The sequence below is a fragment of the Pseudomonas laurentiana genome (assembly GCF_014648275.1).
Classification (GTDB): domain Bacteria; phylum Pseudomonadota; class Gammaproteobacteria; order Pseudomonadales; family Pseudomonadaceae; genus Aquipseudomonas; species Aquipseudomonas laurentiana.
The window spans coordinates 1-43,077 of record NZ_BMQU01000028.1 but is presented as its reverse complement, the minus strand read 5'-3'; the positions used below and the strand labels follow the sequence as shown (position 1 = coordinate 43,077).

Annotated in this window: 43 protein-coding genes, 1 tRNA gene and 2 pseudogenes; 33 read left to right on the top strand and 13 right to left on the bottom strand. The window is 59.1% G+C overall.

Going from position 1 to position 43,077, the window contains the following annotated elements; genetic code table 11:
- Positions 1-238 precede the first annotated feature (238 nt).
- Together cobF and IE038_RS21630 are read right to left on the bottom strand one after the other, a co-directional pair.
- Positions 239-979: a precorrin-6A synthase (deacetylating) gene (cobF, locus tag IE038_RS21635; RefSeq protein WP_189396262.1), complete on the bottom strand. Its 741-nt coding sequence runs from the start codon at positions 977-979 to the stop codon at positions 239-241.
- Between the two features lie 62 nt (positions 980-1,041).
- Positions 1,042-2,331 (bottom strand): OprD family porin, encoded by a 1,290-nt coding sequence (locus IE038_RS21630; RefSeq protein ID WP_163938960.1) that lies wholly within the window; start codon positions 2,329-2,331, stop codon positions 1,042-1,044.
- A 353-nt stretch (positions 2,332-2,684) separates the two neighbouring features.
- Between IE038_RS21630 and IE038_RS21625 the strand changes: the two genes are divergently transcribed.
- The 3 genes from IE038_RS21625 (at position 2,685) to IE038_RS21615 (ending at position 4,148) form a co-directional block, all read left to right on the top strand.
- On the top strand, positions 2,685-3,044 hold the full coding sequence (locus IE038_RS21625; RefSeq protein WP_163938962.1) for a histone-like nucleoid-structuring protein, MvaT/MvaU family: 360 nt from the start codon (positions 2,685-2,687) through the stop codon (positions 3,042-3,044).
- 226 nt (positions 3,045-3,270) lie between these two features.
- Positions 3,271-3,792 carry a lactoylglutathione lyase gene (gene gloA, locus IE038_RS21620; RefSeq protein WP_163938964.1) on the top strand — a complete coding sequence of 174 codons (522 nt, stop codon included), beginning with the start codon at positions 3,271-3,273 and terminating at the stop codon, positions 3,790-3,792.
- Between the two features lie 104 nt (positions 3,793-3,896).
- Positions 3,897-4,148, top strand: a complete 252-nt coding sequence (locus IE038_RS21615) for a hypothetical protein (RefSeq protein ID WP_163938966.1) — start codon at positions 3,897-3,899, stop codon at positions 4,146-4,148.
- A 100-nt stretch (positions 4,149-4,248) separates the two neighbouring features.
- Here IE038_RS21615 and ahpF read toward each other — a convergent pair whose 3' ends face one another.
- The 7 genes from ahpF to IE038_RS21580 all read right to left on the bottom strand — a co-directional run bounded on the left by ahpF (position 4,249) and on the right by IE038_RS21580 (position 11,282).
- Entirely contained in the window at positions 4,249-5,811 is a 1,563-nt protein-coding gene (ahpF, locus tag IE038_RS21610; protein ID WP_189396261.1) for an alkyl hydroperoxide reductase subunit F, read from the bottom strand.
- A gap of 117 nt (positions 5,812-5,928) precedes the next feature.
- Positions 5,929-6,492, bottom strand: coding sequence for an alkyl hydroperoxide reductase subunit C (gene ahpC / locus IE038_RS21605; RefSeq protein ID WP_163938968.1), 564 nt, complete (start codon positions 6,490-6,492; stop codon positions 5,929-5,931).
- A gap of 229 nt (positions 6,493-6,721) precedes the next feature.
- Positions 6,722-8,077 carry a glutathione-disulfide reductase gene (gorA, locus tag IE038_RS21600; protein ID WP_189396260.1) on the bottom strand — a complete coding sequence of 452 codons (1,356 nt, stop codon included), beginning with the start codon at positions 8,075-8,077 and terminating at the stop codon, positions 6,722-6,724.
- A gap of 103 nt (positions 8,078-8,180) precedes the next feature.
- Positions 8,181-9,020 (bottom strand): UTP--glucose-1-phosphate uridylyltransferase GalU, encoded by an 840-nt coding sequence (gene galU / locus IE038_RS21595; protein ID WP_163938970.1) that lies wholly within the window; start codon positions 9,018-9,020, stop codon positions 8,181-8,183.
- A gap of 189 nt (positions 9,021-9,209) precedes the next feature.
- Positions 9,210-10,124, bottom strand: coding sequence for a c-type cytochrome (locus tag IE038_RS21590; protein WP_163938972.1), 915 nt, complete (start codon positions 10,122-10,124; stop codon positions 9,210-9,212).
- Positions 10,121-10,771: a c-type cytochrome gene (locus tag IE038_RS21585; protein ID WP_163938974.1), complete on the bottom strand. Its 651-nt coding sequence runs from the start codon at positions 10,769-10,771 to the stop codon at positions 10,121-10,123. The genes IE038_RS21590 and IE038_RS21585 overlap by 4 nt, the downstream gene beginning before the upstream one ends.
- Positions 10,772-10,931: 160 nt before the next feature.
- Positions 10,932-11,282, bottom strand: coding sequence for a hypothetical protein (locus IE038_RS21580; protein ID WP_163938976.1), 351 nt, complete (start codon positions 11,280-11,282; stop codon positions 10,932-10,934).
- A gap of 154 nt (positions 11,283-11,436) precedes the next feature.
- Between IE038_RS21580 and IE038_RS21575 the strand changes: the two genes are divergently transcribed.
- The 7 genes from IE038_RS21575 to csrA all read left to right on the top strand — a co-directional run bounded on the left by IE038_RS21575 (position 11,437) and on the right by csrA (position 16,148).
- Entirely contained in the window at positions 11,437-11,742 is a 306-nt protein-coding gene (locus IE038_RS21575) for a DUF1883 domain-containing protein (RefSeq protein WP_163938978.1), read from the top strand.
- 2 nt (positions 11,743-11,744) lie between these two features.
- A complete protein-coding gene (locus IE038_RS21570; RefSeq protein WP_167524127.1) occupies positions 11,745-11,915 on the top strand; it encodes a hypothetical protein in 171 nt (56 codons plus the stop codon).
- 43 nt (positions 11,916-11,958) lie between these two features.
- Positions 11,959-13,032 (top strand): NAD(P)H-dependent flavin oxidoreductase, encoded by a 1,074-nt coding sequence (locus IE038_RS21565; RefSeq protein ID WP_189396259.1) that lies wholly within the window; start codon positions 11,959-11,961, stop codon positions 13,030-13,032.
- Positions 13,033-13,113: 81 nt separating this feature from the next.
- A complete protein-coding gene (modA, locus tag IE038_RS21560; RefSeq protein WP_189396258.1) occupies positions 13,114-13,872 on the top strand; it encodes a molybdate ABC transporter substrate-binding protein in 759 nt (252 codons plus the stop codon).
- Entirely contained in the window at positions 13,872-14,552 is a 681-nt protein-coding gene (modB, locus tag IE038_RS21555; RefSeq protein ID WP_163938980.1) for a molybdate ABC transporter permease subunit, read from the top strand. Before modA ends, modB begins: the two co-directional genes overlap by 1 nt.
- A 2-nt stretch (positions 14,553-14,554) precedes the next feature.
- The gene (gene modC / locus IE038_RS21550) at positions 14,555-15,643 is read left to right on the top strand and encodes a molybdenum ABC transporter ATP-binding protein (RefSeq protein ID WP_189396257.1); all 1,089 of its coding nucleotides are present in this window, start codon (positions 14,555-14,557) and stop codon (positions 15,641-15,643) included.
- A 307-nt stretch (positions 15,644-15,950) separates the two neighbouring features.
- Positions 15,951-16,148 carry a carbon storage regulator CsrA gene (gene csrA / locus IE038_RS21545; protein WP_065761791.1) on the top strand — a complete coding sequence of 66 codons (198 nt, stop codon included), beginning with the start codon at positions 15,951-15,953 and terminating at the stop codon, positions 16,146-16,148.
- Positions 16,149-16,298: 150 nt separating this feature from the next.
- Here csrA and IE038_RS21540 read toward each other — a convergent pair whose 3' ends face one another.
- Positions 16,299-16,532: a hypothetical protein gene (locus tag IE038_RS21540; protein WP_163937075.1), complete on the bottom strand. Its 234-nt coding sequence runs from the start codon at positions 16,530-16,532 to the stop codon at positions 16,299-16,301.
- A gap of 225 nt (positions 16,533-16,757) precedes the next feature.
- On the opposite strand from IE038_RS21540, the gene IE038_RS21535 reads away from it, so the two are divergent.
- The 3 genes from IE038_RS21535 to IE038_RS21525 all read left to right on the top strand — a co-directional run bounded on the left by IE038_RS21535 (position 16,758) and on the right by IE038_RS21525 (position 17,720).
- The gene (locus tag IE038_RS21535) at positions 16,758-17,183 is read left to right on the top strand and encodes a hypothetical protein (RefSeq protein ID WP_163937078.1); all 426 of its coding nucleotides are present in this window, start codon (positions 16,758-16,760) and stop codon (positions 17,181-17,183) included.
- A 136-nt stretch (positions 17,184-17,319) separates the two neighbouring features.
- On the top strand, positions 17,320-17,559 hold the full coding sequence (locus IE038_RS21530; protein ID WP_163937081.1) for a hypothetical protein: 240 nt from the start codon (positions 17,320-17,322) through the stop codon (positions 17,557-17,559).
- Between the two features lie 76 nt (positions 17,560-17,635).
- Positions 17,636-17,720, top strand: a tRNA-Leu gene (locus tag IE038_RS21525).
- Between the two features lie 198 nt (positions 17,721-17,918).
- Here the strand turns inward: IE038_RS21525 and IE038_RS21520 are convergent.
- Positions 17,919-18,059 carry a hypothetical protein gene (locus tag IE038_RS21520; protein ID WP_163937084.1) on the bottom strand — a complete coding sequence of 47 codons (141 nt, stop codon included), beginning with the start codon at positions 18,057-18,059 and terminating at the stop codon, positions 17,919-17,921.
- Between the two features lie 101 nt (positions 18,060-18,160).
- Between IE038_RS21520 and IE038_RS21515 the strand changes: the two genes are divergently transcribed.
- The 3 genes from IE038_RS21515 (at position 18,161) to IE038_RS21505 (ending at position 20,197) form a co-directional block, all read left to right on the top strand.
- The gene (locus IE038_RS21515) at positions 18,161-18,577 is read left to right on the top strand and encodes a YMGG-like glycine zipper-containing protein (protein WP_163937086.1); all 417 of its coding nucleotides are present in this window, start codon (positions 18,161-18,163) and stop codon (positions 18,575-18,577) included.
- A 266-nt stretch (positions 18,578-18,843) separates the two neighbouring features.
- Positions 18,844-19,491, top strand: a complete 648-nt coding sequence (locus IE038_RS21510) for a hypothetical protein (protein ID WP_163937089.1) — start codon at positions 18,844-18,846, stop codon at positions 19,489-19,491.
- Between the two features lie 61 nt (positions 19,492-19,552).
- Positions 19,553-20,197: a helix-turn-helix transcriptional regulator gene (locus tag IE038_RS21505; protein WP_163937092.1), complete on the top strand. Its 645-nt coding sequence runs from the start codon at positions 19,553-19,555 to the stop codon at positions 20,195-20,197.
- Positions 20,198-20,357: 160 nt separating this feature from the next.
- On the opposite strand, the gene IE038_RS21500 is transcribed toward IE038_RS21505, so the two are convergent.
- Positions 20,358-20,903 (bottom strand): hypothetical protein, encoded by a 546-nt coding sequence (locus IE038_RS21500; protein ID WP_189396256.1) that lies wholly within the window; start codon positions 20,901-20,903, stop codon positions 20,358-20,360.
- A gap of 249 nt (positions 20,904-21,152) precedes the next feature.
- Here IE038_RS21500 and IE038_RS21495 point away from each other — a divergent pair, with 249 nt between their 5' ends.
- From IE038_RS21495 to IE038_RS25425, 4 genes and pseudogenes are all read left to right on the top strand, one after another.
- On the top strand, positions 21,153-21,380 hold the full coding sequence (locus tag IE038_RS21495; protein WP_163933058.1) for a hypothetical protein: 228 nt from the start codon (positions 21,153-21,155) through the stop codon (positions 21,378-21,380).
- A gap of 68 nt (positions 21,381-21,448) precedes the next feature.
- Positions 21,449-22,063, top strand: a complete 615-nt coding sequence (locus IE038_RS21490; protein ID WP_163933059.1) for a LysE family transporter — start codon at positions 21,449-21,451, stop codon at positions 22,061-22,063.
- Between the two features lie 358 nt (positions 22,064-22,421).
- A pseudogene (locus IE038_RS25430) lies at positions 22,422-23,585 on the top strand (HAMP domain-containing protein); the annotation flags it as partial.
- 93 nt (positions 23,586-23,678) lie between these two features.
- The gene (locus tag IE038_RS25425; RefSeq protein WP_438810790.1) at positions 23,679-24,443 is read left to right on the top strand and encodes a methyl-accepting chemotaxis protein; all 765 of its coding nucleotides are present in this window, start codon (positions 23,679-23,681) and stop codon (positions 24,441-24,443) included.
- A gap of 44 nt (positions 24,444-24,487) precedes the next feature.
- On the opposite strand, the gene csiR is transcribed toward IE038_RS25425, so the two are convergent.
- On the bottom strand, positions 24,488-25,204 hold the full coding sequence (gene csiR / locus IE038_RS21480) for a DNA-binding transcriptional regulator CsiR (protein WP_229775714.1): 717 nt from the start codon (positions 25,202-25,204) through the stop codon (positions 24,488-24,490).
- Positions 25,205-25,394: 190 nt separating this feature from the next.
- On the opposite strand from csiR, the gene glaH reads away from it, so the two are divergent.
- The 13 genes and pseudogenes from glaH to IE038_RS21415 form a co-directional block, all read left to right on the top strand.
- The gene (gene glaH, locus IE038_RS21475) at positions 25,395-26,372 is read left to right on the top strand and encodes a glutarate dioxygenase GlaH (protein ID WP_163933061.1); all 978 of its coding nucleotides are present in this window, start codon (positions 25,395-25,397) and stop codon (positions 26,370-26,372) included.
- 93 nt (positions 26,373-26,465) lie between these two features.
- Complete coding sequence (lhgD, locus tag IE038_RS21470; RefSeq protein WP_189396253.1) at positions 26,466-27,734, top strand: L-2-hydroxyglutarate dehydrogenase; 1,269 nt, start codon at positions 26,466-26,468, stop codon at positions 27,732-27,734.
- 13 nt (positions 27,735-27,747) lie between these two features.
- On the top strand, positions 27,748-29,196 hold the full coding sequence (gene gabD, locus IE038_RS21465; protein ID WP_099775119.1) for an NADP-dependent succinate-semialdehyde dehydrogenase: 1,449 nt from the start codon (positions 27,748-27,750) through the stop codon (positions 29,194-29,196).
- Between the two features lie 56 nt (positions 29,197-29,252).
- Positions 29,253-30,533: a 4-aminobutyrate--2-oxoglutarate transaminase gene (gene gabT / locus IE038_RS21460; RefSeq protein WP_189396252.1), complete on the top strand. Its 1,281-nt coding sequence runs from the start codon at positions 29,253-29,255 to the stop codon at positions 30,531-30,533.
- A gap of 115 nt (positions 30,534-30,648) precedes the next feature.
- Positions 30,649-32,061: a GABA permease gene (gabP, locus tag IE038_RS21455; RefSeq protein ID WP_189396251.1), complete on the top strand. Its 1,413-nt coding sequence runs from the start codon at positions 30,649-30,651 to the stop codon at positions 32,059-32,061.
- Positions 32,062-32,095: 34 nt separating this feature from the next.
- Entirely contained in the window at positions 32,096-33,472 is a 1,377-nt protein-coding gene (locus IE038_RS21450) for an aspartate aminotransferase family protein (protein ID WP_189396250.1), read from the top strand.
- 400 nt (positions 33,473-33,872) lie between these two features.
- Complete coding sequence (locus IE038_RS21445; protein WP_189396249.1) at positions 33,873-35,234, top strand: purine-cytosine permease family protein; 1,362 nt, start codon at positions 33,873-33,875, stop codon at positions 35,232-35,234.
- A 121-nt stretch (positions 35,235-35,355) separates the two neighbouring features.
- Positions 35,356-36,534 carry a hypothetical protein gene (locus tag IE038_RS21440; RefSeq protein ID WP_229775713.1) on the top strand — a complete coding sequence of 393 codons (1,179 nt, stop codon included), beginning with the start codon at positions 35,356-35,358 and terminating at the stop codon, positions 36,532-36,534.
- 141 nt (positions 36,535-36,675) lie between these two features.
- On the top strand, positions 36,676-38,421 hold the full coding sequence (gene capB, locus IE038_RS21435; protein ID WP_189396248.1) for a caprolactamase subunit beta: 1,746 nt from the start codon (positions 36,676-36,678) through the stop codon (positions 38,419-38,421).
- A 39-nt stretch (positions 38,422-38,460) separates the two neighbouring features.
- Positions 38,461-40,551 (top strand): caprolactamase subunit alpha, encoded by a 2,091-nt coding sequence (gene capA / locus IE038_RS21430; RefSeq protein WP_189396247.1) that lies wholly within the window; start codon positions 38,461-38,463, stop codon positions 40,549-40,551.
- Positions 40,552-40,646: 95 nt separating this feature from the next.
- Positions 40,647-41,612, top strand: a complete 966-nt coding sequence (locus tag IE038_RS21425; RefSeq protein ID WP_189396246.1) for an AraC-like ligand-binding domain-containing protein — start codon at positions 40,647-40,649, stop codon at positions 41,610-41,612.
- Positions 41,613-41,893: 281 nt separating this feature from the next.
- Positions 41,894-42,643 (top strand): electron transfer flavoprotein subunit beta/FixA family protein, encoded by a 750-nt coding sequence (locus tag IE038_RS21420; RefSeq protein WP_189396245.1) that lies wholly within the window; start codon positions 41,894-41,896, stop codon positions 42,641-42,643.
- Positions 42,643-43,077 (top strand): annotated as a pseudogene (locus IE038_RS21415) (electron transfer flavoprotein subunit alpha/FixB family protein); the annotation flags it as partial. The gene IE038_RS21420 and the pseudogene IE038_RS21415, both read left to right, overlap by 1 nt.

Sequence of the window (43,077 nt, the reverse complement as noted above, 5' to 3'; positions counted from 1 at the left end):
AATGACAGTACCTGAAGGTCGTGCTGAAGGTCATCGATCGTCAGGCTGAAGTGCGCGTGATTGCCAACTGAGAACATCCCTTGTCCCTATCGCGACGGTTATGGGCGAGGCGCTCGTTCAAGCATGAGCACCCCACAGACGAAGGGGTTTGACGCTAGCAGGGATGTATTCGGAAGGAAGTAGGATACGTCTGAACTCTGTGACAGACGCGTCGCTAAACAGAATCACGCGACCTGTTTCAGTACAGCCGTCGCAGCAAATAGGTGTCCATGATCCAGCCTTTGCTGGCCCTGGCCTGCTCGCGCCGGGAAAGGATCTGTGCCTTGACCTCCAGCAGCGGCCCCTCGATCAGGATCTCGTCGTCAGTTCCCAGGTAAGCGCCCCAATAAATGTGCAGTCGAGGATCGTCCAACGTGGCAAAAGCCGACTGGGCGTCGAGCATCACCACCACGTTTTCAATCGGCGACACATCGGCCAAACGTCGGCCGGGTACTATTTGTAAAGGCTCGCCAATACGGTTCAACGGGATGCAATGGCGCGCGGCCAACGCCTGGACACTGCTGATACCAGGAATGACTTCAATGGAAAAGTGCTGTTCTTCGATCAGATCGAGGATGCGCAATGTGCTGTCATACAGCCCAGGCTCACCCCACAGCAAGAAGGCGCCGCACTGCCCTTCAGGCAATTCGTCCGCCAACAGGCGCGCATAGAGACAGGCGCGCAGGCGGTGCCAGCCTTGCACGGCCTCGACATAATCGCTGGCCACAGCGTCACGCAGCGGATCATCGACCGCGACCACCCGGTAAGGCCTGTGCACATGCCGCTCGAGCAGTTCCGTGCGCACGCGCAACAGGTCATCCTTGCCCACGCCCTTGTCCAGCAGGAAAAAGACATCGGCGCGATTCAGCGCGTCGAGGGCTTCCAGCGTGACCTGTCGGGGATTGCCTGGGCCGATACCGATCAGCAGCAGGTGTTTCATCGCCATCGCTCCGGTGAATACACGGCCATTGTCGAACGGCCGCGTATTCAGGGCAAAGCCGTTTACAGCAACGAGAAGTTGTAGCTGACAATTACACGGGTTTCGTCCATGTCGCGGGCAAACTTTTCATAGTTGCTGCGGTAGGTCGCATTACGCAGGCGAACACTGACATCCTTGAACGTACCGCTTTGTACCTGGTACTTGAACTCGGTATCGCGTTCCCATTCCTTGCCTTCGGCCTGGCTGCCCGGCACCTTGATGGTGTCGCCGTTGATGTAACGGGTCAAGAAGGTCAGCCCTGGAACACCCAGTGCCTTGAAGTCATAGTCATAGCGTAGTTGCCAGGAACGTTCCTGAGCGGCAGCAAAGTCGTTGACCTGGGAATAGTTGACCAGGTAGGGATTGCTGCCATCGAGGTATGGCATGGCGTTTTCGCCGTACATGCGCTGCCAGCCCGCGCTGAACTTGTGCCCGCCCAGGCCGTAGCCCAGCATACCGCTGAACGCGCGGTGGTCGATGCTGCCAGCCTTGGCTGCACCGATGTCGTCACTCTTGATAAGCCGCAGGTCTGCCGACAGGCTGCCAACACTCAACGGTTGGTTGGCGAGCACACCCAGGAAGTGCTGACGGTAGATGTCGTCCAGCGTGGCAACCTGGTACTGGCCCGATAACCGCTCATTGAAACGGTAATCGACCCCGGCCATGTCAAAATGATCGGCCTTGGTATCGCAGGCATAGCGCTTGTTCTTGCAATGCACGCGAATCTCTTGTGCATCGGTCGAATCCCGCGCGGTGTAACGATCCAACCGTGCGGCCATGAACTTGAGGTCCTTGAACTCCTCAGAGGTCAACTGGGTGCCGTGGAACATGGTTGGCAACAAACGGCCATCGTTGTACTTGAGCAACGGCACATCGGGCATCATCGCACCGTACTTGAGCACGGTGTTCGAGTAACGCACTTTGCCCGCGACGCCCAACTTTGCGTACTGGTCTGCAGAATGTCGGGGGTTGTGGCCACTGGAAGGCAACAGCCCGCTGTTACTGTCGGCCGGGCTGGAGTCCAGCTTGAAACCGAACATGCCCAGTGCATCAACGCCAAATCCGACCGGCCCTTCGGTATAACCGGATTGCACATTCAGAATAAAGCCCTGCGCCCACTCTTCACGTTTTGAGCCCCCTTGTTGCGAGCTGGTATGGCCGTCACGAAAGTCGCGGTTGAAATAGACATTACGTGCTTCGACCTTGGCACTGGTGTCTTCAAGAAAACCGGCGGCCTGGGCCGAAAAACCAGCAAACAGGGCCACTAGACCTGCCAGATGGCGCCCATGGACAAAGGGATAAGGGGGAAACATGAGTTACGACAATCCGAATAAAGGCAAAGAACCAACCCGCGCCCTTCCTGGCACCGGCCACATGCACCGAACTACAACCCGCGGCGACCTTAAATTATCACCAAACCGCTCTAGAACAGGCCATTGGACCTTGGTCTAGTCCACCTTCCACTCACCCGGTTAATCCTCAAATAGCGAAAAGCGCTGTAGTTCAATAGTTAGGCACACTGCCATTATCTACGCCTGACCGCACCGTGTTATTTATTGACTACACTGATTATTACTATGGTGCGTGCACCTATGGCCACTGTGCTTTTCAATACGCTAATGACCACCGTGCGTAAAAGCCACTGCAGACAAGAGGAGTAATGATTGTGTCCCGACTTGCTGAGTTTCGTGCTGCCGAAAGAGCGCTCCAGGAACAGCTTGCTCAACTGGAAGCCTTGAAAAAGGATGCCGGCCTAAAACGTGAAATAGAGTTCGAGCAGAAACTTGTCGGCCTGATGAACAGCTATGGCAAGAGCCTGCGTGATGTGATTGAAATTCTCGATCCAAAAGCCGCCGAAAAGGCACCGGCCGCCCTCATCAAGCACCGTCGCCCACGCGTGGTAAAGGTCTATGAAAACCCTCACACCGGCGAGTTGATCGAAACCAAAGGGGGTAATCACCGGGGCCTGAAAGCCTGGAAACAGCAGTACGGCGCGCAGACTGTCGAGGGCTGGGTACGCCACTGAAAAACGCCCATTTACTTCACACTTTTTTCACACCGCCTCTTTCAGGATGAAGACTGCTAAAGGATTAGCGCCCCATTCGCCCGCCACGGCGGGCTACTTATTCGAGTGCGCCCTGCCGACCCTGTCTGCAGGGCGCAAACCGTTTGCGCAATCGCTTCACTTCCGTATCATGGCCGTCTGACCGTTTCGCTGGCACCACCGTGCCAGCCCCTTCTGCGGAGAGCCCATGAGCCTGCAACATCTCGACACACTCCCCGGCGTCACTGCACAACCGGACGCTGCTACCCAAAACTTCGTGTTCAACCACACCATGTTGCGGGTCAAGGATGTCGCCAAATCCCTGGACTTCTACACTCGGGTACTGGGCTTCAGCCTGGTGGAAAAGCGCGACTTCCCTGAAGCCGAATTCAGCCTGTACTTCCTGGCCCTGGTCGACAAGGCACAGATCCCGACCGACGCAGCAGCACGCACTGCGTGGATGAAATCGATCCCCGGCATCCTTGAGCTGACGCATAACCACGGCACCGAACATGATCCTGCGTTCGCCTACCACAATGGCAACAGCGATCCGCGCGGCTTTGGCCATATCTGCATTTCCGTGCCGGACATTCGCGCGGCCTGCGAGCGCTTTGAAGCGCTGGGCGTGACCTTCCAGAAGCGCCTGAGCGATGGACGCATGAAGCACCTGGCCTTCATCAAGGACCCGGACGATTACTGGGTTGAGATCATTCAGCCTACCGAGTTCTAAGCCAAACCCCGGGTCGCGCTCGTCGGCGTTCGACTCGGGGCCTGCCAAGCTGTGGTATATCGGGAACGGTGTTCGGTTAACGCCACCACAGCGAGGTAGATCCGATGCAATCCCTTCAATGTGTCCATCGTAACTACACCATCGTCGCCAATGTCGAAGCACACCCCGGCATTCCCCTGCCATTCGCGGGCGGTTGCCTGATCACCAGCCCCGAAGGGCACACCTCCCGACGCCTGCCGCTGCCCCTGAACATGGGCTTTCTGGCCAGCCTTGAAAAGGCCCAGCACGCGTCCATCGCACACGGCAAATGGCTGGTAGACCAACAACTGGACAAGGGCCGGAAACTGCTCGGCTAGGCATGTGCGCAACAGGTACAGAAACGACCGAAAGTGCTTCCACCACCAGAGGCAGAAGCGCTTTCGGTACCGGTCAGATCAGATCAGATCAGATCAAACCTCAGGCTGGCGCCGAGGTGCGAATCAGGTGATCAAACGCGGCCAACGATGCTTTAGCGCCCTCACCCACCGCAATGACAATCTGCTTGTAGGGTACGGTGGTCACGTCACCGGCGGCAAACACACCCGGCAGGTTGGTCTGGCCACGGGCATCGACCACAATCTCGCCACGCGGTGACAGCTCGACGGTGCCCTTGAGCCAATCGGTGTTGGGCAACAAACCGATCTGTACAAAGATCCCCTCCAGCGCCAGGTCATGCAGCGCTTCAGTCGTGCGGTCCTTGTAACGCAGGCCGCTGACCTTCTGCCCATCGCCCAGCACCTCGGTGGTCAATGCGCTGGTGATGACCTTGACGTTTGGCAAGCTGTGCAGCTTGCGTTGCAGTACGGCGTCAGCACGCAAGTGGCTGTCGAACTCGATCAGGGTGACCTGAGCAACGATACCCGCCAGGTCGATAGCCGCTTCCACACCGGAGTTGCCCCCCCCAATCACCGCTACGCGCTTGCCTTTGAACAGAGGGCCATCGCAGTGCGGGCAGTAGGCAACACCGCGGCTGCGGTACTCTTTCTCCCCCGGAACGTTCATTTCGCGCCAGCGCGCACCCGTTGCAAGAATGACGGTCTTGGCCTTGAGCGACGCACCGCTGGCAAGGCGCACCTCGTGCAGGCCGCCATCGGTGGCGGGGATCAGCGCGTCGGCACGCTGCAGGTTCATGATGTCGACGTCATATTGCTTAACGTGCTCTTCCAGCGCCGTGGCCAGTTTCGGGCCTTCGGTTTCTTGCACCGAGATAAAGTTCTCGATTGCCATGGTATCGAGTACCTGACCGCCAAAACGCTCAGCAGCCACCCCGGTACGAATGCCTTTGCGCGCGGCATAAATGGCTGCTGCGGCACCGGCCGGCCCGCCGCCTACCACCAGCACGTCGAAGGCGTCCTTGGCGTTGATTTTTTCAGCCTGACGCTCACCGGCGCTGGCGTCGAGCTTGCCAACAATCTCCTCCAGGCCCATGCGACCCTGGCCGAAAACTTCACCATTGAGGTACACACTCGGCACGGCCATGACCTTGCGCGACTCGACTTCATCCTGAAACAGCGCGCCGTCGATCGCGACGTGGCGCACGCTCGGGTTGAGCACCGCCATCAGGTTGAGCGCCTGAACCACATCCGGGCAGTTCTGGCAGGACAGCGAGAAGTAGGTTTCAAAGTTGAACTCACCCTTGAGCGCACCAATCTGCTCGATCACTTCGGCACTGGCCTTGGACGGATGACCACCGACCTGCAGCAGCGCCAGCACCAATGAGGTGAATTCGTGGCCCATGGGGATGCCAGCGAAACGCAGGCTGATATCCGCGCCAGGGCGATTGAGCGAGAACGACGGGCGACGGGCGTCACTGCCGTCCTCACGCAAGGTAATCAGGTTCGACAGGCTGGCGATTTCGCGCAGCAGGTCGTGCAGTTCGCGGGACTTCGCGCCGTCGTCGAGGGAAGCAACGATCTCGATCGGCTGAGTGACCCGCTCCAGGTAGGACTTCAACTGAGTTTTAAGCGTGGCGTCCAACATACGGGCGATTCCTTTTTAAACAGTAGAAAAAACAACGCCCGGGCGAGAGCGCCCGGGCGTTTTGCGGGGCGGTGACAACATCAGGTGCGGTAGACCGCCCTCGGCTGGCTCACGGTCTTAGATCTTGCCGACCAGGTCCAGGGATGGCGCCAGGGTCGCTTCGCCTTCTTTCCACTTGGCCGGGCAAACTTCGCCTGGGTGGGCGGCAACGTACTGGGCGGCCTTGACCTTACGCAGCAGCTCGCTGGCATCACGACCGACACCGCCGTCGTTCAGCTCGACGATTTTGATCTGGCCCTGCGGGTTGATCACGAACGTACCGCGGTCAGCCAGACCGGCTTCTTCGATCAGCACGTCGAAGTTGCGAGAGATGACGTGAGTCGGGTCACCGATCAGCGGGTACTGGATCTTGCCGATAGTGTCCGAAGTGTCGTGCCAGGCTTTGTGGGTGAAGTGGGTGTCGGTGGACACACCGTAGATCTCTACGCCCAGCTTCTGGAACTCGGCGTAGTTGTCAGCCAGGTCACCCAACTCGGTTGGGCAGACGAAGGTGAAGTCGGCCGGATAGAAAAATACTACGGACCATTTACCCTTCAGGTCAGCGTCCGACACCTCGACGAACTTGCCGTTGTGGTAAGCGGTAGCGTTGAACGGTTTGACCTGGCTATTGATGATAGGCATGAGTGACGCTCCTTCAGGGGTTGAGAAATCTGATGGAGGAATCCTAGTCACTTATCGAAAAAATCGCTCATTGGCAAAGCTGATGCTGCCGATTGGTTTTGGCTATAAGCCGACGTGGTTGATAGAAGATTTCTGTTTGTATCGAAAAACGCATTGCCCGCGATGCAGGCACCGTGAACTGACAGACACCCCGCTAAGACCTTCGCAGGGTGCCTGCAATGGACGACGGTTAGCGGACCGACGTGCGCATCGTGACAAACTCCTCGGCGGCAGTTGGATGCACACCGATGGTTTCGTCGAATTGCTGCTTGGTAGCACCGGCCTTCAGCGCAATACCGAGGCCCTGGATGATCTCGCCAGCCTCCGGGCCAACCATATGGCAGCCCAGGACACGATCGGTCTTGGCATCGACCACCAGTTTCATCAAGGTGCGTTCCTGGCACTCGGTCAGGGTCAGCTTCATCGGCCGGAAACGGCTTTCAAAAATACTCACCTCATAGCCCTGCTCCCGTGCCTGCTCTTCGCTCAGGCCAACGGTACCAATCGGTGGCTGGCTGAACACGGCTGTCGGTATGTTCTGGTAGTCGACCTTGCGGTACTGCTCCGGCTTGAACAGACGGCGCACCACAGCCATGCCTTCGGCAAGCGCCACTGGCGTCAACTGCACACGCCCGATCACGTCGCCAATCGCCAGAATCCAAGGGTCCGTGGTCTGGAACAGTTCGTCGACGCGAATGAAGCCGCGCGAGTCAAGCTCGACACCGGTGTTTTCCAGGCCCAGGTTATCCAGCATTGGGCGACGCCCGGTGGCGTAGAACACGCAGTCGGCGATCAGTTCGCGGCCATCGTTGAGGGTGGCCTTGAGGCTTCCGTCAGCCTGTTTCTCGATACTGCGAATTTCAGTGTTGAACTGCAGGTCCATGCCCCGCTTTTCCAACTCGTCCTTCAGGTGCTCACGTACCGCACCGTCGAAGCCGCGCAGGAACAGGTCTCCCCGGTACAACAGCGACGTCTTGGCACCCAAGCCTTGGAAAATGCCGGCGAATTCCACGGCAATGTAACCGCCACCGACGACCAGTACACGCTTGGGCAGGTCCTTGAGGTAGAAGGCTTCGTTAGAGCTGATGGCCAACTCTTTGCCTGGGATGTCTGGAATCTGCGGCCAACCACCGGTAGCAATCAGAATGTGCTCGGCACTGTAGCGCTGCCCGTCGACTTCCACCTCGTGGGCGCCGGTCAGGCGCGCATGGCCTTCGAGCAAGGTCACGCCACTGTTCAGCAGCAGGTTGCGGTAGATCCCGTTGAGCCGCTCGATTTCGCGGTTCTTGTTGGCGATCAACTGCCCCCAGTCGAACTGTGCATCCTCCAGCGACCACCCAAAACCACTCGCCTGCTCGAAGTCATCCGCGAAGTGAGCTCCATAGACCAGCAATTTTTTCGGTACGCAGCCCACGTTTACGCAGGTACCACCCAGGTAGCGGCTTTCAGCAACCGCCACCTTTGCACCGAACCCCGCGGCGAAGCGTGCCGCACGCACACCACCGGAACCGGCACCAATCACGAACAAATCAAAATCGTAGGCCATCTCAGGTCTCCTTGGCAGGCCAACAGCATAACCCCGGCCACCGCCAGGAACAAAAAAGCCACCCGAAGGTGGCTTTTTGAACATCAACGGTCAGGCCAGGAAATCAGTAGGCCTTGCCGGTCTTGTAGAAGTTCTCGAAGCAGAAGTTAGTGGCGTCGATGTAGCCTTCCGCGCCACCGCAGTCAAAACGCTTGCCCTTGAACTTGTAGGCCATGACACAGCCATTCTGCGCCTGTTTCATCAGGGCGTCGGTGATCTGGATCTCGCCACCCTTGCCTGGTTCGGTCTGTTCGATCAGGTCGAAGATGTCCGGCGTCAGGATGTAACGACCGATGATGGCCAGGTTCGACGGCGCATCTTCAGGCTTTGGCTTCTCGACCATGCTGTGGACGCGGTAAATGTCGTCACGGATCATCTCGCCGGCAATCACGCCGTACTTGTTGGTTTCCGAAGGATCGACTTCCTGGATGGCCACGATCGAGCAACGGAACTGCTGGTACAGCTTGACCATCTGGGTCAGCACGCCATCGCCGTCCAGGTTGACGCACAGGTCGTCAGCCAGCACTACGGCAAACGGCTCATCGCCGATCAGCGGGCGACCGGTCAGGATCGCGTGGCCCAGGCCCTTCATTTCGGTCTGACGGGTGTAGGAGAACGAGCACTCGTCAAGCAGGCGGCGAATACCAACCAGGTACTTTTCCTTGTCGGTGCCCTTGATCTGGTTTTCCAGCTCATAGCTGATGTCGAAATGGTCTTCCAGAGCACGCTTGCCACGGCCGGTAACGATAGCGATCTGATTCAGACCCGCTTCCAGCGCCTCTTCAACGCCGTACTGGATCAGTGGCTTGTTCACCACCGGCAGCATTTCCTTGGGCATGGCTTTGGTTGCTGGCAGGAAGCGAGTGCCGTAGCCGGCTGCCGGGAACAAGCATTTTTTGATCATAAAAGTCCTTAACAAGGGCTGTGCGTACGAAATTCGGCGCAGTCTAATCAGGCGGCGGTCACCTTACAATGCCCCACCCATGGTTGGCCGATGCCAAATAGAGAAATACCAGTGTAGATAGTTCCCTGGCCACGTAAATATTGCGCCTGCCGATACCTGTCGGCAGGCGCACAATGGCAAGGGCTGAGCTTACTTACCCGTACCTTGACCGATCAATACACCCTCGACCTTCTGCCCATACAGGTTTACCCCGTCATTGGCATGAAACTTCAGGCGGGTCTTCTCGATCGAGCCTTCGATCAACCGGGGATCCTGGGGCCGTTCGTGTTTGTTGATGTACGCCGCCACGTCCCAGGCTTGCTGATCGGAGAGGCTACCGGGCTTGCCCAACGGCATATTGTGCTTGATGAATGAGGTAGCAGTATTGATCCGGTGCATGCCCGCGCCCCAGTTATAGGAATCCTTGCCCCAAAGTGGCGGCATCACATAGTCATTGGCGACGCTCTGGCCCTCACCATGACTGCCGTGACACACCGCGCACTGGTCCTTGTAGACCTGCTCACCCCGACCGAAATCGTACCCCTGGGCAGGTTGCGGCACATCCGGGTAACCACGCCCAGGCATTTCGACGCCAATCGGCGCCTTGCTGGCCAGCCAATAGGCATAGACCGACAACGCCGTCATCTCAGGGCTGTCCGCGGCAGGTGGCTTGCCATTCATGCTGAATTGGAAACACCCCTGGATACGCTCGGCGAACGTGTTGACCTTGTCGTTTTTCTTGCGATAGGCCGGGTACATGGGGTACGCACCCCACAACGGTGCCGAGTTAGCCATGCGCCCCTGGTCAAGGTGGCAGTTACTGCAATTGAGACCATTGCCGACGTTGTTCGGCATCAGTCGCCGGGTATCGACGAACAAGGCATGGCCCTCGCGAACCATCTTGCCAAACGCATTGTCCGGCAGTTCGCTTTCGGCGGGCGGGCTGAAGGCCGCAGCTGCGCTGGCGGGCAGCACCTTCAACTGGGACTGATCCTCCATGACGATCTGCGCGGCCTGCGCATTACCCATGCCCAACGCCAGCAAGGTCAGCATAAAGCGCGTCATTGCGTGCCCTCCTGGCCGATACGGTTGGCAAAGTAATCCGCCACCGCCTTGACCTCTTCGTCGTTCAGGGCCTTGGCGACGCCAACCATAAGCTGGTTCGTATCGTTGCTACGGGTGCCGTCTCGCCAGGCATTGAGCTGTGCAACCAGATAGCTGGCCGGTTGATGCACCAATGGCGGGAAATGTTCGCCGACGCCCAAACCGCCGGGGCCATGGCACTGAACACAGCCAGGAATACCACGCGACCAATCGCCGTACAGTGCCAGTTTCTCGTCCGGACTACTCGCCATCTGCTGGCGACGGACAACAGGTGTCTTGGGCGTGGGCATGGCGGCCAGCGCAGCGCTGACCGACTGAATTTCCGAGTCGCTCAGGGCCTTGGCCAGCGGCTCCATGATCGGGTTCTTGCGACTGCCACTGCGGAAGTCGGCCAACTGCTTGCTCAGGTAGCCGGCAGGCAATCCTGCCAAACGCGGAAAACCAGCCGCGGCCATACCCATGCCATCCGCGCCATGACAGCCTATACAGGCCATGGCAGCAGGGTTCTGGCCGCCTTGAGTAAAAACCGTCCGGCCTTCCGTAGCCTGCGCGATCTGAAGCGAGAGCAGCAGCGCGCCACTCACCAGGATTCGATCCAGTGGGATCATCACGAACTCCATTTTCTAGTTATAAGCTTAGACGCACAAAATATAAGCCTATGGATAGTAGGCCTATCTGCCATCAGCTACAAACGTCGCGTCTGTTCTAGAAAAGGAGAGCGATCAGGCAGAGCGGCCTTATCGGGTAGTCATCATCGGAACACCAGCCTCAGCCCGAAATACAGTTCGTGGCGGCGGTCTTCACATCCCCCAAACGCAGTGGGAAGTTGTTCAGCCGCTCATACAGCTTGATGCTGCTGCCGCTGCCGCGTTTCTGGATATGGAACACCGCTGCTGGCCCGGCGGAAAGTTTCTGCGGCACAATCAAGCGAACCCCATCATGGCGCTCTTCCAACTGCAAGGGTTCACGACTGCCGGCCAGCTTCTGCTGGACGCAACGGGCGTATTCCTGGGGCGATTTGCCAGAAATAACATCCAGGGTCTCGGGGGTTTGCTCAAGCTCCGCCACACTCGCACAACCCGTCAGCGTTACTGCCAACGCTGGAACAAGCCATCTCATCAATACCACTCCATCGAAAAGGACTCTGACCACGCGCCGACAGATTTGCTCCCTTGATTGGCAGATTTCTCCTACGTCTGGCGCGAGAGCCGACAGTGTAACCGACATCGTGGTATCGTTTTGGTTTGCGAAAAGTTCCGTTGCGGAGAGTCACATGAAATTTGTACACCGGCGCGAGCACCTCAATGAAGACGATATCGTCGTTATCGAGTGTTCCCAGCGCTGCAATATTCGCCTGATGAGCGATGCCAACTTCCGCAGCTTCAAGAACGGTGGCCGCCACACTTATCATGGCGGTGCCTTTGACCGCTTCCCGGCAAAAATCACGGTACCCAGTTCCGGCTTCTGGAACATCACCCTCGACACAGCGGGCCCGCGCCTGAACAACGCCGCCGCGCGCAAGACGACCTTCACCCATTCCATCAAGATCATCCGTCGATCTTCTTCAAAGCTGAGCTGAACATGAGCGACACGCGCAAATACGTCATCCACTACAAACTCGACGACCAACGCCGCTGGGACTTTGCCCAACTGAGTGATGACTCGCTCGAACAGGCCCAGGCCGCACTCAAGGCGATGCATGGCGAGGACGCCGAGCGCATCACTGAAATTCGCGTCACGCGCGCGCTGTAACCCCTGGCAGGACCGTCCATCACGCTACATGGAGTACCCGGCAATGAGCCAATGGCCAGACAACCGTATCCTCGATTTGCTGGGCATCGAACTGCCCATTATCCAGGCGCCGATGGCCGGTTCTACAGGGTCAGCCATGGCCATTGCCGTCAGTAACGCTGGCGGCCTGGGTTCCCTGCCCTGCGCAACCCTGAGCATCGAGCAGATGCGCCAAGAGCTGCAGGCATTTTCCCAGGCCAGCCAACGCCCGCTTAACGTCAACTTTTTCTGCCACCGCGCGCCAACCCCCGACAGTGAACGCGATGTGCGCTGGAAGCAGGCATTAAAACCGTATTACGACGCCTTGGGTGCCGATTTCGATGCACCGACCCCGGTTTCGAACCGCGCCCCTTTTGATGCCGCAACCTGCGCCCTGGTGGAAGAGTTCCGCCCGGCGGTCGTCAGCTTCCACTTCGGCCTGCCCGACGCCGAGCTGGTAAAACGGGTCAAGGCAACAGGCGCCAAGGTGTTGTCGAGCGCAACGACCGTCGCTGAAGCCGTGTGGCTGGAACAGCAGGGTTGCGATGCGATCATTGCCATGGGGTATGAAGCCGGCGGGCACCGTGGCATGTTCCTCAGCAGCGACCTGAATACCCAGGTCGGGACGCTGGCACTGGTCCCCCAAGTCGTCGATGCCGTGCAGGTTCCGGTCATTGCCGCGGGTGGTATTGGCGACGCACGCGGCATCGTTGCAGCGTTTGCGCTGGGGGCTTCGGCCGTGCAGATGGGAACCGCCTACTTGTTCTGCCCGGAAGCGAAGATCTCGGCCGCCCATCGTCAGGCCCTGCACACCCATGCGGAAAGCGATACGGCCCTGACCAACCTGTTCACCGGGCGCCCGGCCCGCGGGATTACCACCCGCATCATGCGCGAGCTCGGCCCAATGAACCCCGTAGCCCCGGCCTTTCCATTGGCAGGCGGGGCCTTGATGCCGCTGCGGGCAATCAGCGAACCCAAGGGCAATACCGACTTCAGCAACCTGTGGTCTGGCCAGGCGCTGCGGCTGGGCGTCGAACTGCCGGCTGCACAACTCACCCGACAGTTGGCGGACAAGGCCCTGGCGCTCCTCGCGCGCTGAAACAATCCTTCCGGTGTACCTGTGTATCGCTATATATTTACGTACATAGCGATATTCCTTCAGCACACGGAGCCGTGTTTCATGCGTATGAAAGCCCCTCGTTTCGTCCTGGCCATCCTGGCAGCCGCTGTTACCAGCAGCGGCGCCTGGGCCAATGACGTTCAGGTTGCCGTAGCAGCCAACTTCACTGCCCCCATTCAGGCTATCGCCAAGGACTTCGAGAAAGACACCGGCCATAAAGTGGTCACGGCCTTCGGCGCCACCGGGCAGTTCTATGCACAGATCAAGAACGGTGCCCCCTTCGAGGTGTTCCTGGCCGCTGACGACAGCACACCGGCCAAACTCGAAGCCGAAGGCGATACCGTCAAGGGCTCGCGCTTTACCTATGCAATTGGCACGCTGGCGCTTTGGTCAGCCAAAGCGGGCTATGTCGATGCCCAAGGCAATGTACTGAAACAGAACCAGTTCCAGCACCTGGCCATCGCCAACCCCAAGGCCGCCCCCTACGGCCTTGCCGCCACTCAGGTGCTGCAGAAACTGAACCTGACCGATGCAACCCGAGCCAAGCTCGTGGAAGGCCAGAACATCACCCAGGCCTATCAGTTCATCGCCACCGGCAATGCGGAACTGGGCTTTGTGGCGCTGTCGCAGATTTACCAGGATGGCAAGATCACCAGCGGCTCAGCCTGGGTGGTACCTGCAGCACTGCATGAGCCGATCCGTCAGGACGCCGTGATTCTGGCCAAAGGCAAAGACAACCCAGCCGCTCAAGCCCTGGTTGACTACCTCAAAGGGCCAAAAGCCGCAGCCGTCATTGCTGCCTACGGTTACTCACGCTAATGCCGCTGGATGCCAACGACCTTGCCGCTATCTGGCTGACCTTCAAGCTGGCCAGCCTGACCACCCTGATTTTGCTGATCGTTGGCACACCCATCGCCTGGTGGCTGGCGCGCACCCGTTCGTGGCTGCGCGGACCGGTCGGGGCTATCGTCGCCCTGCCTCTGGTGCTTCCGCCCACTGTCATCGGCTTCTACCTGCTGCTGGCAATGGGCCCCAACGGCTTGATCGGCCAGGCCACCCAGGCACTCGGGCTGGGCACGGTGGTGTTCAGCTTCAGCGGCCTGGTGATCGGCTCGGTAATCTACTCGATGCCCTTTGTCGTGCAACCGCTGCAAAACGCGTTCAGCGCCATCGGCGAACGCCCGCTGGAGGTCGCAGCAACCTTGCGCGCCGGGCCATGGGACACCTTTTTCAGCGTGGTGCTGCCACTGGCCAAACCCGGCTTCATCACTGCCAGTATTCTTGGTTTCGCTCACACCGTCGGCGAGTTCGGTGTGGTGCTGATGATCGGCGGCAATATTCCCGACAAGACACGCGTGGTTTCAGTGCAGATCTACGACCATGTTGAAGCCATGGACTACCTGCAAGCCCACTGGCTGGCTGGCGCCATGTTGGTATTTTCCTTCGTGGTGTTGCTGGCGCTCTACGCCAGCCGTCGCGAAAAGCCAAGCTGGAGCTAAGCATGCAACCCATGATTCATGCCCGCTTGAAACTGGCCTGGAAAGCCTTTGAACTGAATGTCGACCTGCAATTGCCTGGCCGTGGAATCAGCGCCCTGTTCGGCCACTCTGGCTCCGGCAAGACAACCTGCCTGCGTTGCCTGGCCGGTCTTGAGCGGGCAGACGAGGCCTATATCGAAGTCAATGGCGTGGTCTGGCAAGACTCCCGCCGACAGTACTTCCTGCCCGCGCACCGCCGCTCCATTGGCTACGTGTTCCAGGAAGCCAGCCTGTTCACCCACCTGTCCGTGCGCAGCAATCTGGAGTTCGGACAACGCCGCACGCCCCCCCGCGAGCGCAAAGTGGCGTTCGAGCAAGCCTGCGAACTGCTCGGCATCCGCCACCTGCTTGAGCGCCAGCCTGACACCCTATCAGGGGGAGAACGGCAGCGCGTGGGCATTGCTCGCGCGTTGTTGACCAGCCCGCAGCTACTGTTGATGGATGAACCGCTCGCATCACTCGATGTACCGCGCAAGCGTGAGATCCTGCCGTACCTTGAACGCCTGCACGATGAGCTGGAAATCCCTCTGGTCTACGTCAGTCACGCGCTGGACGAAGTGACCCGACTGGCCGATCACCTGGTGATCATTGAACAGGGCAACGTCCTGGCCAGCGGTGCCTTGGCGCCAACACTGGCCCGCATCGACCTGCCTCTGGCCCAGGAAGAAGATGCCGGGGTCATCATCGAAGGGAACGTCGCCAGTTATGACCCGGCCTATCGATTGCTCAGCCTGCACGTACCCGGTACCGCGTTACACCTGCGCGTCACTCATGCGCCCCTGGCGATTGGGGACCGCCTGAGGCTCAAGGTTCGTGCCCGTGATGTCAGCCTCAGCCTGGTCGAAAACGATCACTCCAGTATTCTCAATCGTTTACCTGTACGTGTCGGCCAGCAACGCGCTGCAGACAATGACGCTCACGTACTGCTGAGCCTGGATGCCGGAGGCACACCATTACTGGCGCGCATCACTCGGTTCTCCTACGACCAACTGGGCATCCACGAAGGGCAACAGCTTTGGGCTCAAATTAAATCAGTGGCCTTGCTCGGTTGATCACTGTCGCAACGCTGTATAATTTTCGGCTGAGAGATACGGCAAATTAAGATTTTGCTCATGCTTAGCAGAGAAATTTCCCATATTCGTCGAACCCCCCTATGCTTGCGTCTGCGGGCAAGGTGCGTTCGTACGTTTGCATCCGCCCAGTCGCCTCCTGCGACTAAAGACACGCAGCAGAATCTTTGCTCGGAGAATTTATTTTCAACGAATGCGTCTTTAATAAAGGAAAGAGGAAGCGCATATAGTGCGCAACCGGCCTAGGCGACAACCTTGCCAGGCAACTCAAGCTACCAAGGAGAAATACATGCTGATACTCACCCGAAAGGTCGGCGAAAGCATCGTTATCGATGATGACATCAAGGTCACTATTCTCGGCGTCAAAGGGATGCAAGTGAGGATCGGCATTGATGCACCTAAAGATGTTCAAGTGCATCGAGAAGAGATTTTCAAGCGCATCCAGGCTGGCAACCCAGCACCAGAGAAAGGAGACGATCAGCACTAACAGCCCATGACTCGAGTCGCACGGATGCGCTTGGTCGCCAAGCACTTGGCCATGACCGCGGACCGTATGCCTTTCAGGGGGGCTCAGGCGCGCCAATCCATTCCCTGAGCTACAACGTGCCGCCCCCATGAACGAGAAGCCAATAGCACACTATTGAGGTGTCTCTTGCTCAGGACGTCGTCTTGGCATGAGCATGTTCAGAATACACATCCACAGCGCCAGGATGAAGGTACCTGCCATGAACGCCAGTACACGTTGACCACCAGGTACACCGGCTTCAACACTGACCCTGAACAGTACGACCGCAATACCCACCAGGCTCAGCAGTAAAAACACTGCGGCCAGCCAGACCTTGGCAAACAGCAGTTGCCAATACCAGCGCACCGGCCCTCGCCCTTCCCTTCGTTGCTCAAACACCTGATGAGGCACTGGCTGCCACCCTGATTGGATCCATTATCCTGAACAGTGGCCCAGTCAACCCAGGATGTCAATGAACAGACCCGCACGCCGCATTCAGTAACCGCACGCGCGGACTTGAGTTAAGATCTTCCGCCGCCGATGGCGGCTCATTCAACTCACTGATTTCCACTGCAAAGGGATCTGCACGCAATGTTCCGTAAACTTGCCCTGACCACACTCATCACATTGACCGCGGGTTGTGCCTCGGGCCTGAATTCACAACAGAAGGCCGAGCTTGCCTACTACGAGGCCAACAACCTTGAAGTTCGCGAGAAGAGCCCAGGCACCGGCGCTGCACTCGGCTTGTTGCCCGGTGGTGGTTCCTTCTACGGCCGCTCATACGGCTATGGCGTGGTCAATCTGTTGCTGTGGCCTGTTTCGATATTCTGGGACCCGGTCAGTGGTTATGATGCCGCACAGAGCATCAACTACCAGGCCACCCGTGCCCACGTCGATTCACAACGACGCAAGGCAATGGACTCACTGGACGCACAATTGCAAAGCGACGAAATCGATATCAAGCACTACACACTGGAAAAGCGCAAAGTCGACGACAAGTACGCTTACAACCGCTAACGGCGTCAACGCTTCAAGACCAACGCTCAATGAACACCTGAAGGCATCGGCAACTTGCTATAGTCCCTCGACGGCTGTAGCAAAGCCGACTGCCGATAAAGGACTAGAGGATAAGGTCTTGGTATCAGATATACGGATGAAAGGAATTCATGACGACCTGGAGCACACTGCCGAGAAACTTGAGCAGGTCGCAACAACGCTGGCGGGCCATGCGCTCTATCTGCAACACTCGGTGCATGTGCAGGACGCCACAGAGGTACAGGGCCGAATAGCAGGCTTACAGGCGTCTATCGATGACCTGCGCGACGTGGCGCAGAGCATTGGGCAGCAACAGCCCGAGCCGGGAAAAGCCCCTAGCCGGTTGACTCAAATATAACGATGAGTTATAAAGGCGCCTTGATTTTGCACCCGGGCTTACTTGCTGGAAGCACCGTAGTGAAGAAATCGAGCATGCGAGTGTGGTGGAATTGGTATACACAGCAGACTTAAAATCTGCCGGCGTGAGCCTTGCGGGTTCGAGTCCCGCCACTCGCACCATATTAAAGAAGGCGCCTTGATAGGCGCCTTTTTACGTTGTGTGCTTCATACAGGACATTGAACCCGCCCTCTATGCAACCGCGATGTCTATGTTGTAAATCCTTCACGGCGTCGAAACCAATAACAGAAAACACTGTCAGAGCCTTGCAACTAAAAACCGCGCTGCGGATCAAGGAAACAACAGTGCTGACTCGCCTTTCACAATTCGCGCTTATCGCCACCCTTCTGGCGTCCTCCGGTTGTTATCACCACCATTACCATGACCGGGATGACGATGGCTGGCGCGATCAAGATCGCCGCTATTCGCAAGACCGGGATGACCGTCGTCATCACCGTCATGATGATCGCTACCGAGACGAGGACCGCTAAGGCCCTCGCTGACACGTTTGTCGTACTCACTGCTTACTTGAACACTGCCCCCCTTTTCTGAGGCTCATATCATGCGTTTTACAGTACCTACCCTTGCTCTGGGTCTTCTCTTGTCTCAATGCGCGTTGGCTGCCGGCGATGGTACTGCCGCAGTCGGCGGCGGCCTGGGTGGCGCCTTGGGTAATGTTATCGGCCAGCAAATCGGCGGTAGCACAGGTGCAGCGATTGGTGCCGGTGTCGGCGGCGCGGCTGGCAGCGCCGTTGGTGCCAAGAAGGGCAACCGCACCGAAGCCGCTCTGGGTGGCGGGCTCGGTTCCGCAGGTGGCTCTATCATCGGTCACCAGATCGGCGGCTCCACCGGCTCCACAATCGGTGCAGGCCTCGGCGGCGCAGCAGGTGGCGCACTGGGCAACCACCTGGGTGACGATGGCGACAACAACTCTGGCGGCAAGCGACACAAGCACAAGCGTCACCACAAGCACGATTGACCCTTGGCTGCACAAAACCCGGTCGCAGGCCGGGTTTTGCATTTTCTCCACACGCTCTTCACAAACACTTCACGTCGCCCCACCTATTCTGGCAACGCTCCTACAGAATCTCCCTTGACCCGCCCTGTGCGGGTTTTTTTATGCCTGCCAACCCCCTCCCCAGCAAATCCTCTCCCGATGAAAAGAAAATGCCTCCAACCAATTAATGGCATATTTTTATGCTTTAATTGATATTGCAAGGTCATCCATGCCACGAGGACTCCGTCATGAACATCAAGATTCTGGCAATGCTGTTGCTCGCTCTGTGCGTACAACCCGCCTGGAGTGCGTCATACGGCGAACCTGCCGCCCCCACAGCAAAACCTGTTGCCACCGAGCCCGCGGCGCTCAGCACACGCCTGGCGCTAAGGGACTTGTGGGTCGAACATATCTTCTGGATCAGAAACTACGCGATTGCCAACCAGGCCGGTGACAGCAAACAAGCCACCGTTGCCAGCACAGAAGTCGTCGCAAACGCCACACGTATCGCTAACAGCCTGGCACCGCTCTACGGCCAACCTGCCGCCGATCAGCTACTCAAACTGCTGGCAGGGCACTGGGGAGCAGTGAAACACTACAGTGACGCAGCAGTCAGCAAGAATGCTGCGGGCAAGGACACGGCGGTCAAGGAACTGACCAGCAATGCCAAAGCGATTGCGGCTTTTCTGGCCAAGGCCAACCCCAACCTGCCTGAAGCATCGTTGGTAGCCATGCTCAGCGCCCACGGCGGCCACCATGTGGCGCAGATCGATCAACTGGCCATGAAGGACTACACCGCCGAAGCCAAAACCTGGATGGCGATGCGCGAACATATCCTGACATTGGCCGATACCCTGACCGCGGCACTGGTCAAACAGTTCCCAGACAAGTTCTGAGCAGGCCGCGCGAGGCGTCACACGCGCCTCGCGCGGATTCATCAAGTGGGGAGTCAACTAAATGCTTCAAGGATTGGGCCGCACCCAACAGGACCTGCTCAGCGCCCTGCTCTACCAGCCGGCCGGCATGAGCATTGATGAACTGGCACACGCCCTGACGATCACACGAACCGCTGTGCGTCAGCACTTGGCCAGCCTGGAGCGCGATGGCTTGGTCGCACGCGGACAAACCCGACCGACCGGTAGACGGCCCGAGCAGTTGCACCAACTGACTGACCGCGGCAAGGAGCTGTTCCCCCGCCACTACCATCTGCTGGCCAATCTGGTCATTGGTGAGGTGGCCAAGCTACTCGGCCATGACGGCCTGCTCACCCTGATGCGCACGCTCGGCAGCAAGATGGCAGCCGACCTTGAGCAACAGGCGATTGAAGAAGAAAGAATCGTCGACCACATGAACAACGCCGGCTATGAAGCCAACGTGTTTTTCCGCTCCGGCGGCGAAAAAGAGATCGTCGCGCACAACTGTGTCTTCCATCACCTGGCCGCAGCCCATCCAGAAGTCTGCGAACTGGACCTGGCATTGATCGGCAGTTTGGGGCACGGCACGGTTGAACACCTGGAGTGCATGGTTCGAGGCGCGAATGTGTGCCGGTTTCATCTGAAACCGTTGCCTACCACCCCCAAGGACGATTCGACGACGGGCTGATCCCATCAGGCGATCAACGCAATGGCGGGGAAATACCCCCATTTATGGGTGAAACTTGATGGGGGGCATGGTGTTTTTGCGGGTGCAAAACGTTGCCTGACGAACACACAATCCCAACCAGCCCCCAAAGGCTGTACAACCTGTCAGTCAGCGGGCGCGTTCACGCCCCTCCCCTGTCATCACCGGGCTCGGCCCCTCGGTGGGCGCCGTTGTCATCGCCAGGCTCGTTGCCACTGTGCATGCCATGGTCATCACCGGGTTCACCTGCACTATGCACCCCATGATCGTCGCCTGGTTCATTTGCGCTGTGTACGCCGTGATCATCACCGGGTTCGGAGTGAGTGCCCGAGCGCCCGGAGGATGAGGACGACGAATGCCCCGAGGCGCCGTCACCGCCGTGGCTACTGCCTTCGCCACCATGACCACTGCCGCTGCCACCACTGCCACCACTGCCGTGACCGCCGCCACTACCACTTCCCCCACCATGACCACCGCCACCGCCGCTACCGCCGCCATGACCACCTCCACCGCCACCGCCACCACTGCCGCCACCGTGACCACCACCACCACCACCACCACCACCACCACCACCACCTTCCTTGGCGTACACCGATGAAAACCCGGCGACTGTGTCAGGTATGAACACGGTTGACGCGGACAGAACAGCGCCAATCGCCAGAGCCAAAACAGACCTAGAGATACGCATATGAACCTCCACTTTGACGCACTGATGTAAGAACCGCAGAAAGGTCTTGAGCAAGGGACGGGCCAACAATCAGAAACCGGAATGCCCTCATGAGCGGCGCGCAACTGCACGACTGGAATCAGGTCGACCATAACCAGGGATGTAAACGTGAAGATGAAAATTCAAACCTGACTGAGTATCCTGACCGGCGGCACCACGTTGCCAACCAGCGTCAGGTAACAGCGCCTGACGACGTTTTGAGAGGTAAGAATGGGCACCAGGAAATCAACCAGCGAAATGAAGCGCGACCTGAAAGCGGTTGCGTCAAATCTGGAGCGAACCGCAGGGGAAATCAGCAAGCTTGCCGAGCGGATCAAAGATGTCGATGTGGTGGCAGTCCTCCACTTGATGAACCGCCTGTACAAGGACTCCGACAAGCTGAAGGCCTACGCAGACGAGATCAAGGAAGGCCGAATCGTGCGGGGCAAACCTGAGTAAACGACTCGACAGTCATCATTTTTTGAATCAAACATGGCGCATGCCTGCAGACACCCACGGAGAACTCCATGCTTGGCGTAACGGACTACAGCGCTTTTGTCATCGCCTTCATCATCCTGCTGGCCATCCCAGGCCCCGGAAATTTCGCCTTGATCACATCGACCGGCAAGGGTGGGATAAAAGGCGGGCTCGCGGCCACTTTCGGCGTCATTTTCGGTGACCAGGTGTTGTTGTGGCTGGCAGTCGCTGGCGTTGCGGCACTGCTGAACACCTACCCGGCGGCCTTCCATCTGGTGCAATGGCTCGGTGCAGCCTACCTGGCCTGGCTGGGCGCGCGGATGCTGCTGGCAAAACCGGGCACAGCCCCTCTGCGACAGATGAAGCCCAACAGTTACCTGCGCCAAACCCTGATGATCACGTTGCTCAACCCCAAGGCCATCGTCTTCTACATGGCGTTTTTTCCATTGTTCGTCGATCCGGTGCGCCACCAAGGGCTGGTGACGTTTGCCTTCATGGCCGTAACAATCGCCGTGCTCACGTTTCTGTATGGCCTGATAGCGGTGCTGCTCACTCACTTTCTGGCCGAGCGCTTGCGGGCAAGCCCGAAGGTATCCACGGCACTGGAAAAACTGGCAGGTGCATGCCTGTTGGGATTTGGCATCAAACTGGCCGTGCTTCGCTGAAACGCTGATAACCCATCCGTTGAGTCCACTTCCGATGCCGAGACGGTAAGCGGAGGCACTCGCCTGCACAAGCGACCTGCATCGGCCGTCCCGGCACCTGACACCCTCATAAAAAAAGCCGCCAGCGATCAAGCTGGCGGCTAACCATAGCGCATTATGAAGAAAGTGCCGTAGCCACCGAGGGACCTCTCCCAAGTGACGGGAAGAGTATCCACCCAGCACTCGCACAGTGCTTGTCCCTGCGTGCCAACAAAATTGCGGCACAGTGCCATCTTCATCCATCAAAAACGTAGATATTTTTAATTTTTAGCGATACTTTTAACCGCTTGGCGACCTGGCTTACTGATCTGTCGCCGCCATGTCCACGTCCTGCCAGCCACACAAGGTGGCACGCCTGTCTCGCCAGAGCGTCGGCAGGTTACACATTATAAAAAGCCTCGCTGCGTGCACTTCACACCATCAGGGTCTTAGTCGGAGACTAAACGCCGTGCTGCAAAACCTGAAATTCAGCCACAAGATCCTGATCGCCGCCTCATTGGTGGTGATCGCCATTCTCTCGCTGTTCTCGGTTTACAACGATGTTCGCCAAGGCGCCTACATCGAGAACGAACTGCGTGGCGATCTGCAAAACAATGGAACGCTCACCGCACAGAACATCCAGAGCTGGCTCTCCGGGCGCGTCGCCCTGCTTGAGTCGATGCAGCAAAGCATCGAGCGCGACCTGAGTGATGACTCAATCATGGCCGCAATGTCGTTGAAAGCCATTCGTCAGGCATTCGAACTGGCCTATATCGGCACCCAGGCAGATGGCCGTTTCATGGCCAACAAGCCGACGGACCTGGGCAAAGACTACGATCCACGGGTCCGCCCTTGGTACAAGGAGGCCGAGACTGCTGGCCAGGCCATTCTGACCAACCCCTACATGGATCTGGTGAGCAATGAGCTGGTCATGTCGATTACCGCACCGGTGCGGCACGCCGGGAGCCTGGCCGGCATCGCAGGTGTTGACCTCAGCCTGAAGACCATGACGGAGATGATCAATGCCCTCGACTTCAATGGCACCGGCTACGCCTTCCTGGTCAGCAGGGACGGTACAATTCTCGTCCATCAGGACCGCAAACTGGTCATGAAATCCCTGAAGGATCTGTACCCGAACCATACCCCGGGAATCGACCAGCGATTCGCCGAAGCTGAAGAGAATGGCAAACCCCGAATCGTCAGCTTCACACCGATCAAGGGCCTGCCCTCGGTCGATTGGTACATTGGCCTGTCAATCGACAAAGACATGGCTTACAGCCAACAGCGAGAGTTTCGCGCCAGTGCGCTGATTGCCAGCATCATCGCCGTCGTGGTGATCATTGCCTTGCTCGGCATGCTGATCCAGATCCTGATGAAACCCCTGAACAACCTTTCCCGGGCAATGGAGAACATTGCTGAAGGCGAAGGCGACCTGACCCGGCGTATCGACGTGCAATCGCGCGATGAGTTTGGCCAACTGGCCATCGCCTTCAACCGCTTCGTTGAACGCATCCATGGGTCTATCCGCGAAGTGGCGTCTACCACGGCGCAGGTCAACAATGTCGTCAAGCAAGTGATCCGATCGTCAGAATCGTCGATGGCCAGTTCCGACGAACAAAGCCAACGCACCAACAGTGTCGCCGCGGCCATCAACGAACTGGGCGCCGCGGCCCAGGAAATTGCGCGCAACGCTGCGGATGCCTCACGCCAGGCGTCGGGCGCCAGCCTGCAAGCGGAAGACGGTGGACAGGTCGTGGCCCGAACCCTCAAGGCCATGAGCGAGTTGTCCTCGAAGATCAGTACCTCGTGCCTCAACATCGAGACCCTGAACAACCGCACTGTCGACATCGGCCGAATCCTTGAGGTAATCAAGGGCATTTCCGAGCAAACCAATTTGCTCGCACTCAACGCGGCCATCGAAGCTGCACGGGCGGGCGAGGCAGGTCGAGGCTTTGCCGTGGTCGCTGACGAAGTGCGCAGCCTGGCGCATCGCACCCAGGAGTCCGCGCAGGAAATCCAGACGATGATTCAAGAGTTGCAGGTCGGTGCGCGTGAGGCCGTGGCCACCATGACCGAAAGCCAGCAACACAGCGAGGAAAGCGTGTCGATTGCCAATCAGGCCGGCGAACACCTGAATGGCGTGACGGGTCGCATCGTGGAAATCGATGGAATGAACCAGTCTGTCGCGGCCGCTACAGAGGAACAGACCTCGGTGATTGAGTCACTCAATGTCGACATCATCGAGATCAACAGCCTCAACCAGCAAGGTGTGGCCAACCTCAATGCAACGTTGAAAGCCTGCACTGCACTCGACGAACAGGCCGAACGCCTGAAGAGCCTGGTGGACAGCTTCCGTATCTGATCGAAAGGGGCGCCTGTGCGCCCCTGCATCACTGTCCGAACGCGTCAGGAAACCGGGGCAAGCGATACGGCCTTGCCCAATCCCTCACGCTGCATCACTTCAAGAATGATCGGCACGGGCGACATGAGGTGATGACGCATCATGGTCGTGGCGCGCTCCGTGTCACGCGCCAGGATCGCTTCGACCAGCGCAGCATGCTCCTTGCGCTTGATCTCCAACGCCTCCTCCGAGAACACCGTCTGGGTCAACCACAGATGGCGGTAGCGCTCTGCCTGATCGAACAGGTAGGTGCGCACCTGCAGCAAGTGCTTGGAACCGCAGCCTGCGGCGATGGCGCTATGAAAAGCCTTGTGCCGCATGTCCCAGACATCGAGGACTTTTTCGCGGGTTTGTACATCCATCACTTTGGACAAGGTATGGGACTGGGCCACGACCTGCGCTTCCCACGCATCATCGCCGCGCTCGATGGCGAGCCCCACGATCATGGCTTCAAGGTTCGCGCGAGCATCATAAATATCCTGAAGCTCTTGCAGCGACATGGACGCAACCCGATAGCCCTTCTGGCTGATGACCACCACCAGATGCTCTGCTACGAGCTGCGACAGCGCTTCGCGTAGCGGGCCGACGCCCAGGTCGTAGCGCTCCTTGAGCCCGCTCATGAGCAGCTTTTCACCCGGCTTGAATACGCCGCGAATGATGTCGTGCTTAAGCCGCTCGTACCCACTGAATGCAGAGTTATGCCTGGGGGCGAGGCTTTCCAAGGTACTGCTCCTGAACTCAAAAAAATCAATCATACCCAAACCGCTTCCAGCGGAAAAACATTAGACAAAAAGATTTTCTGTCGCCCAAATTGAAAAATGTAGACATTTTTAATTTGTAGCGATATTTTACTCCTGCCTGATCCAGATCATTGCTGGAAGACGACTTTTACTACCTCTGCCAGGAGCCTCCATGAACGCCTTCACTCACATTCAAGACCCCGTTATGCCGCTTCCGGTAGAGACCAAGGGCTTTACCGTCAGCCCGTCGAAGCAGTCTCCGCGCCTGCTGGAACTGACCTTCACCAAGGAAATCGTCGACGCCTTTGTCAGCGCTGTTGCCCAATGGCCGGTACAGGCGCTGGAGTACAAGTCGTTCCTGCGCTTCCGCGTTGGCCAGATCCTCGACGAACTGTGTGAAGGCACACTGCGCCCCGTACTGCTGAACACCATTCTGGATCGTGCTACTGGCGGCATGCTGGTAACGCCACAAGGTCTGTGTGACGTGACCCAGGCCGACGACATGGTGAAATTCTCCTCGGCCATCGCGCACCTGATCGGTCGCTCGAACTTCGACGCCATGAGCGGTCAGTTCTATGCACGCTTCGTGGTGGTCAACACTGACAACTCCGACAGCTACCTGCGTCAGCCTCACCGTGTAATGGAACTGCACAACGACGGCACCTTCGTCAAAGAGCACACCGACTACGTGCTGATGATGAAGATCGACGAGCAGAACATGGTCGGTGGCAACACCCTGCTGCTGCACCTGGACGACTGGGAAGAAATCGACAGCTACTTCTCCCACCCACTGGCACGCCGTGAGATGCGTTTCACCGCACCACCGAGCAAAAACGTGCGTGAAGATGTCTTCCACCCAGTGTTTGACAATGACGACCAAGGCCGCCCAACCATGCGCTACATCGACCAGTTCGTGCAGCCGCAGGACTTCGAGGAAGGTATCTGGCTGAACGCCATGTCCGAGTCGATCGAAGGCAGCCAGAAGAAGCTTTCGGTACCGGTACCGGTTGGCAGCTTCGTGCTGGTCAACAACATGTTCTGGCTGCACGGTCGTGATCGCTTCACCCCGCACCCGGAACTGCGTCGCGAGCTGATGCGTCAGCGCGGCTACATCAGCTATCAGAAAACCCTGTACAAGCGCGGCCAGTAATGCGCCCAACACGCTGAAGCGACGAGGCCACCACTGGGTGGCCTTCGTCGTATCTCAAAACAACCTTATTCAGGTGGGTGCAGGCTAATGGCTATGTACGACTTCATTATCATCGGTGGCGGCATCGTGGGCATGTCCACGGCCATGCAACTGATCCAGGTTTACCCCGACGCAAAAATCCTGTTGCTGGAAAAAGAATCCGGCCCGGCCAAACACCAGACCGGCCATAACAGTGGCGTGATTCATGCCGGCGTCTATTACACCCCCGGCAGCCTGAAAGCACGTTTCTGCCTGGAAGGTAACAAGGCCACCAAGGCGTTCTGCGACAAGCACGGCATCCGCTATGACGAGTGCGGCAAGCTGTTGGTGGCAACCAACGAGCTGGAAATGCAGCGCATGAGTGCACTGTGGGACCGCACCGAAGCCAACGGTTTGAAACGCGAATGGCTGAGCGCTGAGGAACTGCACGAGCGCGAGCCGAACATTGTCGGCCTGGGCGGCATCTTCGTACCGTCGAGCGGCATCGTGAACTACGCACAAGTAACCGCCGCCATGGGACGCGAGTTCGAAGCTGCCGGTGGCGAAATTCGCTACAACAGTGAAGTGAACGGCATCGACGAGCGCGCCGATGAAGTGCTGGTACGCACAGGTGACCGCGAGTACCACGGACGCTTCCTGATCACCTGCTCGGGCCTGATGGCTGACCGTGTGGTGCGCATGCTGGGGGTCAAGCCGAACTTCATCATCTGCCCGTTCCGTGGTGAGTACTACCTGCTGCCCAAGCAGCACAACCAGATCGTCAATCACCTGATCTATCCGATCCCGGATCCGTCCATGCCGTTCCTTGGCGTCCACCTGACCCGCATGATCGATGGCACCGTTACCGTCGGGCCGAACGCGGTGCTGGCGATGAAACGCGAAGGTTATCGCAAGACCGACATCTCGATTTCCGACCTGTTCGAAACCCTGACGACCCCGGGCATTCTCAAGGTTCTGATGAAGAACCTGCGCCCTGGCCTGATCGAGATGAAGAACTCGATGTTCAAGGGTGGTTACCTGAAGGAAGTACAGAAGTACTGCCCGAGCATCGTCAAGAGCGACCTCACCGCCTACCCGGCCGGTGTGCGCGCGCAGGCCGTTTCGCTGGATGGCAAGTTGATCGACGACTTCCTGTTCGTCAACACCAAACGCAGCATCAGCGTGTGTAACGCCCCTTCCCCTGCCGCGACCTCGGCCATCCCTATCGGCGCCCATATCGTCGACAAGGTACGTGAACAGCTTGCCAGTCAGGGCGCCAGCTTCGTCAAGCCCGCCACCACCGCCCGGCCTGCCGTGGCAGCGGCATCCGCCGCGACCAAGTAACGAGGAACTCAACGTGCAACTCAACGATTTGAAACTGTTTCGCCAACACGCCTACATCGACGGTGCCTGGGTCGAGGCCGACAACGGCCAGACCATTACGGTCACCAACCCGGCCACTGGCGAAACGATCGGTACCGTGCCGAAGATGGGCGCGGCCGAAACCCGTCGCGCCATCGAAGCCGCGGACCGTGCGCTGCCGGCCTGGCGTGCATTGACTGCCAAGGAACGTGCGGTCAAGTTGCGTAAATGGTTTGAATTGATGATGGCCAACCAGGAAGACCTGGCTCGCCTGATGACCCTGGAACAGGGTAAACCACTGACCGAATCGAAAGGCGAGATCGCCTACGCCGCATCGTTCCTGGAATGGTTCGGCGAAGAAGCCAAGCGTATCTACGGCGATATGATCCCAGGGCATCAGGTCGACAAGCGCCTGATGGTCCTCAAGCAGCCTATCGGTGTAACGGCGGCGATCACCCCGTGGAACTTCCCTTCCGCCATGATCACCCGCAAAGCCGGCCCGGCACTGGCCGCCGGTTGCACCATGGTGCTCAAGCCTGCGTCCCAGACCCCCTACTCGGCACTGGCCCTGGCCGAACTGGCCGAGCGTGCCGGCATCCCGAAAGGCGTGTTCAGTGTCGTGACGGGCAGCGCGGGTGAAGTCGGCGGCGAGCTGACCGGCAACCCGATCGTGCGCAAGGTGACCTTCACCGGTTCGACTGAAATCGGTCGCCAACTGATGGTCGAGTGCGCCAAGGACATCAAGAAAGTCTCCCTGGAACTGGGCGGCAACGCGCCCTTCATCGTCTTTGACGATGCCGACCTGGACGCGGCTGTCGACGGTGCGCTGATCTCCAAATACCGCAACAACGGCCAGACCTGCGTCTGCGCCAACCGCCTGTACATTCAGGACGGTGTCTACGATGCCTTCGTTGAAAAACTCACGGCAGCCGTCGCCAAGCTCAACATCGGCAACGGCCTGGAAAATGGCATCACCACTGGCCCGCTGATCGACGCCAAGGCCCTGGCCAAAGTCCAGGAACACATCGACGACGCCGTGAGCAAAGGCGCTCGCGTCGTTGCAGGCGGCAAGCCCCATGCACTGGGCGGCACCTTCTTCGAACCGACCATTCTGGTCGACGTACCGCGTAATGCCGCGGTAGCCAAGGAAGAGACCTTCGGCCCACTGGCGCCGCTGTTCCGCTTCAAGGATGAGGCCGAGGTCATTGCCATGGCGAACGATACCGAGTTCGGCCTGGCCTCCTACTTCTATGCCCGCGACCTGAGCCGAGTGTTCCGTGTGGGCGAAGCCCTGGAATACGGCATCGTCGGGATCAACACCGGCATCATCTCCAATGAAGTGGCCCCGTTCGGCGGCATCAAGGCTTCGGGGTTGGGCCGTGAAGGTTCCAAGTACGGCATCGAGGACTACCTGGAAATCAAGTACCTCTGCATCGGTATCTGAACCTTTCCTTTCTACATCGGACAAGACCGCAACCCGTTGCGGTCCATGAGGTAATAATGAGCGACACCAACCAATCGCTGCAGCAACGTCGTCTGGACGCCATCCCACGTGGCGTCGGTCAGATCCACCAGATCTTCGCCGAGCGCGCAGAAAACGCCACTGTCTGGGATGTCGAAGGCCGTGAGTACCTCGACTTCGCAGGCGGCATTGCCGTTCTGAACACCGGCCACCTGCACCCGAAAGTCATGGCTGCCGTGCAAGCACAGCAAGCCAAGCTGACCCACACCTGCTTCCACGTGTTCGCCTACAAGCCGTACGTTGAACTGTGCGAGAAGCTCAACACACTGGTTCCCGGCAACTTCGCGAAGAAGACCCTGCTGGTCACCACCGGTGCCGAAGCCGTCGAAAACGCCATCAAGATCGCCCGTGCTGCCACCGGCCGTACCGGTGTCATCGCCTTCACCGGCGCCTACCATGGCCGCACCCACTACACCCTGTCGCTGACCGGCAAGGTCGTGCCGTACTCCGCGGGCATGGGCCTGATGCCAGGCGGCATCTTCCGCGCTCAGTACCCGAATGAACTGCACGGTATCTCTACCGACGAGGCCATCGCCAGCATCGAGCGCATCTTCAAGAACGATGCCCAGCCGAGCGATATCGCCGCGATCATTCTGGAGCCGGTACAGGGTGAAGGCGGTTTCAACGTCGCGCCAAAAGCCTTCATGCAGCGTCTGCGCGCCCTGTGCGACGAGCACGGCATCGTCCTGATCGCTGACGAAGTACAAACCGGGGCCGGTCGTACCGGTACCTTCTTCGCCATGGAACAGATGGGCGTCGCCGCCGATCTGACCACCTTCGCCAAATCCATCGCCGGTGGTTTCCCACTGGCGGGCGTAGCGGGCAAAGCCGAAATCATGGACGCCGTTGCCCCGGGCGGCCTGGGCGGCACCTATGCCGGCAGCCCGGTGTCGTGCGCCGCAGCACTGGCGGTCATCGAAGCCTTCGAGCAAGAGCACCTGCTTGACCGTGCCAAGGCCGTGGGCGAGATCCTCGGTACCGGCCTGCGCAAGATCGCTGAGCAGCATGCCAGCATTCTTGAAGTGCGGACCCTCGGCGCCATGGTTGCCGTGGAGCTGTGCGAAGGTGGCGACGTACACAAGCCGGCCGCTGAACTGACCGGCAAGATCGTTGCCCTCGCTCGTGAGAAAGGTCTGATCCTGCTGTCGTGCGGTACTTACTACAACGTCCTGCGCATCCTGGTACCACTGACCGTCAGCGACGAGGACCTTGCCCGCGGTCTGACGATCATCGGTGAGTGCTTCAACGAATTGGCGTAAGACCTCCTCCTGTCGTTGCCCTCGTGAACATGCAGCACCATGGCGCCCGCAATACGCGTGCCGCGAGCGCCATGGGTTCACGTGGGCAACGACATCGCGTTAGAAAGGTAAGACCATGAACAACAAACATAAGAACAACTTGAGTCACGGGCTTAAATCCCGTCATGTCACCATGCTCTCGATTGCCGGGGTGATTGGCGCCGGGCTGTTCGTCGGCTCTGGGCGTGCGATTGCCGAGGCGGGTCCAGGGGCCGTCCTGGCCTATGTCTTTGCCGGCATTCTGGTCATGCTGGTGATGCGCATGCTCGCCGAAATGGCCGTTGCGTCACCGGATACCGGTTCGTTTTCCACCTACGCAGACCGCGCCATCGGCAAATGGGCGGGGTTCAGTATCGGCTGGTTGTACTGGTGGTTCTGGGTATTGATCATTCCGATCGAAGCCAACATCGCCGCCACCATCATTAACACCTGGATGCCCGAGTGGGACATCTGGGTACTGTCCTTGATCATCACCCTGGTATTGACCGCAACCAACCTGGCCAGCGTGAAAAACTATGGTGAGTTCGAGTTCTGGCTGGCACTGGTCAAGGTGCTCGCCATCGTCGGTTTCATCACGTTGGGCGCCTGCGCCATTTTCGGGCTGCTGCCCGATGCCCCGGTCAGCGGCGTTTCGCGCCTGTGGGACAATGGCGGTTTCATGCCTAACGGCTTTGGCGCAGTCATCAGTGCCATGCTGATCACCATGTTCTCGTTCCTCGGCGCCGAGGTGGTTACCATTGCTGCCGCCGAGTCCGACGCTGCCGAGAAGCAGATCTCCCGGGCCACCAATTCGGTGATCTGGCGGATTACGCTGTTCTATATCCTCTCGATCTTCATCGTCGTCGCCCTGGTACCCTGGAACGATCCGCGTCTGGCCTCCCAAGGCTCCTACGTCACCGTACTGGAAATCCTGGGTGTTCCGCACGCCAAGCTGCTGATCGACGTGGTCGTCCTGACGTCGGTGACCAGTTGCCTGAACTCCTCGCTGTACACCGCCTCGCGCATGCTCTTCTCGCTCAGCAAACGCGGTGAAGCCCCGGTCTGCGCCCGTTACACCAACAGCATCGGCACACCGATCTATGCCGTGTTGCTGTCTACCGGCGCGGCGTTCCTGACGGTCATTGCCAACTACCTGGTACCGTCCAAGGTATTCGGCTTCCTGATGGCAAGCTCCGGCACCATTGCCCTGCTGGTCTACCTGGTCATCGCCATCTCGCAGCTGCGTATGCGCAAGAAGCTGATCGCCGAAGGCAAGACGCTCAACTACCGCATGTGGCTTTTCCCGTGGCTGACCTGGGGTGTGATCCTGTTCATCAGCGCCGTGCTCATCGTGATGCTGTTCCGTCCCGATCATCAGCTTGAAGTCATCTCGACCGGCGTATTGAGCCTGTTGGTGGTCTGCTCGGGCTTGCTGGTCAGCCGTCGCCATGCCAAAGCCAAGGCCTTGGCGACCGCACAAGGTGGCATCCCTGTCGCGCTTGGGCGCTGACAGCTCCATTTACCTATTTGATGAGTGTTGACGAATGAGCAAGCAAGCGCTGTCGTTGGCTGAAAAAGATGTCCAACATCAACTGCACCCCTACACCGATGCCCGCATGCACGAAGAGCTTGGCCCGCTGATCATTGAGCGCGGCGAAGGCATCTATGTGTATGACGACCAGGGTAAGCAATACATCGAGGCCATGTCCGGCCTGTGGAGTGCTGCCCTGGGGTTCAATAACGAACGCCTGATCAAGGCGGCCGAGCAACAATTGCGCACGTTGCCGTTCTACCACTTGTTCAGCCACAAGGCCCATGCCCCCAGCATCGAGCTGGCGGACAAGCTGATCGAAATGGCGCCGGTCCCCATGAGCAAGGTGTTCTTCACCAACTCGGGCTCCGAAGCCAACGATACCGTGGTCAAGCTGATCTGGTATCGCAACAACGCCATTGGCAAACCGGCCAAGAAGAAGTTCATCAGCCGCCTCAACGGCTACCACGGCATCACCATCGTCAGCGCCAGCCTGACCGGCTTGCCAGCCAACCAGCGCGGCTTCGATGTGCCGTTGCCGGGCTTCTTCCACGTCGGTGCACCGCATCATTATCGCCATGCGCTGCCAGGTGAAACCGAAGAGCAATTTGCCGACCGTCTCGCTGCCGAGCTGGAAAGCCTGATCCTGCGTGAAGGCCCGGAAACCGTCGCAGCCTTCTATGGCGAGCCTTTGATGGGTGCCGGCGGCGTCATTGTGCCGCCACGCACCTACTGGGAAAAAATCCAGGCCGTCTGCCGCAAATATGACGTGCTGGTGGTCGCAGACGAGGTGATCTGCGGGTTCGGTCGTACCGGCAACCTGTTCGGCAGCCAGACCTTCGGCATCAAACCGGACGTGATGGTGTTGTCCAAGCAGCTGTCTTCGTCCTACCAACCGATCTCGGCGATCCTGATCAACGATGCGCTGTACCAGGGCATTGCTGACCAAAGCCATTCGCTGGGCACCCTTGGCCATGGCTTTACCGCCAGCGGCCATCCGGTGGCAGCAGCAGTTGCGCTGGAAAACGTGAAGATCATCGAAGAAGAAAACCTGGTCGAGCATGCTGCGGCCATGGGCGCGATTCTTCATGAGGGGTTGAATCAATTCGCCGACCACCCACGGGTGGGCGAGATCCGTGGCCGTGGCCTGATTGCGGCGGTCGAACTGGTTGCCGACCGCGAGCACAAGACCCCGTTCGAGGTCACCGGCAAACTGGGACGTTTCCTCGCCGGTCGCGCCCAGGCGCATGGCATGATCACCCGCAATATGGGTGACGCGATTGCCTTCTGCCCGCCGTTGATCTCCAGCGAAGCGGAAATCCGCCTGATCGTCGAACGCTTTGCCCGCTCGCTTGACGAGACCGAGCATTGGTTCAAGGCCAACCGCTAGGTCACTGTCATACGCCAGGAAGGCACGTGAACGACAAGCCCCCGCTTTTTAGCGGGGGTTTGTTTTTCGATGCTCAATCCCACAGCGACCCGCGCAGAACACTGCATGTTCTGTAGAAGCAGGCTTGCCTGCGATGGCATCGGCACGGTGCCAGTAACTGCGCGGTGCCCGCAATCGTTGGCAAGCCAACTCCCACGGGGATCAGCGCAGAACACCGCTTTTCTGTGGGAGCTGGCTTGCCTGCGATAGCATCCACTCGGTGTCAGTGAATACGCCACGCCAACGCTCCACAGGGTCTCAATGCACGGCCCCACAAAAGACAGTGCAGCCACGCGCAATTATCGGGCGGATGAGCCTTTTTATAATCACGACTCTTCATACAACAATAAAGAGAAGAGCCATGGCCACACCCATCCCCAAACAGGTCGACAGTACCGACTGCACAGCCTTTGCCGTTCCCGACACGCACCGCCTCAGTAGGCTCTCGCTAACGATGGCCTGGTGGGGCATCTGCAGCGCAATGTTCTGGCTAGTGGTCTCTGCCACACTGGCCATGACCTTCGGCACCCAACAGGCCATTATCGGTCTGGTGTTATCGGTCATTACCTATGCCGCGATCAACGCCGTCATTTCCCGCTATGCAATGAAGACCGGGCTTTCGGTAGCGCTCTTTTCCCGGGTGTTGTTCGGGCGAACCGGTGCAACCCTTGCCACATTGATTTTCTTCGCCACGGCAATCTACTACAGCGTCTTCGAAGGTTCGGTCATTGCCATTGCCATCCATGACTACGTGTCGTCGATGTCACTGAATCAGGCCTACCTGCTGGTGGTGCTGTACAGCGTGCCGTTGATATTCGGCAGCGTGCAGAACTGGATGGACAAGCTCAACGGGGTGCTGCTGCCGTTTTACCTGATCGGCCTGGTTGCGCTGGTCGTCATGACCATCGCCGAATACGGCTACAGCTCGGCATGGTTGCACATGGGGCCGGCAAGCGGCCCGGTGGAAAACGGCTGGTGGCAGTGTTTCAGCTACTTCATGGGCGTGTGGATCCTGATGATGTACACCTGGGACTATGCCCGGTTCGGTCGTAAACAGGATGCCTCCTTCCACAGCCGATTCAACTTCGGCCTGCCGTTCTACACCTTTACCTTTCTCATCAACGGCCTGGTAGGGATCTTTATTGCCGGAACAATTCCCACGCCAGGCGGGCTGACAGAGGTTTCGGTGGTGAAGGCGATCGTCGAGCTGATGGGGGTGTGGGGCCTGATTTTCGTCTGGGTAAGTCAAACCCGTATCAACTCGGCCAACTTCTTCCTGGCGGCGACCAACATGCAAGCCTTCTTTGGCCGCCTGGGCTTGGCCAGGGTGCCTTACATCGCCTGGGCCGTCGCCGTGGGTGCAGTGGTCTACGCACTGATGCGCTTGAACGTGTTCGACTACATCCTGCAGGCGTTGGCCTACCAGAGCATCTTTGTCGTGGCATGGGTGGCGATTGCACTGGCGCATATTTTCTCGCCCAAGTACCACCAGTTGTTCGACGGTAAGATCGAGTATGAACTGGAACGTGTCAGCGCCATCAACCCATGCGGCCTTGGCGCCTGGTTCTTCGCCGCCGGGATTGGGATTCTCTTGCTCAATTCGGGCAGCACCACGCTCTCCACCTGCTCTGCACCGGTGACGTTCATCAGTGCCTTTGCGGCCTATTGGCTGTTGCTCAACAGTGCCAAGCGTAGCTGGTTCGTGCGACCGCACTGTTCCTGACCGCCACGTCACGCCTTCCCCTTTCAGCACCTGAAAGCGCTTTACCTCCCCGAGCCGCGGGATGACTGCGGTTCGGCTTTTTTACGCGCCTAAAACAACAATAAGACCCAAGGACATACACATGCGTTCAGTGAACTATCGCACGGTGACGGCTGCAGTTTTTGCACAACTGGTGACGCTGTACGGCGCTCCTGCCTTTGCCGTGGCCATCAATGAAAACCTGGACATTGGCGGCGCCATCCGTGCTCGCGTTGACTACGACCCGGATCAAGACCTGGAAAAAATCAGTTTCGATACGTTTTTCCTGACGGCCACCTACACCTCCAGCAGTTGGATTGGCGCTGCGAAATACCGCTTCTACGGAGATGCCTATCCCTTTTCGTACACAGACAGCATCGGCGACATCTCTTTCCCTGAATATGCCTGGCTGGGCTACAAGTTCAACGACTCGCAGCAGGTCCAGGTCGGCCTGAACCACATTCCGTTTGGCTTGCAGCCCTACTTTGGCAGCCCCTTCTTTGAGTCGCTGGGCAATGTGATCGGGTTGGAGGACATTCAGGACCTGGGCATCAAGTACATCCAGAGCACCCCGGACTGGAACCTGCAGGCCGGCTATTACCTGCGTCCGATTGATCAAGGCCAGGGCACCAGCCGCGGTGGACGTACCTACTCGACCAGCGTCGCCAAGACCGACGCCTATGTGGCAGACGGCAGCAACAACCAGGAGCGCAACATTCTCGTCGGGCGCCTGGCCCGCAACCTGAAGCTCGGCAACTGGCAGTCTGAGCTCGGCGCATCGGTACTCACCTCGGAGCTGGAGAACCGCGACACCCATGACAGCGGTCGACGTAACGCCGTGGCTGTGCACTACCTGGGCAAGAACGGTCCGTGGGGCGTTCAACTGCAAGCCACACGACAGGACATGACGCCGAGAAACCCTGGTAACGATCAATACGTCACGTTCGGCAGCTATGACGCGACATTCAACGTTGCGGCAAAGGGTGACCTGTATGTGACCGACCTCAGCTATGACATCGCTGGAAACTACGGTTGGTTTTCGGGCATCAAGCTGTACGGCAACTACAGCCTCTTCGATAAGCGCGACAGTGCATTCCATGACTCCCAGCGTTTCATCCTTGGTACGTCGTTCTCACTCAAGGACCTCTGGATAGCGGTGGAGTGGCTGCACGGCAAGAACGATCCGTACATCGGAGGCAGCAGCTTTACCCAAAGCCTGGGCGCCGGCGGCAGCAATCAATGGGAGAACCAGCTTTACACCAACATCGGCTACTACTTCTAACCCCCCCGTACCAGTGCTCTCAGTATCAAAAAACAGTGCACGCGGCGACAAGCTTGCCGCCTCAAGGTACGCGTAGCTTTGTGTCGTGGGTCAGGCATCCGTCCTACCCCACCCAGATAACAACAAGATTCTTGGTGACCCATGAGTACAGTAGATCCGATCACCCTGGCCGTCGTGCGAGGCGCACTCGAAACCGCGCAGCGGGAAATGACCCTGACGCTGGAAAAAACCGGCCGTTCGAGTGTTTTCAACCTGGCACACGACTATTCCAACGCCCTCTTCGACCACCTGCCGGAAATGATCCTGCAAGGCCAGGACATTCCCATACACCTGGGGTCGCTGATCCCCGCGATGAAGTGCGTTGCCGGCTTCTTTGGCGATGACATCCTCGAAGGCGACGTGATCTATCACAACGACCCTGCCTACAACGGCAGTCATATTCTCGACTGCTGCATGTACAAGCCGGTTTTCTACAAAGGGGAACTGGTGTTCTGGACGGTCTGCAAAGGCCACCTGACCGACATCGGTGGCCCGGTGCCGGCCGGCTACAACCCGGACGCCAAGGAGATCTACGCCGAAGGCCTGCGCATTCCGCCCGTGAAGCTGTGGTCCAAAGGCCAGCGCCGCGAAGACGTCATCAACCTGTTGCTGACCAACATGCGCGCCCGGGCTTACCAGGAAGGTGATCTGAATGCTCAATACGGCGCCTGCAGTGTCGGCGAACGGCACTTGATCGAGCTGCTCGACCGTTACGGCGTGGAGCAGGTCCGCGCCTGTATCGCCGAGTTGAAAGACATGGCTGACCGCCATATGCGTGCCTTGCTGCGTGACGTTCCTGACGGTGTCTACAGCGGTACGGCGGTACTTGAGGACTCAGGCCATGGCCTGGGCCAGCTGTCGATCACCGCCCAGGTGGAAATTCGCGGCGACGAAGCCCACGTGTTGATCGAAAGCCCGCCACAGGTGCCTTACTTCATCAACTCCTATGCCGGCAACTCGGTCTCCGGGGTGTACCTGGGGTTGATGATGTTTGCCCAGGTGCCACCGCCCTACAACGAAGGGCTCTACCGCTGTGTCAGCGTCGACCTCGGGCCACCCGGCACCCTGTGCAACGCGCAGGAACCCGCCCCCCACGTCAACAGCACCACCACACCCATGGAAACCCTCGCCGACGCCGTGCGTCAGGCGCTCGAGCAAGCCGCACCGGAGCGCGTCACCGCCTCCTGGGGCCACGCCAGCGGCATCAACATTGCCGGGCACGACCCGCGTAACGGCAACGACGAGTACGTGACCATGGTGCTGGCCTCGATCATTTCCGGCGCCGGTGCAAACAAGGAAATGGATGGCTGGCCGGCCTGTGGCCCGCTGTGCTGCTTCGGGGCGCTGATGTCCGGTGATATTGAGCTGCTGGAGTACTCCTACCCGGTGTTGATCCATCGCTACAGCCTGATGACCGACAGCGGTGGCGCCGGTGAATTCAGAGGTGGCTCGGGCACGCGCATCGAAATCGAGCCGCTGAACCATGCCATGACCGTAGTGGGTTTCGGCGAAGGCCGACAGTTGCCAACCGCAGGTGCTGCCGGTGCGACCAACGTCTTGCTCGAACCCAAACTTGGCCGCCTGATCCACCGCAAGGTCGACGGCGAAGAGGCGCACTTTACCTACAACGCACTGCTGACCGCCCAACCGGGCGAACGGGTCATCAACGTCAACCCAGGCGGAGGGGGTTACGGCAACCCGATGCGCCGGCCTGTCGCGACGGTACTGAACGACGTGCTGAACGGCCTGGTGTCGCCTGAAGGTGCCCGCCTGGAATACGGCGTGGTGCTCGACAGCAACGGCAACCTCGACGAAGCCGCGACACACGCCATCCGCGCCGCACAGTGATTGATGCCCCGCCCCTTGAGCAATGCAGAGACTTTTACCATGACTAAGCAGCAATATCGCCTGGGCATCGACGCCGGCGGCACCTTCACCGACTTCATCCTCGCTGACCGCAGTGGCAACGTTCAGTTGTTCAAAGCCCCTTCGACGCCACAGGACGGCACCCTCGCCATCCGTAATGGCCTGGCGCAAATCGCTGACGCCATCGGCCGCACGCCGGCACAGATCATTGCCGACTGCGACCTGTGCATCAACGGCACCACCGTGGCCCTCAATGCCCTGATCGAAAAAACCGGCGTCAAGGTCGGCCTGCTGTGCACCGACGGCCATGAAGACAGCCTGGAGATCCGCCTGGGCCACAAGGAGGATGGCCATCGCTACGATGCCAGCTACCCGCCGGCGCACATGCTGGTACCGCGCCATCTACGCCGCCCTGTCGGTGGCCGCATCCTCAGTGATGGCAGCGAGTACAGCCCGCTTGACGAAGACGCCATCCGTGAAGCCATCGAGTACTTCCGCGAGCAGGACGTCAAGGCCGTGGCCATCTCGTTCGTCTGGTCGGTGCGCAACCCCAGCCATGAGCAACGTGCCGCAGCCATGGTCCGTGAAGCCCTGCCCCACGTGTTCGTGTGCACCGGCAACGAGGTATTCCCACAGATTCGTGAGTACACCCGGACCTCGACCACCGTGGTCAACGCCTACCTGAGCCCGGTCATGGGCCGCTACATCGAACGGATCGATGCGCTGTTCGAAGAGCTCGGCGCGCAACAACCCACCCGCTACTTCCAGTCCAACGGTGGCCTGGCGCCGGGTGTGGTAATGCGCGAACGTGCGGTCAATGCAATCAACTCCGGCCCGGCGTCCGCACCACAAGCCGGGCTGTGCGTGGCCGCGCCGTTCGGCATCGACAACGTGATCACCGTGGACATGGGCGGCACCTCGTTCGATATCACGCTGAGCAAGTCCGGGCGAACCAACTTCAGCAAAGACACCGACTTCCTGCGCTACCGTATTGGCGTACCGATGATCCAGGTCGAAACCCTCGGCGCCGGCGGCGGTTCGATTGCGTACCTGGACGACTTTGGCATGTTGCAGGTTGGCCCACGCAGTGCCGGCGCCAACCCTGGCCCGGTCTGTTATGGCAAAGGTGGCGTCGAACCGACCGTCACCGACGCCAACCTGGCGCTGGGCTATCTGGCCGATGGTGCCCTGCTGGGCGGCAGTATCCGCCTGAACCGACAAGCAGCGATTGATGCCATTCGCCACAAGATCGCCGAACCGCTGGGCATCAGCGTCGAGCGGGCGGCCATCGGCATCATCACCCTGGTCAACCTGAACATGGTCAGCGGCATTCGCCGGGTATCGGTCGAACGCGGTTACGACCCCCGTGACTTTGCCCTGATCGGCGCCGGTGGCGCAGCGGGCATGCACGTCATGCGCCTGGCCGAAGAGATCGGCAGCAAAGTGGTACTGATCCCTAAAGTCGCCTCGGGCCTGTGCGCATTCGGGCAGATCCTCTCGGACATCCGCTACGACCAACTGAGCACCTTGCCGATGCGCCTGGATGACGACCTGGTGAACCTGCCACTGCTCAACCAAACCCTGCGCAACCTGCGCGAACGCGGCCTGAACAACCTGCGCGACGATGGTTTCAGTGCGGGTAATGCGGTCGAGTGCCTGTACAACCTGGAGATTCGCTACCTGGGCCAGGTCCACGAATGCAGTGTCGAGCTGGACTGCGATCAACTGGACCTTGAGCGCCTTCAGGCCTTGCGCACGGCGTTCCATGAGCGACACAAGGCACTTTTCTCCTACAGCGAACCGGACAGCCCGGCAGAGCTGGTCAACCTGGAGTGCTCGGTGATCGCCCGCCTGCAACGGCCACCGATGCCGGAACTGCCGGTGCAGGCCAACCTTGATCCGGCCAGCCCGATCGCTCACCGGGCCATGCTCTTCGACGCGCAAGACGCCTGGCAGGAAACCCCTGTGTACAACGGTGATCGGCTGCAAGCCGGGCACACGGTCCAAGGCCCATGTGTGATCGAGGAAGCGACGACCAACATCGTCGTGCCACCGGGCTGGCAAGCCACCCTGGCGCCTTCTGCAACCTACCGGCTGACGCCCAGTGATTGACCTTAGGTAAGCATTGGCAAATTATGGCAAACCAACGGTGCCGGGGGCCTACCCCCGGCACCGTCCTCACAATAAAAAAGACACGAGGATCGGCCATGGCAATCACACTCAGCAGCCGCTATTGGCCCAACAGCGAACGCCAGGCACGTTGGGCAGCGGCGATTGGCAGCACCTACTTCCCGCTGTCCCTGAATTTCGATCCTGGCGCACGCTTCAGTGGCAGCCTGCAAGTCTGGGAAACCCAGAGCACCGCGTTGACCCTGTCACGGCTGCGCTCCACCCAACTGGGTTACTCGCGCAGCAAGGCCCAGGTCAGTGAAGACCGCGAAGCGTGCTACCTGGTCACGGTACCGCGCCGCAGTGAGGTGCACTTCGAACAGGACGGCCGCGTACTGCACTGCCAGCCTGGCGGGTTTATCTTCGAGCGCGGTGATGCGCCCTACCGCTTTCACTACGCCAGCGACAACGACCTGTGGGTGTTCAAGCTTCCCGAACGTGCCCTGCATGGTCAACTGCGCGGCGCCGAACGTTATACCCGCCTGTGCTTCGATGCCAAACGCGGGCTGGGGAGGATCTTCGTCGACCAACTGGCAATGTGTGCGGCACGCTTCGATGAATGCGACGATACCGCCCGCCATATGCTGCTGGAGCAAGCGCTCTCAACCTTGCTGATGGCACTACGCGATGACCAGCGGGTACTCAACAGTGAAAGCTCAAGCCTGGCGGCCTTGCATTTGCAGCGTATTGAACACTACGTTGAGCAACAGCTGGGCAACCCGGACCTCGCCCCACAGATGATCGCTGACGCCTGCAAGCTGTCGGTGCGCTATCTGCACAAACTGTTCACGGCCACCCCCTACAGCCTCAGCGAATGGATCCGTCTACGCCGTCTTGAAGCGGTGCACAGAGACCTGCACGACCCCTATTGCCACTTGTCCATCGGCGAACTGGCCATGCGTTGGGGCTTCAGCGATCAGGCTCAATTTGCCCGCAGCTTCCGCCAGCGCTTCGCTTGCACCGCCAAGGAAGTACGCGCCGCGGCAAGCGGGCACCCTCACTGAAAAGGCACTGAAACAGGCCACGCCGCCACCTGCTGGCGGCGGCATTGCCGCAGAAAACAAGGCCTGACCTGATCCGAACGGACGATTCGGACACAACCGGGGCGTCGGTATCGTAAACGGCGCCACGGCAGTGCTGCTGCGGCCCTGAAACACATCAACGAACGCCTGCCCGACTCATGCTGTCGGCACCACCCACCGCGATCTGATTCGCGATCCACGCGGGGCGGCACACTGCAGCCGTCACTGCCCGCTATCACGATGCACCGCCTTTGGAGAGCGCTATGAAAGTGCTGGTAAGCGTCAAACGAGTGGTCGATTACAACGTCAAGGTTCGCGTCAAGGCGGACAACTCCGGCGTCGACCTGACTAACGTGAAAATGGCCCTGAACCCCTTCTGCGAAATTGCCGTGGAAGAAGCCGTACGCCTGAAGGAAAAAGGCCTGGCGAGCGAGATCGTCGTCGTCACCATCGGCCCGAGCACGGCCCAGGAGCAACTGCGTACCGCGCTGGCGCTGGGCGCCGACCGCGCCGTCCTGGTCGAGGCCGACGAAGCGCTCAACGCCCTGGCCGTGGCCAAACTGCTCAAGGCCGTTGTCGATAAAGAACAGCCTCAGCTGGTGATCCTCGGCAAGCAGGCCATCGACAGCGACAACAACCAGACCGGCCAGATGCTGGCTGCGCTGAGCGGGTTCGCTCAGGGCACTTTCGCGTCCAAGCTTGAAGTCGCCGGTGACAAGGTCAACGTCACCCGTGAAATCGACGGTGGCCTGCAGACCGTTGCGCTGAACCTGCCCGCTATCGTCACCACCGACCTGCGCCTGAACGAGCCACGCTACGCGTCCTTGCCGAACATCATGAAGGCCAAGAAGAAGCCGCTTGAAACCGTTACCCCGAGCGCCTTGGGCGTTTCAACTGCCTCTACCCAACAGATCCTGCGCGTTGAAGCTCCCGCTAGCCGAAGCGCGGGTATCAAGGTCAAGTCGGTGGCTGAACTGGTCGAGAAACTGAAAACTGAAGCGAAGGTGATCTGATGGCTATTCTGGTTATTGCTGAAATCCTGCAGGGGCCGGAAAACGCTGCCGTTGCCCCGGCGACCCTGAACACCGTCGCCGCTGCCGCGAAAATCGGTGGTGATATCCACGTGCTGGTTGCCGGCCAAGGCGTTGGCGCGGTAGCGCAAGCCGCTGCAAACATCGCTGGCGTCAGCAAGGTGCTGATTGCCGACAACGCTGCTTACGCGCACCAGTTGCCAGAGAACGTTGCACTGCTGGTTGCCGAGATCGGCAAGGGCTATAGCCACGTGCTGGCACCTGCAACCTCCAACGGCAAGAACATCCTGCCGCGGGTCGCCGCGCTGCTGGACGTCGATCAGATCTCCGAGATCATCTCGGTTGAGTCGGCGGACACCTTCAAGCGTCCGATCTACGCCGGCAACGCCATTGCCACCGTGCAGTCGAGCGCTGCA

Bases quoted from the DNA above. Each gene is read 5' to 3' on its own strand.
- IE038_RS25425 (WP_438810790.1), top strand. From the start codon at position 23,679: ATGGCCAGTTCCGACGAACAAAGCCAACGCACCAACAGTGTCGCCGCG.
- IE038_RS21570 (WP_167524127.1), top strand. From the start codon at position 11,745: ATGAGCGACACGCGCAAATACGTCATCCACTACAAACTCGACGACCAA.
- IE038_RS21565 (WP_189396259.1), top strand. From the start codon at position 11,959: ATGAGCCAATGGCCAGACAACCGTATCCTCGATTTGCTGGGCATCGAA.
- gabT (WP_189396252.1), top strand. From the start codon at position 29,253: ATGAGCGACACCAACCAATCGCTGCAGCAACGTCGTCTGGACGCCATC.
- lhgD (WP_189396253.1), top strand. From the start codon at position 26,466: ATGTACGACTTCATTATCATCGGTGGCGGCATCGTGGGCATGTCCACG.
- glaH (WP_163933061.1), top strand. From the start codon at position 25,395: ATGAACGCCTTCACTCACATTCAAGACCCCGTTATGCCGCTTCCGGTA.
- modC (WP_189396257.1), top strand. From the start codon at position 14,555: ATGCAACCCATGATTCATGCCCGCTTGAAACTGGCCTGGAAAGCCTTT.
- capA (WP_189396247.1), top strand. From the start codon at position 38,461: ATGACTAAGCAGCAATATCGCCTGGGCATCGACGCCGGCGGCACCTTC.
- IE038_RS21520 (WP_163937084.1), bottom strand. From the start codon at position 18,059: ATGACGGTGATGACGACGGTCATCCCGGTCTTGCGAATAGCGGCGATC.
- gloA (WP_163938964.1), top strand. From the start codon at position 3,271: ATGAGCCTGCAACATCTCGACACACTCCCCGGCGTCACTGCACAACCG.
- IE038_RS21585 (WP_163938974.1), bottom strand. From the start codon at position 10,771: ATGATCCCACTGGATCGAATCCTGGTGAGTGGCGCGCTGCTGCTCTCG.
- IE038_RS21530 (WP_163937081.1), top strand. From the start codon at position 17,320: ATGAAAGGAATTCATGACGACCTGGAGCACACTGCCGAGAAACTTGAG.
- IE038_RS21575 (WP_163938978.1), top strand. From the start codon at position 11,437: ATGAAATTTGTACACCGGCGCGAGCACCTCAATGAAGACGATATCGTC.
- IE038_RS21420 (WP_189396245.1), top strand. From the start codon at position 41,894: ATGAAAGTGCTGGTAAGCGTCAAACGAGTGGTCGATTACAACGTCAAG.
- IE038_RS21440 (WP_229775713.1), top strand. From the start codon at position 35,356: ATGCGTTCAGTGAACTATCGCACGGTGACGGCTGCAGTTTTTGCACAA.
- capB (WP_189396248.1), top strand. From the start codon at position 36,676: ATGAGTACAGTAGATCCGATCACCCTGGCCGTCGTGCGAGGCGCACTC.
- IE038_RS21450 (WP_189396250.1), top strand. From the start codon at position 32,096: ATGAGCAAGCAAGCGCTGTCGTTGGCTGAAAAAGATGTCCAACATCAA.
- IE038_RS21535 (WP_163937078.1), top strand. From the start codon at position 16,758: ATGTTCCGTAAACTTGCCCTGACCACACTCATCACATTGACCGCGGGT.
- gabP (WP_189396251.1), top strand. From the start codon at position 30,649: ATGAACAACAAACATAAGAACAACTTGAGTCACGGGCTTAAATCCCGT.
- IE038_RS21515 (WP_163937086.1), top strand. From the start codon at position 18,161: ATGCGTTTTACAGTACCTACCCTTGCTCTGGGTCTTCTCTTGTCTCAA.
- IE038_RS21445 (WP_189396249.1), top strand. From the start codon at position 33,873: ATGGCCACACCCATCCCCAAACAGGTCGACAGTACCGACTGCACAGCC.
- ahpF (WP_189396261.1), bottom strand. From the start codon at position 5,811: ATGTTGGACGCCACGCTTAAAACTCAGTTGAAGTCCTACCTGGAGCGG.
- IE038_RS21630 (WP_163938960.1), bottom strand. From the start codon at position 2,331: ATGTTTCCCCCTTATCCCTTTGTCCATGGGCGCCATCTGGCAGGTCTA.
- IE038_RS21425 (WP_189396246.1), top strand. From the start codon at position 40,647: ATGGCAATCACACTCAGCAGCCGCTATTGGCCCAACAGCGAACGCCAG.
- csrA (WP_065761791.1), top strand. From the start codon at position 15,951: ATGCTGATACTCACCCGAAAGGTCGGCGAAAGCATCGTTATCGATGAT.
- IE038_RS21500 (WP_189396256.1), bottom strand. From the start codon at position 20,903: ATGCGTATCTCTAGGTCTGTTTTGGCTCTGGCGATTGGCGCTGTTCTG.
- ahpC (WP_163938968.1), bottom strand. From the start codon at position 6,492: ATGCCTATCATCAATAGCCAGGTCAAACCGTTCAACGCTACCGCTTAC.
- modA (WP_189396258.1), top strand. From the start codon at position 13,114: ATGCGTATGAAAGCCCCTCGTTTCGTCCTGGCCATCCTGGCAGCCGCT.
- IE038_RS21505 (WP_163937092.1), top strand. From the start codon at position 19,553: ATGCTTCAAGGATTGGGCCGCACCCAACAGGACCTGCTCAGCGCCCTG.
- gorA (WP_189396260.1), bottom strand. From the start codon at position 8,077: ATGGCCTACGATTTTGATTTGTTCGTGATTGGTGCCGGTTCCGGTGGT.
- IE038_RS21615 (WP_163938966.1), top strand. From the start codon at position 3,897: ATGCAATCCCTTCAATGTGTCCATCGTAACTACACCATCGTCGCCAAT.
- IE038_RS21590 (WP_163938972.1), bottom strand. From the start codon at position 10,124: ATGACGCGCTTTATGCTGACCTTGCTGGCGTTGGGCATGGGTAATGCG.
- modB (WP_163938980.1), top strand. From the start codon at position 13,872: ATGCCGCTGGATGCCAACGACCTTGCCGCTATCTGGCTGACCTTCAAG.
- cobF (WP_189396262.1), bottom strand. From the start codon at position 979: ATGAAACACCTGCTGCTGATCGGTATCGGCCCAGGCAATCCCCGACAG.
- IE038_RS21510 (WP_163937089.1), top strand. From the start codon at position 18,844: ATGAACATCAAGATTCTGGCAATGCTGTTGCTCGCTCTGTGCGTACAA.
- IE038_RS21495 (WP_163933058.1), top strand. From the start codon at position 21,153: ATGGGCACCAGGAAATCAACCAGCGAAATGAAGCGCGACCTGAAAGCG.
- IE038_RS21580 (WP_163938976.1), bottom strand. From the start codon at position 11,282: ATGAGATGGCTTGTTCCAGCGTTGGCAGTAACGCTGACGGGTTGTGCG.
- galU (WP_163938970.1), bottom strand. From the start codon at position 9,020: ATGATCAAAAAATGCTTGTTCCCGGCAGCCGGCTACGGCACTCGCTTC.
- IE038_RS21490 (WP_163933059.1), top strand. From the start codon at position 21,449: ATGCTTGGCGTAACGGACTACAGCGCTTTTGTCATCGCCTTCATCATC.